This is a genomic window from Gelidibacter salicanalis (genome assembly GCF_007997285.1).
GTDB classification, from domain to species: Bacteria; Bacteroidota; Bacteroidia; order Flavobacteriales; family Flavobacteriaceae; genus Gelidibacter; species Gelidibacter salicanalis.
This window is the reverse complement of the sequence record NZ_VORX01000010.1, coordinates 1-57,046: the sequence shown is the minus strand read 5'-3', so window position 1 is coordinate 57,046 and position 57,046 is coordinate 1. Positions and strand designations below refer to the sequence as shown.

General features: G+C 37.0%; 64 protein-coding genes. 24 read left to right on the top strand and 40 right to left on the bottom strand.

Annotated features, from left to right (window positions below):
• Nucleotides 1–67: 67 nt before the first annotated feature.
• Nucleotides 68–1,081: an LLM class flavin-dependent oxidoreductase gene (locus tag ES711_RS15305; RefSeq protein WP_146894185.1), complete on the bottom strand. Its 1,014-nt coding sequence runs from the start codon at nt 1,079–1,081 to the stop codon at nt 68–70.
• Nucleotides 1,082–1,356: 275 nt separating this feature from the next.
• Here ES711_RS15305 and ES711_RS15300 point away from each other — a divergent pair, with 275 nt between their 5' ends.
• The gene (locus ES711_RS15300) at nt 1,357–1,581 is read left to right on the top strand and encodes a CDGSH iron-sulfur domain-containing protein (RefSeq protein ID WP_146894184.1); all 225 of its coding nucleotides are present in this window, start codon (nt 1,357–1,359) and stop codon (nt 1,579–1,581) included.
• Nucleotides 1,582–1,635: 54 nt separating this feature from the next.
• Here the strand turns inward: ES711_RS15300 and ES711_RS15295 are convergent, their stop codons facing one another.
• Entirely contained in the window at nt 1,636–2,007 is a 372-nt protein-coding gene (locus tag ES711_RS15295) for a hypothetical protein (protein ID WP_146894183.1), read from the bottom strand.
• 199 nt (nt 2,008–2,206) lie between these two features.
• Between ES711_RS15295 and ES711_RS16315 the strand changes: the two genes are divergently transcribed.
• Nucleotides 2,207–2,365 carry a flagellar basal body-associated FliL family protein gene (locus ES711_RS16315; protein WP_170245285.1) on the top strand — a complete coding sequence of 53 codons (159 nt, stop codon included), beginning with the start codon at nt 2,207–2,209 and terminating at the stop codon, nt 2,363–2,365.
• 142 nt (nt 2,366–2,507) lie between these two features.
• On the opposite strand, the gene ES711_RS15290 is transcribed toward ES711_RS16315, so the two are convergent.
• Together ES711_RS15290 and ES711_RS15285 are read right to left on the bottom strand one after the other, a co-directional pair.
• A complete protein-coding gene (locus ES711_RS15290; protein WP_146894182.1) occupies nt 2,508–3,191 on the bottom strand; it encodes a DUF2490 domain-containing protein in 684 nt (227 codons plus the stop codon).
• Nucleotides 3,192–3,267: 76 nt separating this feature from the next.
• Nucleotides 3,268–3,714 carry a PepSY-like domain-containing protein gene (locus ES711_RS15285; RefSeq protein WP_146894181.1) on the bottom strand — a complete coding sequence of 149 codons (447 nt, stop codon included), beginning with the start codon at nt 3,712–3,714 and terminating at the stop codon, nt 3,268–3,270.
• A gap of 200 nt (nt 3,715–3,914) precedes the next feature.
• On the opposite strand from ES711_RS15285, the gene ES711_RS15280 reads away from it, so the two are divergent.
• The 3 genes from ES711_RS15280 (at nt 3,915) to ES711_RS15270 (ending at nt 6,813) form a co-directional block, all read left to right on the top strand.
• Nucleotides 3,915–4,586 carry a response regulator transcription factor gene (locus ES711_RS15280; protein WP_146894180.1) on the top strand — a complete coding sequence of 224 codons (672 nt, stop codon included), beginning with the start codon at nt 3,915–3,917 and terminating at the stop codon, nt 4,584–4,586.
• Nucleotides 4,587–5,861 carry a PorY family sensor histidine kinase gene (gene porY / locus ES711_RS15275; protein WP_146894179.1) on the top strand — a complete coding sequence of 425 codons (1,275 nt, stop codon included), beginning with the start codon at nt 4,587–4,589 and terminating at the stop codon, nt 5,859–5,861.
• An 85-nt stretch (nt 5,862–5,946) separates the two neighbouring features.
• Nucleotides 5,947–6,813, top strand: a complete 867-nt coding sequence (locus ES711_RS15270; protein ID WP_146894178.1) for an SdiA-regulated domain-containing protein — start codon at nt 5,947–5,949, stop codon at nt 6,811–6,813.
• Nucleotides 6,814–6,850: 37 nt separating this feature from the next.
• Here ES711_RS15270 and ES711_RS15265 read toward each other — a convergent pair whose 3' ends face one another.
• Nucleotides 6,851–7,216: a hypothetical protein gene (locus ES711_RS15265; RefSeq protein ID WP_146894177.1), complete on the bottom strand. Its 366-nt coding sequence runs from the start codon at nt 7,214–7,216 to the stop codon at nt 6,851–6,853.
• Between the two features lie 241 nt (nt 7,217–7,457).
• Here ES711_RS15265 and ES711_RS16390 point away from each other — a divergent pair, with 241 nt between their 5' ends.
• Nucleotides 7,458–7,793 carry a hypothetical protein gene (locus ES711_RS16390; protein WP_211363113.1) on the top strand — a complete coding sequence of 112 codons (336 nt, stop codon included), beginning with the start codon at nt 7,458–7,460 and terminating at the stop codon, nt 7,791–7,793.
• Between the two features lie 84 nt (nt 7,794–7,877).
• On the opposite strand, the gene ES711_RS15255 is transcribed toward ES711_RS16390, so the two are convergent.
• From ES711_RS15255 to ES711_RS15220, 8 genes are all read right to left on the bottom strand, one after another.
• Nucleotides 7,878–8,816 (bottom strand): pyridoxal-phosphate dependent enzyme, encoded by a 939-nt coding sequence (locus ES711_RS15255; RefSeq protein ID WP_146894176.1) that lies wholly within the window; start codon nt 8,814–8,816, stop codon nt 7,878–7,880.
• 22 nt (nt 8,817–8,838) lie between these two features.
• The gene (locus ES711_RS15250) at nt 8,839–9,762 is read right to left on the bottom strand and encodes an EamA family transporter (protein ID WP_146894175.1); all 924 of its coding nucleotides are present in this window, start codon (nt 9,760–9,762) and stop codon (nt 8,839–8,841) included.
• A gap of 97 nt (nt 9,763–9,859) precedes the next feature.
• Nucleotides 9,860–10,912 (bottom strand): NAD(P)-dependent alcohol dehydrogenase, encoded by a 1,053-nt coding sequence (locus tag ES711_RS15245; RefSeq protein WP_211363111.1) that lies wholly within the window; start codon nt 10,910–10,912, stop codon nt 9,860–9,862.
• Nucleotides 10,913–10,960: 48 nt separating this feature from the next.
• Complete coding sequence (locus tag ES711_RS15240) at nt 10,961–11,380, bottom strand: OsmC family protein (protein WP_146894173.1); 420 nt, start codon at nt 11,378–11,380, stop codon at nt 10,961–10,963.
• 29 nt (nt 11,381–11,409) lie between these two features.
• Entirely contained in the window at nt 11,410–11,808 is a 399-nt protein-coding gene (locus ES711_RS15235) for a GlcG/HbpS family heme-binding protein (RefSeq protein WP_146894172.1), read from the bottom strand.
• Between the two features lie 29 nt (nt 11,809–11,837).
• Nucleotides 11,838–13,235 carry an NAD-dependent succinate-semialdehyde dehydrogenase gene (locus tag ES711_RS15230; protein WP_146894171.1) on the bottom strand — a complete coding sequence of 466 codons (1,398 nt, stop codon included), beginning with the start codon at nt 13,233–13,235 and terminating at the stop codon, nt 11,838–11,840.
• Nucleotides 13,236–13,237: 2 nt separating this feature from the next.
• Nucleotides 13,238–14,356 (bottom strand): alkene reductase, encoded by a 1,119-nt coding sequence (locus ES711_RS15225; protein ID WP_146894170.1) that lies wholly within the window; start codon nt 14,354–14,356, stop codon nt 13,238–13,240.
• A gap of 4 nt (nt 14,357–14,360) precedes the next feature.
• On the bottom strand, nt 14,361–14,570 hold the full coding sequence (locus ES711_RS15220; protein ID WP_146894169.1) for a putative quinol monooxygenase: 210 nt from the start codon (nt 14,568–14,570) through the stop codon (nt 14,361–14,363).
• Nucleotides 14,571–15,017: 447 nt separating this feature from the next.
• Between ES711_RS15220 and ES711_RS15215 the strand changes: the two genes are divergently transcribed.
• From ES711_RS15215 to ES711_RS15185, 7 genes are all read left to right on the top strand, one after another.
• Complete coding sequence (locus ES711_RS15215) at nt 15,018–15,332, top strand: hypothetical protein (protein ID WP_246139216.1); 315 nt, start codon at nt 15,018–15,020, stop codon at nt 15,330–15,332.
• A 79-nt stretch (nt 15,333–15,411) separates the two neighbouring features.
• Nucleotides 15,412–16,323: a mechanosensitive ion channel family protein gene (locus tag ES711_RS15210; protein WP_146894168.1), complete on the top strand. Its 912-nt coding sequence runs from the start codon at nt 15,412–15,414 to the stop codon at nt 16,321–16,323.
• A 216-nt stretch (nt 16,324–16,539) separates the two neighbouring features.
• Nucleotides 16,540–17,367, top strand: a complete 828-nt coding sequence (locus ES711_RS15205) for an OmpA/MotB family protein (RefSeq protein WP_146894167.1) — start codon at nt 16,540–16,542, stop codon at nt 17,365–17,367.
• Nucleotides 17,368–17,509: 142 nt separating this feature from the next.
• Nucleotides 17,510–18,805, top strand: coding sequence for a phosphoribosylamine--glycine ligase (locus tag ES711_RS15200; protein WP_146894166.1), 1,296 nt, complete (start codon nt 17,510–17,512; stop codon nt 18,803–18,805).
• A gap of 63 nt (nt 18,806–18,868) precedes the next feature.
• On the top strand, nt 18,869–19,330 hold the full coding sequence (locus tag ES711_RS15195) for a GNAT family N-acetyltransferase (RefSeq protein WP_146894165.1): 462 nt from the start codon (nt 18,869–18,871) through the stop codon (nt 19,328–19,330).
• Between the two features lie 141 nt (nt 19,331–19,471).
• Nucleotides 19,472–19,759: a DUF3817 domain-containing protein gene (locus tag ES711_RS15190; RefSeq protein ID WP_146894218.1), complete on the top strand. Its 288-nt coding sequence runs from the start codon at nt 19,472–19,474 to the stop codon at nt 19,757–19,759.
• Nucleotides 19,759–21,018, top strand: coding sequence for a mechanosensitive ion channel family protein (locus tag ES711_RS15185; protein ID WP_146894164.1), 1,260 nt, complete (start codon nt 19,759–19,761; stop codon nt 21,016–21,018). The genes ES711_RS15190 and ES711_RS15185 overlap by 1 nt, the downstream gene beginning before the upstream one ends.
• 69 nt (nt 21,019–21,087) lie before the next feature.
• Here ES711_RS15185 and ES711_RS15180 read toward each other — a convergent pair whose 3' ends face one another.
• The 3 genes from ES711_RS15180 to ES711_RS15170 all read right to left on the bottom strand — a co-directional run bounded on the left by ES711_RS15180 (nt 21,088) and on the right by ES711_RS15170 (nt 22,756).
• Nucleotides 21,088–21,780 (bottom strand): OmpA family protein, encoded by a 693-nt coding sequence (locus ES711_RS15180; RefSeq protein ID WP_146894163.1) that lies wholly within the window; start codon nt 21,778–21,780, stop codon nt 21,088–21,090.
• A 10-nt stretch (nt 21,781–21,790) separates the two neighbouring features.
• Entirely contained in the window at nt 21,791–22,273 is a 483-nt protein-coding gene (locus ES711_RS15175) for a lipocalin family protein (RefSeq protein ID WP_146894162.1), read from the bottom strand.
• A 96-nt stretch (nt 22,274–22,369) separates the two neighbouring features.
• A complete protein-coding gene (locus ES711_RS15170) occupies nt 22,370–22,756 on the bottom strand; it encodes an acyl-CoA thioesterase (RefSeq protein WP_146894161.1) in 387 nt (128 codons plus the stop codon).
• Nucleotides 22,757–23,070: 314 nt separating this feature from the next.
• Here ES711_RS15170 and ES711_RS15165 point away from each other — a divergent pair, with 314 nt between their 5' ends.
• A complete protein-coding gene (locus tag ES711_RS15165) occupies nt 23,071–23,484 on the top strand; it encodes a glyoxalase (protein WP_146894160.1) in 414 nt (137 codons plus the stop codon).
• Nucleotides 23,481–23,927 carry a hypothetical protein gene (locus ES711_RS15160; RefSeq protein ID WP_146894159.1) on the top strand — a complete coding sequence of 149 codons (447 nt, stop codon included), beginning with the start codon at nt 23,481–23,483 and terminating at the stop codon, nt 23,925–23,927. The genes ES711_RS15165 and ES711_RS15160 overlap by 4 nt, the downstream gene beginning before the upstream one ends.
• Here the strand turns inward: ES711_RS15160 and ES711_RS15155 are convergent.
• From ES711_RS15155 to corA, 3 genes are all read right to left on the bottom strand, one after another.
• Nucleotides 23,920–24,603: a DUF2461 domain-containing protein gene (locus ES711_RS15155; protein WP_146894158.1), complete on the bottom strand. Its 684-nt coding sequence runs from the start codon at nt 24,601–24,603 to the stop codon at nt 23,920–23,922. The two genes, ES711_RS15160 and ES711_RS15155, sit on opposite strands and share 8 nt — an antisense overlap.
• A gap of 48 nt (nt 24,604–24,651) precedes the next feature.
• Complete coding sequence (locus ES711_RS15150; protein WP_146894157.1) at nt 24,652–25,545, bottom strand: mechanosensitive ion channel family protein; 894 nt, start codon at nt 25,543–25,545, stop codon at nt 24,652–24,654.
• 199 nt (nt 25,546–25,744) lie between these two features.
• Entirely contained in the window at nt 25,745–26,815 is a 1,071-nt protein-coding gene (corA, locus tag ES711_RS15145) for a magnesium/cobalt transporter CorA (protein WP_246139215.1), read from the bottom strand.
• Nucleotides 26,816–27,021: 206 nt separating this feature from the next.
• Between corA and ES711_RS15140 the strand changes: the two genes are divergently transcribed.
• Together ES711_RS15140 and ES711_RS15135 are read left to right on the top strand one after the other, a co-directional pair.
• Nucleotides 27,022–27,249, top strand: a complete 228-nt coding sequence (locus ES711_RS15140; RefSeq protein ID WP_146894155.1) for a hypothetical protein — start codon at nt 27,022–27,024, stop codon at nt 27,247–27,249.
• Nucleotides 27,250–27,342: 93 nt separating this feature from the next.
• Nucleotides 27,343–27,762 carry a hypothetical protein gene (locus ES711_RS15135; protein WP_146894154.1) on the top strand — a complete coding sequence of 140 codons (420 nt, stop codon included), beginning with the start codon at nt 27,343–27,345 and terminating at the stop codon, nt 27,760–27,762.
• 24 nt (nt 27,763–27,786) lie between these two features.
• Here ES711_RS15135 and ES711_RS15130 read toward each other — a convergent pair whose 3' ends face one another.
• The 20 genes from ES711_RS15130 to ES711_RS15035 all read right to left on the bottom strand — a co-directional run bounded on the left by ES711_RS15130 (nt 27,787) and on the right by ES711_RS15035 (nt 47,621).
• The gene (locus ES711_RS15130) at nt 27,787–28,563 is read right to left on the bottom strand and encodes a tRNA pseudouridine synthase A (protein WP_146894153.1); all 777 of its coding nucleotides are present in this window, start codon (nt 28,561–28,563) and stop codon (nt 27,787–27,789) included.
• Nucleotides 28,564–29,160, bottom strand: coding sequence for a bifunctional phosphoribosyl-AMP cyclohydrolase/phosphoribosyl-ATP diphosphatase HisIE (hisIE, locus tag ES711_RS15125; RefSeq protein ID WP_146894152.1), 597 nt, complete (start codon nt 29,158–29,160; stop codon nt 28,564–28,566).
• A gap of 92 nt (nt 29,161–29,252) precedes the next feature.
• Nucleotides 29,253–30,008 (bottom strand): imidazole glycerol phosphate synthase subunit HisF, encoded by a 756-nt coding sequence (hisF, locus tag ES711_RS15120; protein ID WP_146894151.1) that lies wholly within the window; start codon nt 30,006–30,008, stop codon nt 29,253–29,255.
• A gap of 14 nt (nt 30,009–30,022) precedes the next feature.
• Nucleotides 30,023–30,757 carry a 1-(5-phosphoribosyl)-5-[(5-phosphoribosylamino)methylideneamino]imidazole-4-carboxamide isomerase gene (hisA, locus tag ES711_RS15115; protein WP_146894150.1) on the bottom strand — a complete coding sequence of 245 codons (735 nt, stop codon included), beginning with the start codon at nt 30,755–30,757 and terminating at the stop codon, nt 30,023–30,025.
• Between the two features lies 1 nt (nt 30,758).
• Nucleotides 30,759–31,340, bottom strand: coding sequence for an imidazole glycerol phosphate synthase subunit HisH (gene hisH, locus ES711_RS15110; RefSeq protein ID WP_146894149.1), 582 nt, complete (start codon nt 31,338–31,340; stop codon nt 30,759–30,761).
• Between the two features lie 67 nt (nt 31,341–31,407).
• A complete protein-coding gene (gene hisB / locus ES711_RS15105; protein ID WP_146894148.1) occupies nt 31,408–32,529 on the bottom strand; it encodes a bifunctional histidinol-phosphatase/imidazoleglycerol-phosphate dehydratase HisB in 1,122 nt (373 codons plus the stop codon).
• 10 nt (nt 32,530–32,539) lie between these two features.
• A complete protein-coding gene (gene hisC / locus ES711_RS15100) occupies nt 32,540–33,577 on the bottom strand; it encodes a histidinol-phosphate transaminase (protein WP_146894147.1) in 1,038 nt (345 codons plus the stop codon).
• Nucleotides 33,574–34,860, bottom strand: coding sequence for a histidinol dehydrogenase (hisD, locus tag ES711_RS15095; RefSeq protein ID WP_146894146.1), 1,287 nt, complete (start codon nt 34,858–34,860; stop codon nt 33,574–33,576). The genes hisC and hisD overlap by 4 nt, the downstream gene beginning before the upstream one ends.
• Before the next feature lie 83 nt (nt 34,861–34,943).
• Nucleotides 34,944–35,801 carry an ATP phosphoribosyltransferase gene (hisG, locus tag ES711_RS15090; protein WP_146894145.1) on the bottom strand — a complete coding sequence of 286 codons (858 nt, stop codon included), beginning with the start codon at nt 35,799–35,801 and terminating at the stop codon, nt 34,944–34,946.
• A gap of 315 nt (nt 35,802–36,116) precedes the next feature.
• Entirely contained in the window at nt 36,117–36,932 is an 816-nt protein-coding gene (locus tag ES711_RS15085; RefSeq protein WP_146894144.1) for a prohibitin family protein, read from the bottom strand.
• Nucleotides 36,933–36,950: 18 nt separating this feature from the next.
• Complete coding sequence (locus ES711_RS15080; RefSeq protein ID WP_146894143.1) at nt 36,951–38,984, bottom strand: DUF3244 domain-containing protein; 2,034 nt, start codon at nt 38,982–38,984, stop codon at nt 36,951–36,953.
• An 84-nt stretch (nt 38,985–39,068) separates the two neighbouring features.
• Nucleotides 39,069–39,815, bottom strand: a complete 747-nt coding sequence (gene fabG / locus ES711_RS15075) for a 3-oxoacyl-[acyl-carrier-protein] reductase (RefSeq protein ID WP_146894142.1) — start codon at nt 39,813–39,815, stop codon at nt 39,069–39,071.
• 148 nt (nt 39,816–39,963) lie between these two features.
• Nucleotides 39,964–40,839, bottom strand: coding sequence for a succinate--CoA ligase subunit alpha (gene sucD / locus ES711_RS15070; protein ID WP_146894141.1), 876 nt, complete (start codon nt 40,837–40,839; stop codon nt 39,964–39,966).
• A 68-nt stretch (nt 40,840–40,907) separates the two neighbouring features.
• Nucleotides 40,908–41,315 carry a nuclear transport factor 2 family protein gene (locus tag ES711_RS15065; protein ID WP_146894140.1) on the bottom strand — a complete coding sequence of 136 codons (408 nt, stop codon included), beginning with the start codon at nt 41,313–41,315 and terminating at the stop codon, nt 40,908–40,910.
• Nucleotides 41,315–42,250, bottom strand: a complete 936-nt coding sequence (locus tag ES711_RS15060) for a UDP-3-O-(3-hydroxymyristoyl)glucosamine N-acyltransferase (RefSeq protein WP_146894139.1) — start codon at nt 42,248–42,250, stop codon at nt 41,315–41,317. Before ES711_RS15060 ends, ES711_RS15065 begins: the two co-directional genes overlap by 1 nt.
• Before the next feature lie 122 nt (nt 42,251–42,372).
• Nucleotides 42,373–42,939, bottom strand: coding sequence for an elongation factor P (efp, locus tag ES711_RS15055; protein WP_146894138.1), 567 nt, complete (start codon nt 42,937–42,939; stop codon nt 42,373–42,375).
• A gap of 43 nt (nt 42,940–42,982) precedes the next feature.
• Nucleotides 42,983–43,768 carry an acyl-ACP--UDP-N-acetylglucosamine O-acyltransferase gene (gene lpxA, locus ES711_RS15050; protein WP_146894137.1) on the bottom strand — a complete coding sequence of 262 codons (786 nt, stop codon included), beginning with the start codon at nt 43,766–43,768 and terminating at the stop codon, nt 42,983–42,985.
• A 74-nt stretch (nt 43,769–43,842) separates the two neighbouring features.
• Entirely contained in the window at nt 43,843–45,249 is a 1,407-nt protein-coding gene (locus tag ES711_RS15045) for a bifunctional UDP-3-O-[3-hydroxymyristoyl] N-acetylglucosamine deacetylase/3-hydroxyacyl-ACP dehydratase (protein ID WP_146894136.1), read from the bottom strand.
• On the bottom strand, nt 45,236–46,264 hold the full coding sequence (gene lpxD, locus ES711_RS15040) for a UDP-3-O-(3-hydroxymyristoyl)glucosamine N-acyltransferase (RefSeq protein WP_146894135.1): 1,029 nt from the start codon (nt 46,262–46,264) through the stop codon (nt 45,236–45,238). Before lpxD ends, ES711_RS15045 begins: the two co-directional genes overlap by 14 nt.
• A 121-nt stretch (nt 46,265–46,385) precedes the next feature.
• A complete protein-coding gene (locus ES711_RS15035; protein ID WP_146894134.1) occupies nt 46,386–47,621 on the bottom strand; it encodes an HD domain-containing protein in 1,236 nt (411 codons plus the stop codon).
• Between the two features lie 38 nt (nt 47,622–47,659).
• Here ES711_RS15035 and porX point away from each other — a divergent pair, with 38 nt between their 5' ends.
• The 7 genes from porX (at nt 47,660) to ES711_RS15000 (ending at nt 55,092) form a co-directional block, all read left to right on the top strand.
• The gene (gene porX, locus ES711_RS15030) at nt 47,660–49,213 is read left to right on the top strand and encodes a T9SS response regulator signal transducer PorX (protein WP_146894133.1); all 1,554 of its coding nucleotides are present in this window, start codon (nt 47,660–47,662) and stop codon (nt 49,211–49,213) included.
• A gap of 472 nt (nt 49,214–49,685) precedes the next feature.
• Nucleotides 49,686–50,090 carry a tRNA (adenosine(37)-N6)-threonylcarbamoyltransferase complex ATPase subunit type 1 TsaE gene (gene tsaE, locus ES711_RS15025; RefSeq protein WP_146894132.1) on the top strand — a complete coding sequence of 135 codons (405 nt, stop codon included), beginning with the start codon at nt 49,686–49,688 and terminating at the stop codon, nt 50,088–50,090.
• Between the two features lie 208 nt (nt 50,091–50,298).
• Entirely contained in the window at nt 50,299–50,442 is a 144-nt protein-coding gene (locus ES711_RS16310) for a hypothetical protein (protein WP_170245284.1), read from the top strand.
• 545 nt (nt 50,443–50,987) lie between these two features.
• Entirely contained in the window at nt 50,988–52,187 is a 1,200-nt protein-coding gene (locus tag ES711_RS15015) for an alanine dehydrogenase (protein WP_146894130.1), read from the top strand.
• A 1-nt stretch (nt 52,188) separates the two neighbouring features.
• Nucleotides 52,189–52,569 (top strand): DUF4258 domain-containing protein, encoded by a 381-nt coding sequence (locus ES711_RS15010; protein ID WP_146894129.1) that lies wholly within the window; start codon nt 52,189–52,191, stop codon nt 52,567–52,569.
• Between the two features lie 257 nt (nt 52,570–52,826).
• Entirely contained in the window at nt 52,827–53,966 is a 1,140-nt protein-coding gene (locus ES711_RS15005; RefSeq protein ID WP_317129882.1) for a glycosyltransferase family 4 protein, read from the top strand.
• Nucleotides 53,967–53,988: 22 nt separating this feature from the next.
• Nucleotides 53,989–55,092, top strand: a complete 1,104-nt coding sequence (locus tag ES711_RS15000) for an O-antigen ligase family protein (protein WP_146894127.1) — start codon at nt 53,989–53,991, stop codon at nt 55,090–55,092.
• 359 nt (nt 55,093–55,451) lie between these two features.
• Here the strand turns inward: ES711_RS15000 and ES711_RS14995 are convergent.
• Nucleotides 55,452–57,046, bottom strand: a 1,595-nt coding sequence (locus ES711_RS14995; RefSeq protein ID WP_146894126.1) for a T9SS type A sorting domain-containing protein, incomplete at its 5' end; no start/stop codon positions are given.

The window sequence follows — 57,046 nt, the reverse complement described above, 5'->3', positions numbered from 1 at the left end:
ATTTCGCTATTTTCTTACTGCTATCTGAAACTATATTAGCCCAAATAAAAAAAGAGATGTTATCAATCTAAATTTCCTTCTTCAACTCTTCCATAACTTCCGCAAACAATTCATATGAACGAATTCGATCCTGTATATCATAGATATTGGTTACCGCAATAAGCTCTTCAACAGGATTGGTTTCTAAAAAAGACTTGATTTGTGATTTTACCGTTGCTTTACTCCCGATAAATGAATATTTAAGCATTTGGTGCACCTGTGGATGTTCCATAATTTCACGGTATTCTTGAGTCATTGCCGTTGGTGGCTGCATATAGTCGCGCTTGCCCGTAAAAATACCGAGGAACATTCTGATCAACGACGTCGCGAAACTTTCGGCTTCATTATCGGTTTCTCCTATAATAATGTTGACTCCTGCCATAACGTAAGGTTGGGATAACACTGCTGAAGGTTGGAATTCCTTTCGATAAATTTCTAATGCTTCTTCTAAATGTCTGGTGGCAAAATGACTGGCAAACGCGTAAGGCAAGCCTTTTCGAGCCGCCAAGTGGGCGCTATCGGTGCTAGATCCTAAAATATAAATGGGCACCTCCACGCCTTCTGCCACGGTAGCCCTAATTTTAGATTCGGCATTATCCAATGAAAAATATTGTTGAATGGCTTCCAAATCTTCAGGAAATTTATGGGCCGCTTGCATAAAATCAGAGCGAATAGCCTGGGCTGTTTCTCGATCAGTACCCGGTGCACGTCCCAATCCTAAATCGATACGGTTAGGATATAATGCTCCTAAAGTTCCAAACTGTTCCGCTACAATTAAGGGCGAATGGTTGGGTAACATAATCCCACCTGAACCGATGCGCAAGGTTTTTGTGCCTTCTGCCACATAGCCTATAAGCACAGAGGTTGCGCTACTCCCAATATTGACCGCATTATGATGCTCAGCCAACCAGAAGCGGGTGTAGCCAAATTGCTCCGCGTTTTGCGCCAAGGCCAAAGAATTATTAAATGTCTGTTTAAGACTGTGGCCTTCTGAAACTAGGGCTAAGTCTAATATTGAATATGCAGTATGTGAAGATTTCATGTATATAAATAGTTGTATTTTGGATTGGAAGGCTGAAATTTGCCCAAAACACTAAATTACGGCAATAAACTCAGTGTTTCTGTTAGGGCTTTGTTAATCCTAAAGTTTTGAACGCGATGGTTCAGTAAGTAAAGCAGTACATACGGTAGTATACTAAACGAGAGCGGATCTCCAGATTGCGATCCGTATAAAAAAAGGAAAGCTAGAGGAATTGAAAAACTTAGATTAAATTAGCAGACTTCAATTAAAAACTAAACTTCTTAAATTTTAATATTATGAGCAAAACAATCTTAAAAGTAAATAACAACGGGTCTTTACGAATTGAAGGCGATTTTGAAATTGTCGATAAAGATGGCAATGCCTACGACCTTGGTGGGCGCGATGTTGTATCGCTCTGCAGATGTGGATTATCCTCAAACAAACCTTTTTGCGATGGGTCTCACCGAAACCATTTTGAGCATGATGCAGTTGCATTTGCCCTACCCCCAAAAAAGGTATAATTACAATAGTAAAACGGGAGAGTAAGTCTACATTCCCGTTTTTAAATATCAAAACTATTTATGCTGTAACTCTTTGACTTCGTCACTTGCAATCACCAATTCTGTAATTAAAGTGGTCAATTGAACGGTAGCATTGGTCAGTGCAGCCGCATTGGTCTCTAAAAGTGCAGTAACTTCTAAAATCTGTTCTTCTTTTTCGGCATCGGTACGACCCAATTTAAAGCTTTGCAATTCACTCAATTGTGCATTTAGCCGTTTCTTCTCTTTTTTCAACTGATCAAGCTTTACTCGGTGATTTCTGATGGTGCTTTCAATTTTACAAACTTTGTGCACTGTGGTTAAACTATCAAACTGTCTTTTGTAATCAATTTGTGCTACTGATCCTATAGAAAATAACAAAAGGATCAGTACAATATATGGCTTCATTTTTCTGTGTTTTAAGGCGTTGCAAAATTATGCAATTTCCGCATCTTAAAACAAAATTCAGACTTATATTAATGTTGAGGTAGTCATATTTTGAAGATGTTACGCATCTAAATAATGGATTATTGCTTTTACTGACATAAATCATTTTTTCTATGTCCGTAAAAGGCTAATTTTATCTAAACAATCAAAACAAGAAAAAATGTATCAACCAATCCTTTTAGATGCCAATTGGAACAATGGCGTCATAATGATCATCATCTTTGCCATAGTTTGTATCGCTTTGGTGGGCATTGTAATTAATTTTATGATGAGCAGTAAGAAAAGTGACAATTCAGAAAACATTGAACAGGAATCATAATGATTCCGTTTTAGAGTATTATTAGTCACGGCGCTCTCTAATCCTATTAATTTTGATAAAGAAGAAGCCAAACCTTAATTAGCAACCGGAGTCGCGCCATTGTTATCATAAAGGTGTTGATGTTACTACACTCCAAAGTTCTCTATAACGCAATAGCAACTTCAGCCAAAAGAAAAACTTCATGGCTCAGGTGCTGGGTAAAATCCTCCAGCTGATATTCCACTTTAAATTGCAGCGTGGTTTTAGGCCCCATCAACCATCCCAATCCCACACCGACGCGCTGCTCAAATTCAGGTTTTTGGGTTTTTGCAATTTCCAACAAACTTTCGGTATCAACCTTTGCATAAGGTTCTCTGGCATTATTTGCATGTAATGGAAAGGTGTAACCTAACTGATATCTCAACCGGTGCTTATTTTCAGATGCATAAAGTCGTTGCTCCATACGTACCCGGTGTTTTGTTTTAAAACGGGAGATTTCTGGCGTGTAGATCAATTTTTGCTGAAATCGTAATTCGTTTTCTTCATGCCTATCAAAAGTGTGTTCAATGCGGTATTGTACGCCTAAACCTACAGTAAATTCAGGATGCCATTGGTATTCAGAAAGATGGGATAGATCGATTTGTTTCATAGTATATTCTACACGGTCATTCCTATAAATATCATTTCGATTTTCGATAGCAAAACTATAACTATAGCGCGTACTCACACGATGAGACAGTTCAAAAGCGGGTTCAAAATACCCAGTAAAATCATTCTGCGCTTGACTTATCGATGCTAAAAATACTAGTAAAATTTTTGATAGAAATCTCAATTTCATTGATCTCATAATAACTATTAAATTTAACCTAAAAAAGGGATTGAAACCTAGTCTCAATCCCCTTACTCAGTACACTATGATAAAATTAATCTTCCATATCACTGATCACTTTTCCTGAAGCGTCAATAATTAATTTACGCTCTTTTAACCATCCTTTTTCAATTTCTACTTCATAGGTTTTAGCGCCATTCATTTCAAGCACTTCTACAGAATCAATCTTATAGTCCGCATATGCCTTTTTAACCGCTGAAACTACCGCCGCTGGCAATTCACTTTCTGTAATTTCCATTTTCGATTTTACAACGGTCCCTTCAGCGTCATACCAGATATCGTGATCCATTTTATTGGTTTCAAATTCAACTTTAAAATGATCCCCCTTTTTTTCCCATTCAATATCTTGAGCATTGGTGTGGGCAGTGGTAAATGTGGTGCGTACTTTAGCTGGCACTTCTTCAGTTTTTAAATCTTGAGCATTCATTGCCGTTGTTGCTGTTGCAAACAAAGCCAATGTCGCTATTTTTAAATTTTTCATAATATTATTTTTTAATTTGAAACAAAGTAAGGGGCGAAAACTGTAACAAATTAGGAAAGCTGACTTCTAAAATGTTAAGCTTTTGTCAAAATAAAAGGATGATTAAAATTAATAGCCATCCATTTTAATTAATTTAGATGAATTCCTAAATGATTATAGATTTAGACTGTACAATTGCCTAAACCATTTAAAATACCAAGATGAAATTGTTGATTATAGAAGATGAACCCGAGATGTTGGAGAATATGACACAGACTCTAGAACGTCAGCGCTATATAGTAGAAACAGCTTCAGATTATAAAACTGCGCTATACAAAATAGGCGTTTATGATTATGATTGTATTCTGTTGGATATATCCTTGCCAGACGGCAACGGTTTAGAACTTTTAAAAGAATTAAAATCTTCCGGAAAGGATGAAGGTGTTATTATTGTGTCGGCAAAAGATTCCTTGGATGATCGCTTAGAAGGCTTAAATTTAGGGGCCGATGATTATTTGCCAAAACCTTTCCACATGGCCGAATTGCACGCCCGAGTAAAGGCAGTTTTGAGACGTCGGCATTTTGAAGGCAATCAACAAATCAAATTGGGTAACCTGGTGATATCGCCGGAAAGTCGGGACGTAAAGATTGATGATTTATCGGTGGCGCTGAACCGGAAGGAATATGATATTTTAATGTATCTCATTACCAACAAAAAACGATTGGTCACCAAGTCTGCCTTAGCCGAACACGTTTGGGGAGATCATATTGACCAGGCCGATAGCTTTGACTTCATCTATTCTCAAATAAAAAACCTGCGAAAAAAATTAGAACATGCTACTCTCACAATCGAAGCGGTGTATGGCGTTGGTTACAAACTAGAACTGGTTTAAATGAAATTATTAAACCATACCTCTAAATATCTCGCTATTATCTTGGTGCCTCTCATTACCATTTGGGCATTCATCTTTTATTATGCTATGCTGGACGAAATTTATGACAGTCTTGACGATGGTTTGGAAAATCAAAAAGTACTATTATTACAACGTTTACCCACAAATCCAGAAATTTTAGAACATAAGGACTTAGAACTGTGGAGCCATAGCATTACTCCTGTATCTAAAACATATCATGATAAATTTACAGAACGGTATTCTGATACCTTAATGTTTATGCTAAATGAAAAGGATTATGAACCTGTGCGAGTTTATGAAACTAAAATTGCTTACAACGACAGTTATTACAAGGTCAAATTTATCACCTCTATGGTTGAAGAGGACGATTTGATTCAAGATCTCATCACCTATCTTATCGTACTCTATATATTACTCATGATTTCAATTGTCATTTTGAACAATCTGATGCTCAAAAAGATTTGGAAACCATTTCATAGTCTTGTATCACAATTACCGAATTTCAGAATTGAAAAAAATCATCAGATTACAACAAAAGACACATCTATTGATGAGTTTAAATTGCTTAACGCTTCCATCACAACTATGGTTGAACAAAGTAGGGCACGCTATTTAGAGCAACAGCATTTTATCGAAAATGCGTCTCATGAACTTCAAACACCATTAGCCATAAGTATTAATAAACTTGAATTATTTTTAGAAAACACAACCTTGTCTGAAGATGAACTGAAAACCATGGCCTCTATTTTAGATAATTTAGGCCGTTTGACTCGACTTAACAAATCTTTATTGCTCCTATCAAAAATCGAAAATAGACAGTTTACTGACGAAGAAGATATCGATTTTAACCTACTCATTTCTTCCATTACTCAAGATTTTGAGGATTTAGCGTCCCATAAACACATTCGTTTAACTATTGATGCCAAAGAACAGCTTAATTTTCAGATGAATAAAGATTTGGCCATTATTTTGTTGACCAATTTGATAAAAAACGCTATTGTACACGGACAGCAACATAATACGGTGCACATTGTCATCGCTAGAAATTTGATCAAGGTGCAGAATTATGGAGCGGCAGAACCATTAAATGCCCATTACGTATTTTCTCGATTCAAGAAATTGAGCAGTGATAAAAAATCGACCGGACTAGGGTTAGCAATTGCGAAAGCTATCACTGAGAAATATTCTATCGAATGGAACTATGAATTTACTACACAACATAATTTCACTTTGAGTTTTCCCGACGGACGTTAAATTAGTATTAAATAATACACACTGGTCTCCTATTCCTAATTGTTTTCAGTTTTAAACATGACTTTTGAAATAATAAATACTTATCATGAAAAAATCAACCATTTTTATAGGACTATTCATCGCTTTATTAATTGGTATAGCTGTTGTGGGATTCGCCAAGGTCAACAAGGCAAATGCTGAGCTAACGGAAGGCAGTGATAATTACACCATTTCAGAAACATGGGAACTCCCCCCAGAACTTGATGAAATTAGCGGTATCGTTTGGTTAGACAGTCAAACCTTAGCCTGTATACAGGATGAAGATGGCATTGTATACATCTATAATTTGGATGAGAAGAAAATTACAAAAGAACTTCCTTTTGCCGGTAATGGTGATTATGAAGGGATTGCCCTTCATAAAAATGATTTGTATGTGATGCAAAGTGACGGCTTACTTTATGAAATCAAAAATTGGAAGGACGCTAACAAGGTCGTTAGTTCACATCAAACCGATTTTAAGTCATCCAATAATTTGGAATCCTTAACTTATTCTACAAAAGATGCTGCGCTACTCACCATCCCAAAAGATAAAGATACCGAGGAGGCCTACAAGGGAATTTACAAAATTGATCTGACTTCAAAAAAAGTTAATAGAAAGACTCCGACTTATAAAATTGACATGACGTCATCAGTTTTAAAACCTTATAAAAATAAAAAGCTCCACAAAACTTTTAGTCCTTCGGAAGTGGCTGTACATCCCAAAACCAAAGACCTCTACATCTTGGAAGGTAAAAATCCGAAATTATTGATTATGAATTCAGAAGGCGCGTTGAAAGCAGTGCATAAATTAGATGAAATTAGTTTTCCGCAACCTGAAGGGATAACCTTTAGTGCTGACGGTGATCTGTATATTTCTAATGAAGCTGCCAGTGGATCGGCAACAATTAACCGAGTAGAGTTACTTGTTCAATAAATTTAATTTAATGTCGTCCATAAACAATTAAAGTATTTCACTCTAAGGTATCCACTGTTTTTAATGGTTGAATTTCCCTTTTCACGCGTTTGTATTTCTTGTATTGCAATCGGGTCAAAATATCACCCATAGCTAAAGATTCGTTTGCTTGCATTTCAACCAAAGCATCTAGTTCAGCCCGACCCTCATTTTTCTCTTTTATTTTCTCACTCAATTGTAAATAGTCAGCAACTTTATTTTTAAACAAGGGAAACTGTATAGAAGTAAGACCTAAATGCTTATCATAGGCATTAGTAATCCTATCTGCCTCATGCTTTATACGTATTGGATCAACCCCATCTGGTATTTGCGAAAAAATGTTAGTAGAAACAAAAAGCACTAATATTGTTATTAAAGTTTTCATAGTGTCATATATTTAATGGAAATTTAGTATAATTTACTATTTTCATGATTCAAATTCTTAATTTTTTATAATTTTAACATATCCTATTGCAGATTCTGTCTTTATGAACTACTGCGATATATTATTCTCTTAAATTTATCTTAAAAATATATTAAAGGAATCACAATCCAGATGGAATTTTTCCATATGAATTAAAATTTTATTATCTTTAATGAACAGAATCAAACTAAAAACTTAAATCATGAAAAATCAACAAGGAAAAGGTCTTTTGGCTTTATTAGGACTTGGAGCAGGTGTTTTCGCCTGGTGGACATATAAAAATCTATCTCCTGAAAAAAAGAATGAATTACACTCTAAAGTTAATGAAGTAGGTCAAAAAGTTAAAGACCGATATACTGAAGTTGAGTCTTCAGTAAAATCATCTTTTGACGAATTGAAAAATTCCGCCAAAGAGGTTGGAAAAGATGTTAAAACCGAAGCTTCACATATAGCAAACAATGTGAAGAATGATGCGTCAGACATTGCAAATAATGTAAAAACCGATGCATCTCATTTAGCAAATAAGAGCAACTACTAAATTGCATAAACATGGAAAAACCCACTTAGAGTGGGTTTTTTTATGTCTAAAAAATCAGAAGCTTTTGAATATGTAATAAACTATCTAAGAAAATTTAATAGTTTCGAGGTCTACATTTCCACCTGATAATATAATGCCTACAGATTGGTCTTTAAAATAGGATTTATTTTTTAAAACTGCCGCAAATGCTACGGCACTTGAAGGCTCCACCACGATTTTTAACCGTTCCCACAATAATTTCAAAGCCTTTACAATCTCATCTTCTTCCACGCAGATAATGTGATCAACATGTTGTTTGATAATTGGAAAATTAATATCTCCCAAGTGCGTGCGTAGTCCGTCTGCAATAGTATGAACTGTCGTATTAGTTTCTATTTGTCCGCTTTGCAATGATCTATAAGCATCATTCACTATTTGCGGTTCTCCCCCGATCGTCTTACAATGACTTCCAAAATAATGTGCAGCTAAAGCGGTGCCGGCAATTAAACCGCCCCCACCTACTGGAGTAACAATGGCATTAAGATCTGAATGGGCCTGCAAAAGTTCCATGCCTGCAGTTGCGTTGCCTAAAATAACATTGAGGTCGTTGGATGGATGAATAAAGGTGGCGCCTTTATCTGTCACAATTTTTTCAGCCGCCACTTCCCTCGCCAAAAGTGTCGATTCGCACACTGTAATCCTGCCACCGTAGCCCATAACAGCATCTTTTTTCACTTTAGGAGCATTCTTGGGCATAACGATGTAAGCAGGCACCTTTAAGTTTTTTGCAGCCAAGGATAATGCTTGGGCAAAGTTTCCTGAGGAATGGGTTACCACACCACGTTGCTGTTGCGCTTCGCTTAGCTGTAAAATAGCATTGATGGCACCACGCATTTTAAATGCTCCCATTTTCTGGAAGTTTTCACATTTGAAGAATAGTTTTGACCCAATCATGTCGTCCAATAAATGGGACGTAAAAATGGGCGTATTATGAATGTAAGGTGAAATCCGTTCTCTTGTAGCAATCAGCGTTTGTGTATTCATAAAAATTAAAAACTAAAGATATTTAAATTCTGTTACGAAACCTTTCAAAAAGCACCAATTTCTTCTTTGTATTTATAAAGTAAACACCTGTTAATAACACGATCGCGGCAACTATCGATTGTGTGGTTATCACTTCATTTAAGAAATACCAGCCTAACAATAAAGCTATAATAGGATTAACGTAGGTTGATGTGGCTACCTTTTCTGGTGATACTCTCTTCAACAGGAAATTAAATGATGTAAAGGCAACGATACTTCCAAAAACCACCAATAACACCATTGACACTTGTACTTTTTCGCTCCACACATGAGGCAAACTCCACGATTCCCCAAAAATTATACTCAAGATCACCAGCATAATACCTCCTGCGATCATTTGGTAGCCGGTATTGACAAAATAATTGGATGGTAAATCCGCTTTGCCTACAAATAAACTGCCTGTGGCCCAACTAACCATACATACAAAAATCATGATCATGCCCAAAATTGAGCCTTCCTTACTGACCACTTCATTCTGACTGACTAGCAAGTAAATGCCAATGATCCCCAAAATGACTCCCAACACCGACATGGCTTGAATTTTCTTTCCTTGAAATACACGCATCAAAATCAGGACTACCAAAGGCTGTGCAGAAATTTCGAGTGCAGCAAATCCAGAGTCGACATATTTGAGCGCCCAAACCACAATTCCGTTACCAAACGTCAGGAATAAAAAACCCGCAATTGCTGTGTTGATCAATTGTTTTTTAGTAATGGCTAAAGGTTTGCCCATCAATTTAGCAATAATGAATATCAAGACTCCCGCGGTTATAAAGCGCATTGCCGCGAGCATAAATGGTGGCAATTCCGTGACTGCAATTTTGTTCAATAAATACGTCGATCCCCAGATAATATAAATAGAAAAAAAAGCAAGGAGTATAAAAAAAGTGTTCTTAGAACTGTTCATGATGCGCTATGTGGAAAAGTGATATAAGCTAATGGGCAAAAATAAGAAAAGAGGCGTCGATACGCCTCTTTTAAAATCGTTATTTTATGATGTCTCATTAGTTTTTCAAGGATGCCATGTCAATGACAAATCTGTATTTTACATCTGCATCAATAATGCGTTCATAGGCGTCATTAATATCCTTCATGTCAATCACTTCAATGTCAGACACGATGTTATGTTCACCACAAAAATCTAGCATTTCTTGAGTTTCTTTGATACCACCAATTAAAGAACCGGCAATCCGTTTGCGTCCGCCAATAAGTCCACCGCCATGAAATGGTTTTAGAGGTTCTACAGCACCAACGAGCACCATAGTGGCATCCCGCTTTAGCAATCCAATATAGGGATCCATTTCATGACCTACAGGAATGGTATTTAAGATAAAATCAAAGCTATTTCGGTGTGCTTTCATGTCTTCAGCATTCTTAGAAATCAAGACTTCGTGAGCTCCCAAAGCTTTCGCATCTTTAGCTTTGTCGGGAGACGTGGTAATCATGACCACATGAGCGCCCAAGGCATTGGCGAATTTCACACCCATATGCCCGAGTCCGCCCAAGCCAATGACACCAACTTTATCACCTTTCTTAACCTTCCAAGCCCTTAAAGGCGACCATGTGGTAATGCCAGCACACAATAAAGGTGCTGCACCCTTAGGATCAATGTTTTCCGGAATGCGCAATACAAACTCCTTATTTACTACAACAGCGGTTGAATAGCCGCCAAAGGTATGTCCACCCAAATGCACATCCCTGCCGTTATAGGTGCCTACCATCCCTTTTTCGCAAAATTGTTCTAAATCCTCTTTACAAGCGGAGCATTGTTGGCACGAATCCACCATACAGCCTACTCCTACTAGATCATCTTTTCTGAATTTAGTGACGTTTTTCCCAACTTTAGTGACCCGACCAATAATTTCATGACCTGGAACTACGGGGTATTTAGAGTTTTTCCAATCATTTCTAACCGTATGAATATCACTATGGCAAACACCACAATAGGTAATATCAATTTTCACGTCATCATCACCGCAGGTGCGTCGCTCAATATCCATGGGTTTCAAATCTGCTTTAGAGTCTGCTGCGCCATATGCCTTTATCGTAGTTTTCATAATATTTTTCTTGTATTAATAACTGATTGAAATTAGAGTATTTAAATTCTAACTCTCAAAGGTTGTGGTGAGTGTGATATCCGCATTTAAAAGTTTCGAAACTGGGCAATTCTCTTTTGATTTTTTAGCTAGTTCCTTGAATTTTGATTCGTCCATCCCAGGCACTTTACCTGATAACTCCAATTCTATTTTAGGAATGCTGCCATCCTCAAAATAAACTTTCGCTTTTGTATCTAAATGTTCGGCAGTAAAACCTTCTTCTACGATGTAGAAACTCAGCTGCATAGTAAAACACCCTGAGTGTGCTGCGCCAATTAGTTCTTCTGGATTGGTACCTACGGCATCTTCAAATCGTGTTTTAAAGGCATAAGGTGATTCTTTCAAAACCCCGCTCTCCGTAGTCAATGTTCCGTTACCATCTTTTCCGCCACCTTCCCAGTGGGCTTTTGCTGTTCTATTGAATTTCATAATTTTTATGTTTTATAATTAGTATTTCTTTATAATGATGTGGCCCCGGCTTCCGCAACCGCGTGATCATTTTCAACCGAGCTGCCGCTTACGCCAATGGCTCCAATAATATTGCCGGCTTTATCCTTTATGGGCAATCCACCTGGGAATGTGATCAAGCCGCCGTTGGAATGCTCTATATTATAAAGAGATTCACCCGGTTGAGATAATTTACCGATTTCGCCGGTAGGCATATCAAAAAATCGGGCCGTTTTTGCTTTTTTAAGTGCGATATCGGCACTACCTAACCATGCACCATCCATTCGCACGAAAGCCACTTGATTCGCTCCAGCATCAACCACTGAAATATTCATTTTTGTATCGATTGCCAAAGCTTTCTTTTTGGCCTTACTAATGATTTTCTCTGCTTGTTCTAAGGTAAGATTCATAAGGTTCTATTTTTTAATTACTATTCTATTTATTTTTTCTTTGGAACAAAAATCGCTTTGGTATTTACAAACTCGCGAATACCGAAACCGCCGTGCTCTCTACCATATCCTGAATTTTTGATACCTCCAAAAGGCATGTTTGGTCTTGCCAAGCCGAAGGAATTGATATTGATCATCCCCGTATTAAAATGTTTACGAGCCAGTTCAATAGCTTTATTCTCGTCTTTTGAAAAGATACCACCACCCAATCCAAACTGACTGTCATTGGCAATACGCATGGCGTCTTCATTATCCTTGGCCTTAATTAAAGAGGCTACTGGTCCGAAAAGCTCATCATCATAAGCCGGTTGCCCTGGAGTTACATTTTCTAAAACGGTTGCTGGATAATAATACCCTTTTCCTTCTGGAATTTCACCTCCAAGACTAATAGTAGCACCTTTTTGAACACTTTTCTCCACCTGTTCGTGAAGCGTTTTACGTAAATCTTTCCGCGCTAAAGGCCCCATTTTAGAAGATTTATCAGTAGGATCACCAGTCACGATCGCTTTCATGCCTTCAATAAAAGCGTCCCTAAATTGATCATAAACCTTTTCAGTCACGATAAAACGTTTTGCTGAAACGCAGGTTTCTCCATTATTATATACACGCCCTTGGACACAGGTTTTTGCCGCCAATGCAACATCGGCATCGTCTAGTACAAGATAGGCATCGTTACTTCCCAATTCTAAAACTGTTTTCTTTAACACCGCGCCTGATTTTTCAGCGATGATCCGTCCCGCCTCTGAACTTCCCGTTAGGGTAACACCACGGACCAATTCATGAGCAATAATGTCATCAGATTGATCATGATCAATAATTAAAGCTTTAAATAAGCCTTTCGGAAGTCCTGCTGCTTCGTAAATTTCTTGTAACAATAGTGCCGAACCCGTAACATTTTTAGCGTGTTTTAAGAGGACACCATTCCCTGCCATCAAATTAGCAATGGAGTAACGAATAACTTGATACGATGGGAAATTCCAGGGTTGGATGCCGTAAATAACACCAATTGGTGAATAACTGACAATGCCTTTTCCGCCCTCAGCCAATTCGCGCTCTTCATCTTTTAGATAATTAATGCCTTCTGTGCCGGTGAACTCACAAATTCCAGCACAAAGCTCAATCTCTTGATAGCCTTGTTTGAGAAGTTTTCCCATTTCTTCAGTCATCAATGCCGCTAATTTGTCTTTCTGATTATCCAATTCCTTACCGATGGCTTTTATGATCTTGGCCCGCTCTTCTATAGGCGTCATTCTCCATTCGAGGTATGCTTTATGACAATCTTCAACCGCTTTTAAGGCGACCTCAGTAGTCATATACGTATAGGTTTTAATTTCCTGCTCAGTTGCAGGGTTTATTGTTGCAAATGTTTTTTTATCTGTTGTACTCATGATTATATATTTGGAATTAATGTTCTTGTTTCTGCTTTGTAGGTAGTGTAGCCTTCTTCTCCTTGCGTGTAAAACGTAGCTTCATCCCATGGTGTAGTGGCTATGTTTTCTCTAAAACGCCCCACTAAGTCTGGGTTTGAAATATACAGTTTAGCGAAGGACACGAGGTCAGCATCACCGTCTTCTAGGACCTGATTTCCTGACTCTTGGTCAAAACCAGTGCTGATCATTAGAGTGCCTTTATATTTAGGGCGAAAGTGTTTCGCGATATCGGTAACTGCAAATTTCACCTCGGAAACATCATTAAATGGCTCAGACAGATGAAGATAAGATAAATTATAGTCTTTGTCAAGGGTTTCAATAATATAGTCGAAGGTAGGAATGGTTTTCTCATCCATGGTCATTCCGAAAATATTATGCAAGGACGGATTGAACCGCACTCCAATTCTATCCTCCGGCATCACTTGTTTGATGGCCTCGAGGGTTTCAAAAAAGAAACGCGCTCTATTTTCAATACTTCCTCCGTAGTTATCCGTCCGCTGGTTACTGGTCCCATTGAAAAATTGATGAAACAAATAGCCATTGGATGAATGGATTTCTACACCATCAAATCCAGCTTCTACAGCGTTTTTTGCGGCATTCTGAAAGTCGGCTATCGTGACTTTTATGTCTTCCAAAGTCATTTCTTTTGGAGTTACGGTGTCCTTAAATCCGGACGGCGTATAAGACTTTGAATTAGGATTTATAGCAGATGGTGCCAAGGGCAGATCGCCATTATGAAAATCTGGATGTGACATGCGGCCTACATGCCATAACTGGATGAAGATGCGTCCGCCTGCCTCATGAACCGACGATGTGACTTTCTTCCAACCGTCAACTTGCGCTTGGGTATGGATACCCGGCGTATGTATATAGCCCACTGCTTGTGGAGACACCTGAGACCCTTCCGTAATAATAAGTCCTGCAGTTGCCCGTTGCGTATAGTAAGGTACGTGCAGCTCTTCAGTGGGCATATTACCTTTATTTGCTGCACGGCTCCGCGTCATTGGCGCCATCACCATTCTATTTTTCAATTCTAAATCGCCAATTGTAATAGGCGTTAATAAGGGTTGTTTTGACATCTTTTTAATCTATAGTTTTAAATTCTTTAGCCGACAAAATTTGAATTTTTTCAATATCTGGTGGACCAATAAGTAATTCTTCAGTCTTGTCTCTAAGTAATTGCAGTAAGGCACCTTGCAAATGCGCTTCCCTCCCATTTTCATCATTAAAAGTATCAAAAATCCCGAAGGTATCTTTGTCAGTTCTAAAGCTATAACAGGTTAGTATGTGCATCTCATTTTTGACCATATTTACTGCTTTTTCTAATAATTGGGCAACATGTTAAGAGGATTTCGGTTTTGATTTTACTCAGATAAATAAGCTTATATGCTTCATAGTCTCGATGATTTAGGTGAAACGCTTAGGTATTGTCCTCAACATAAACATCCATTTATATTGTGTTCTCATAAAATAAATAAGCTAGTTGTTGGCAATTTTAAAGCTCACCTGGGGACTAACATCTGGCAAGTAATCATTTTTAAACCAAATTGAGGAATCAGACATTTCCAAAAATACAGCTGATAGTGCTAACACCTTGATGCAAGTCGATTAAAACTGGACTCATCTCAAAATAGCATAATGAATAGCACGTATTTTTTATCGGATTAAGATTAATTCCGAAACGGTTAAATGTTAAAACGAAACACACCTACCTTATGACTTGAACTTTTAAAACATTATATGATGGACACAAATAAGAAAAAAAACAACTCAGAAAAGCACACCTACAATTCTGACATCACTGAGCACGACAAGGACATTTTAGGTGATAAAAACAGAAATTTGAGAACAGATGGTGGTGACGATGCCCTATTGGATGAGTCCAATAGATCGCAACCTGTAGATTTTGAGGGCACAGATTTAGATATACCCGGAAGAACCTTACCTGAAGACCGCTCTAGAAAGAAATTAAAAGACGAAGAGAATCAACTTTACAGTCAAGGTGGACCAGGAAACGACCATTTAGAAGAAACCGATCCTACGGAGATAGACTAAACAATAAGCAATGTGTTGCAGGCAAATAACTGGTATAGGCCTGCAACACATTTCATAATACGTTCTTTTAAACCCACCTATGCAATACGATACAAAAACAGTAACCGAATCGTTCATTAACTTTTACAATAATATAATAGACCAACTCCCGGGCATTGGCGTTGGAGTTTTAATTGTAGTGTTAGGATCTCTCATTGCCAAATGGATTGGACAATTTGCTCGAAAACGGATTTCGGCTAGAACCCATGATCCGTTAATGAGCAAGTTTTTAGGCCAAGCCATAAAATATGTTCTGATCATTTTTGCCATTATGATTGCTTTAAAATCTGCGGGTTTAGGTGGTATTGCCACCGCCATTTTAACCGCGGCTGGCGCTAGTGCGTTAGTTTTAGGATTTGCGTTTAAAGATATTGGCGAAAATTTTATTGCCGGAGTAATTTTGGCGTTTAATCGTCCTTTTGATGTGGATGATACCGTTGAGATTGGTGAGAATTTTGGAAAGGTCAAAAATTTAGAATTTAGGTATACCAAATTAAAAACGTTTGACGGAAAAGACGTGTACATTCCTAATAGCGATGTCCTGACCAAACCGGTAACCAATTTTACGGAAGATGGTTTCTTTAGATGGAACTTTATAATTGGTATTGCTTATGAAGACAATATTGTGGGCGCTAAACAGACCATAATGGATGCCTTGCGAAGAGAACCTAACGTTATAGAGGATGATGAACACGTCAATTTTGTGATTGAAGATGAATTGGCCACCAGTACGGTCAACCTCAAAGTCTTTTTTTGGGTCGATACCAAAGATTTTAGAAGAATGGCCTTAATCACCAAAGGAAATGTTGTAAGGAATGTGAAAGAAGCTTTAGAGGAAAATGGCTATTATCTACCTGCCGATATCCAGGAAATAAAATTGTATGGTGGCGAGAAAGGATTTCCAGTGCGTCTGGAACGTGATTCCTTAACTGATGAAAAAACACTCAAGTAATCAATACATAATTTGAACCGGGAGAACAGATGATTGTTTACACGACTCCTCATGGTAGATGAACACCCAAAAAATCAAATAAAAGCTTTACCCTTAACCCACAGATACTGTTGTGATAACAGGATTTATATGTTAAAATAATCAAAAATATGAGCGAGTATAACGTCTAGAAGGCATAGACGTCCGTACATATACTAAACCGATAAATTTAAAATTATGAAAAAAATTTCAATTGCAGTATTCACCGTCATGATGTTTACCTCATGTGTTTCTAAAAAGAAATATGTTGCCCTAGAGCAAGAAAACGGTCAAATTAAAAGCGAACTCACCAAAACAAGAGTAGAGAAAGAAGATCTTGAAGCTAAATTTGATGCGATTCAGGCAAGAGTTGATAGTTATAATAAAAAAATCAATTCATTAACAGAAGCAAACGATGCAATGCTTGTAAATGTTGATAACGTTGCGGTAATTTCCAATGACACTAAAAAAGCAATGCGTAAAACCTTGCGAAATGTTGATCAAGCGAAACTTTCTGAAGCAAAAACCTTGAAAGATTCAATGAATCTTGCTTTGTCCTATAATTTGAATAAGTCTATGGATAATCTTAATGAAGATGAAGATATCTCAATTGACATCAACGAAACTGTTGTGATGATTTCAATTTCTGATAAAATGTTATTTAACACTGCTAGTTATAAAGTGAGTAACAAAGCAAATGACATCTTGCAAAAATTGGCTAATGTGATCAATTCTGAACCAAGCGTTGAAGTGATGGTTGAAGGTCATACTGATGCCAGAAGCATCCGTACAAGTAAAATTGCAGACAACTGGGATTTAAGTGTATTGCGTGCCACGTCAGTAGTAAGAAAATTACAAGATGATTATGGTGTTGCTCCTGAAAAGATGATTGCAGCTGGTAGAAGTTCATTTAAGCCAATTGCTGAAAACGACACTAATGATAATAGATCGAAAAACAGAAGAACACGTATTGTGATTCTTCCAAACTTGGATAAATTCTTTGCCTTAATGGGTACAGAAGAATAATCCTAACGATTTATAATTAATTAATCCTCAAAAAAGACTGTTAGAAATGACAGTCTTTTTTATTTATAAATTGCTGATTAAATTAAATTTTGAGACAAAAAATTAAGTAATTTCGTAGAACTTAATTCATCTCAGCAACCCCTTGAAAAAGCACAATAGCTTACCTAAAAACTTTCTTTTTATCTCTCGTTGGGGAGAAATTCTAGACATCGCTTATGCCACAAAAAACGAAGGTCACGATGTTAAACTTTATATTGAGGACAAGCCATCGCGAGAAATTGGCACTGGCTTCGTTACAAAAGTTAGAGATTGGAAAAAACACGTAGATTGGGCGGACATTCTCATTTTTGACTACACTGGCTTTGGCAAGGAATGTACAGAATTACGCGCCGCTGGCAAAGTCGTATTTGGCGGAAGTGCCTATACAGATCTTCTTGAATTGGACCGCAACTACGGCCAAAAGGAACTTCAAAAACACAAAATAAAAACGCTACCCTTTAAAGAGTTTGTGAGCTTTCAAGATGCTATTGCCTACGTTGAAAAGAATCCGGATGCCTATGTGATCAAACCTTCAGGTGAAACACAAGAACTAAAGCAACTTTTATTTGTAGGAAGTGATGATGAAGGGCTTGACGTTATTCGCGTGTTAAAAGCTTATGATAAATCGTGGGGCGATGATTTTGGAAATTTTCAACTTCAAAAGAAAGTGAAAGGGGTAGAAATATCAGTTTCTGCTTTCTTTAACGGCAAAGAATTTATAAAACCCATAAATGTCACATTTGAACATAAAAAGCTTTTCCCAAAAGAATTGGGGGTATCTACAGGAGAAATGGGGTCCAGCATGTTTTGGGTAAACCAGTCCCCTGTTTTTGATGCCACCTTATTAAAATTTGAACCTTCTTTGGCCAAACAGAAATTTGTTGGCCACATTGATATCAATTGTATCGTAAATGGTAATGGCATATATCCACTGGAATTTACCTCGCGTTTTGGCTTTCCGCAAATATTCATTCAGCGAGCAGGAATCAATGAACCTATAGGAGAATTACTTTATAAAGTGGCCACAGGCCAAAACTTTAAAATTACGACAAAAAAAGGTTTTCAAGTTGGGGCATTTATAGTTGTGCCACCCTTTCCTTATAACGACAAAAAGACTTTTGAACTGTTTTCAAAGGATGCTGTAGTCGTGTTTCGTAAGGATCTTAAGGAAGGCATTCACCCCATGCATCTTAAGAAGGTTAATGAGGAATGGCTGATTACGGGAAACACTGGTATAGCCCTTTTAGTAACCGGAACTGGCATCACTATGAAAGATGCCCAAAAAATGATGAATAATCGAATCAGCAATGTTATTGTCAATAATGGGTATTACAGAACCGACATTGGCGATAGATGGTTTGAAGATTCAGACCGATTATGGTCTTGGGGTCTTTTATAATCTGAATCGCCACAAATTTTCTAACTTTATAACCATAATTTTGAAACGCATTAAACTTTAATCATGGAATCCCTCTCGTTTAGACAATTAAATTCAGAACCACAACAGTTCTTTGATATGTTACCTTCAGAATGGCAAAAAGAAATTGCGCCTTTTTGGAAAGATTATGAATCGGTAGCCAAAATTTATGTCATTGAAGAAGATGATGTAATTATTGGTGGGGGCATCATGTTTTCTGCTTGCCCGCCTAACTTTACTTATTTTGAAGATGAAGCCAATTATTGGTTCAGCAAAGACTATTTATACCTTGGCTTTATTTGGATTGCCAAACACAAGCGCAGTAACAATTTAGGCTCGTATTGGCTTAGTCAATTAAAGAAAGCCGAGTCTCACGAAAAATATTTCCTCTTAACTGAAGAGAATCGCTTGCACCAGTTTTACATTAAAAATGGATTTACCCGTATCAAATCATTAAAAAATGAAGATCATTTTGAGTGGTTGTATTTATCGGAAAATCAATCGTAAAAACTTCTAAATATCGAGCTTAAACTTTATAAATCAATACCAAAACGGCAACATTCAGCAATTAAAATCTCACCTTAAAAAATTAGCTTATACAGGATAACATAGGTATTTTTGCATAAAATTTAAATCACCATGTTTACACTGTTAAAGAGCTTCAAAATTGTTGCCGTTTTAGAAGGAATTTCCTACTTAGTATTGTTTGGCAACATGTTATTGGTAAAACCTTTCCAACCGGAAATTTACAAGACTTTACTTTACCCCATTGGTATGGCCCACGGGTTATTATTTATAGCCTATGTGCTTTTGGCACTTTTGGTAGGTTCTAAATTTAAATGGTCTTTTAAAACCTTGGGAATTGTATTGTTAGCTTCTTTAATACCTTTTGCAACATTCTACATTGAACGTAAATATTTAAACCGCACCGCCTAATGTCGGAATTCAGCCATATTTTTTGCGATTATTATCTTGAACTTGGACTGACTGACTGGTGGGCCACGTTGTTGAACATGCTCACCTTATTTCTCATTTTAGGGGTGATCATTTTCATATCAGATTTATTAACCCGAAAAATATTGGTTCAGGCGTTCAATAGGTTTGCCACACGCTCCAGCACTCAGTTCGATGATTTTTTAGTGAGTCATAAGGCACCGCGTAATTTAGCACATTTGGTGCCCTTGTTCTTAACCATTAAATTGTTTCCGGTCGTGTTTTATGACTTTCCAAAATTTCAGGCATTTTTCATTATCGTCCTGAAAGTATATGGTATTTTACTAACCATTTGGATTGTGCGTAGTGTGCTCAGAAGTTTAGAATCCTACTTTAAAACTTTGCCTCGCTTAAGAGATAAACCCATTGATAGTTATATTCAGGTCGTGATGCTCTTTGTTTGGGTTATCGGGGTTGCCTCTATTCTTGCAGCGCTTATTAACTTATCCTTTTTAAAGTTTTTCACCACCATTGGTGCCGCTTCCGCCATTTTATTATTGATTTTTAAGGATACCATATTAGGTTTCGTGGCAAGTATTCAGGTAGCCATTAACGATACTCTGAGAATTGGAGATTGGATTACCATGGATAAATATGGCGCGGATGGCGATGTCATTGAAATAAACCTGTCTACCGTACAAGTGCAAAACTTTGACATGACCATTACCAACATTCCAACCTATGCCATCATATCAGAATCGTTCAAAAATTGGCGCGGGATGCAATCTTCTGGAGGACGTCGTATCAAACGCTCTATTTTAATTAAATCAAAGAGTGTTCATTATTTAAAAGATGATGAAATAGAAAATCTTAAGAAAATCGAACTCATTTCAGCTTATTTGAGCACCAAACAAAAGGAATTGCTAGAGTACAACGCGTCTAATAATGTTGATAAAACAACCTTAATAAATGGTAGAAACCTGACCAACTTAGGAGTGTTCAGAAAATACATTCAAACCTATATAGAACGTCATTCTGGTATTAATAAAGAGATGACCATCATGGTACGGCAATTGGAACCCACTTCTCAAGGCATTCCATTGGAAGTATACGCCTTTAGTAGCGATAAGCGTTGGGTTAATTATGAATACATTATGTCAGATATCTTTGATCATGTTATTGCTGCCATTACCTACTTCGACTTAGAGTTGTTTGAATTAACGCCAACTCTGTTTAATACAGATAATTTCAAAACTCTTTAAATAATGAAGCAGCCTTATATCGATACGCGACATAAGGCTGCTTTAAAAAATTACAAAGCGTAGAAAAATCTAATTTCCAGATTGTTCCATCGCTTCTTTTTTCATTTTCTCATTTGCAATAATTGCCAACTCTACACGTCTGTTTTTAGCTCTTCCGTCTACAGTACTATTATCATATTTTGGTTGATTAGGACCATACCAGTTAGTTGTAAAACGACCAGAAGGAATGCCTTGATTGGACAAAAAAGAAGTTACTGCAGTTGCACGTTGCTTAGACAAGGTCATGTTAAAATTGTCTGGACCTGTACTATCTGTATGTCCTTCAATTAAGATATTAGTATCAGGATATTCCTTAAAGACATTCGCCAATTTTTTCAAGGTTTCAGATGATGCCGCATTGATCGTATATTTGTTTGTATCAAAATACACACCGCTTGTCTCATCAAATACTACATTAATCCCTTCACCAACACGTTCTACTTGAGCCCCTGGAATCTCCTCCTCAATACGCTCAGCTTGTCTATCCATTTTGTCACCAATAGCATTACCCGCAACACCTCCAACAACGGCACCAATAATAGCACCTAAAGCCGAATTGTTTTTGCTGCCCACGTTATTGCCAATAACACCACCTATTACAGCACCACTACCGGCGCCAATAACGGTTCCTTTTTGTTTATTGTTTGCGTTTCTAGTTGCGTCGCAACTTACTAATGCCATTACCATAAATAGTAATGCAATTGTTTTTATCGTATTTTTCATGTTTCTAAATTTATAAAGTTGTTCTTGTAAAGTTTAAATTAATATTAAAAGGTTTGCCTTCAAATTGAATAGTTTGTTTGATTTGCATACTATTTTCATCCAAGTATTTCAGGTTCATTCTATACCCTGCATCTTCTTGCAAGTCTTTATTTTTCTCATCGGTGAATTTCATTGTAAAATCGAAATTACCGCTGTTTTTTCCAATTTCATTGGCTGCCCATCTAAAATTTCTAACTCCCGTAGTACAGTCGGCGTTAATAATATTAAAGGTTCCCGTACTATTGTTAGATCTGAAAAACCATTGACTATCCTCAAAGCAGGAAGCCGTGGCATCGTTAAACAAGAGTGTATTGAAAGTTCCTGGTGTATCATAGGTTACAGAGTTGAGTACCCAGTTGCCATCAACGGTTTTACGCGCTGATTTTTCTACTTTTGATAAAGAGCACGACACAAAAAGTGTCGACACGAGAAGTATAATTCCTAATTTTTTCATTGTGATTAAGTTATAGTGGTTTATATTAAATATACGAATATTACTACATTGGGGTTGTTAAGGCTTTCCCATATTTTGTTATGGTATTTGAAAAAATTAAAGCAATCGATTTCTTACATATTCAATTTCTGTTTTTCCATGCGGAGCTGGTTTGCCATCCTGACCCAAATTCACCATAATAATATTGTCCACGGTGAGTATTGTTTCTCTAGTCATTTTATTTCGGGCCTCGCATTTTAAAGTCACAGAAGTGCCTCCAAATTTGACAACATCCATGCCAATTTCAATGATATCTCCCTGTTTGGCGGAACTCATAAAATTGATTTCAGAAATATATTTGGTTACGATTTTAGAATTTTCAAGTTGAATGACGGTATAGAGTGCTGCCTCTTCATCGATCCAAGCCAATAATTGACCTCCAAATAAGGTGCCGTTGGGATTTAGATCTTCAGGTTTTACCCATTTACGTGTATGAAATCTCATAAAAAAATTTAATTTGTTCTTATTATCTAAGTCGGATAAGCACTTAAAATAAGCCAAGACATATAAATGGTTGTCAGCTAAATTCGACTGTGCTTATTACCTACAAAGGTAGCACAGTTGCAATGGCAACCTTAATCATATTGAAATTTTTACTGACTATAATGCTATTTTATAGTTACCACGCCTATTTACAATTTTCGGTACTGCTAAAATGTGTTTAAAATAAGAGTGTTGTTAATAACGTAGTTAACAACATCTATAGCCCTTAACTTATATACAGGGCATTATGCATAAATTTAATTAAATCGAAAATTATGATAAATAGAACAGAAGATCTTCTGAAAATAAGACCTGGCATTTCAAGTGCTAGAATCTACGACACGATGAGCAGTGAGGAGCGATTTCAAAATGGCACTTTGAGACCTTTATTAAAGCTCCAAAACGACCTAATCATTGCGGTGTTTAAAAATTATATTGGGAAGCACAAAAATGTGTTTTATGATATATCTTTGCCGAAACAATTGGACTATATTGAAAATGCCATTAACAAAGATATGAAACTGAGAAATTCAATAAAAGGAATGATCATTGGTCAATTTACTATTGAAGAATACACCGTTTATACCGAAAATTCATCCGCGCTCAACAAGCGCATGATGAACCTTGTAAAGGAGCGTTTGGTTAGTCATATCCAACTCTTTAGGCCAGAAATGGCGCCCGTGCTATGAATTTAAAAAGTGATGTTCTACAAGCTTGTTATGATTATGCTAACAGACGAATTGCCAATTATAAAAATGAAATTGAAACTATTAAAGATTCCATAGAAAGCAATGACAAAGGAAACGGAAACGATGACGATTCCGGAAACGGTAAGTTGTTTAATGACTTGGAGAAAAATTCGCTCCATTTAATTGATGCCCAAAAAATGTTGGACAGTTTAAGAACCATTAGTGCGAAGTCCGTACACAGTTCTGTTTCCCTTGGGAGTTTGGTTAAAACGACGTCCAATCATTTCTTTATTTCCATTAGTGCTGGAAAAATTGATTTGGATGCCTTAAGTATTTTTGCAATTTCACCCAGCTCTCCTATTGGTTTACTTTTAAATAATAAAACCATTGGCGAAAAGGTTGAATTTAATGGCAACACGTTTACGATTACTGAAATTATATAAGTGACTCCCCATTGCTATTGGTGTTGAGCACATCACTCATATAATCAAAATATGGCCTGATGGCTATAAAAGATGCGTTGACATTCTCTAAAAAATTTGAAGACAGGATTTCTGCATCCGTATACGTTTTGGTGAATACAAACTGTTTTTTACGAATCAAATCAATGGCCTTATGTACTTTATCAAAACCTTTGGGAGCGGTTTTAAGCTCATCTCCCGTCAGTTCACCCCAAACGTTACGTAATTTTTTATTGCCGATAATGGCTCGAATGTCTGCGTCGTCCATTTCAAATTCTTTGCGAATTCTCAACAAATCCTCTTTGGAAGGATCCCAAAAACCCACCGCTATAAATGAGTTATTATCAGGTTGGATATGTAAGTAATAGCTCCCGCGTAATTCTGGCTTACGCCTCTGAAAAGAACCGCTAAAGTGGCTTTTATAAGGCAATTTATTTTTAGAAAATCGCACATCTCTGTGAATACGGAATATTTTAACCTGATCTACATCATCATGTACTTTTAATGCTTCAAATAGCCGATTAAAATTTTGTTTCGCGGCCATTTGAAGTTTTGTGAATTCATTTTTATGTTCATTAAACCAATCTCTGTTATTATTTACTTTTAAGTGTGCTAAAAACACTAATAAATCTTTGGAGAATGTACTTGATAAGGTCATAGAGAAGTAAATTTTAAGCGCAAAGTTAGCAAACAAATTTTCAATTGTTTAGCTGTCAGTTTGGTCAGGATTTTGATTGACCGTCAATTTATTATTAAATTGAAGTGTTCTAATTGGGAACGGAATGTTAATACCTTCTTTATCAAATGCTTTCTTTATCGCAATTATCGCTGTATTGGTGGCGTTAAGTTTATGGACATTTCTGGTGCCTTCAATCCAAAATCGGCATTTAAAATTTATAGAACTGTCTCCAAATTCGGTAAAAAAGAATTCTACAGGTTTCATGTCGTCAATTTTCTCAAAGCTAGCTTCTAAAGTCTTTTTAGTTAAGGATTCTACAAACTCCAAATCGGACTCGTAGCCCACCCCACAAGAGACTGTTACTCTAATAAACGGCGTCAACGAATAGTTTTTCATTGGCGTCTCGAGAATGGTCTTATTGGGAATTAACACCATGTTGTTATCCGATTCCTTTAAGGTGAAATTCTTTAAATTGATATCAATAATCTCACCAGCAAAGTCATTAGTTTCTACCCAATGTCCAATTTGAATTTTATCTCTAAATGAAATGACAATTCCTGAGATGGTATTGGATAAAGTACCTTGAAGAGCCAGACCAATTACCAATCCTAAAACACCTGCTCCGGTAATGAGTGAAGTTAGTGTTTGGGAAAGATTTAAAATTCCTAGAGCTAAAAACAATCCGACAAAGACTACAAAAATAGTGGTCAACCTGGCAATGATATTACTCACTGATTTTTGTTGTACACGACTCCCCACCAGTTTTAGGACAAGTTTGCTGACATATCTCGCCATGAAAAACGCTATTGTCATCACTATAATAGCCAACACTAAATTTGGAATATTCTCAATAATCGCATTCATCCAGCCCAACAACTTGTCCATGAGCGTGTCTAATGATTTGTTTAATTCATCTCTCATATAATTAATTTTAAAATTTAAAGGTTAATATCAATTGCGCTACGTATAGTTTAATTAAACTTATGAGGTTCAATACAGAAGCCAAATACTTCTGTTCAGCAGGCTTAAAGAACTCTTATGTTGTGTTTCAGTAAATAGTGTATCAATTGCTTTATGGTATAAAATAGGCGCGATTAAGTAAGTGGTAACCAGAAAAGTATTACAGCCATTTCTTTTTTCTGAAGTAGATTAACATCATCAAGAATATAAAGATCATAAAGCCCCACAAAATAAAATACGCATATTTATAATGTAATTCTGGGATGTAATCAAAATTCATCCCATAAATCCCTGCGATAAAAGTTAAAGGAATGAAAATGGTGGCGATTATGGTAAGCACCTTCATCACTTCGTTCATTTTATTGCTAATGATGGTCATGTACATATCCAGTAAACTCCAAACCATTTCTCGGTAAGATTCAATACTTTCATTGACATGCACAATATGGTCATATAAATCCCTTATAAAATTACGGGTTTTTTCATTGACAATAGGGTGCTCAATTTTTTCCAGTCGGTTGATGACTTCTCTTAATGGCATCACCGAGCGTCTGATTTTAAGCACCTCGCGTTTTAGAGCTTGAATGGTATTTGCTGTATGATCACTTTCTGCGTTGGCATCAAAAATATACTCTTCTATATCTTCAATCTTATCCCCAAAAGCTTCAATAACGGTCAGATAATTATCCACCACCGCATCCATGATGGCAAATGTCAAATAATCTGATCCCAAACTGCGGCTTCGACCTTTTCCTGAACTTATTCGGAGCCTTAAATCATCAAAAACGTCGCCGTCAGCTTCCTGAAAAGTTAACACATAATCGTCTCCCACAACGATACTCACTTGCTCGTAGACCAATTCTTCATCGTCTTTAAAATACAACATTTTTAGAACAATGAATAAATAATTATCAAACTCGTCCAACTTTGGCCGATGGTTAGTGTTCAGAATGTCTTCTAAGGTCAAAGGATGTAGGCCATAATGATGCGCCAACTTCTCAATTTCGGAGGTGTTATTAAGGCCATTAACATTAATCCAAGTAACTTTGTTATTTCCTTTTAAATGAAACGCGTCTTCTACCTTCTCCGTTTCAAATTTATGATAATCCTCCTTAGTATAATTTATAATATCGACGGCAGTAACGGTCGACTGCTTTTTACCGCGATAATGGGCAGAACCAGGGGAGCGATTGATTGTTTTATATGATTTTTTTTTCTTTTTAGATCTCATTAGATATCGATTTCTTTTGCACATCAATGGTTTAAAAATAACTTTTTTTTCTCTATAGTGTAGCTCAATTTGTGAATATAAAATTACTATCAATAATCTATAAGTTAGAACTTATAGAGGCCTATATTTGAAAAGTTCAATTAACGTTTGCTTTTTGACATTATTTTGTTTAATATGCGAGTTAAATACTTCAAACATTTAAATTCATGGGAAGACCACCTACAAGACCTATCAAATTTAGAGACGGTTTTTATATAGAAATCAGAAATAAAGGAAAAACTACAGGAATAAAAATCCATAGAGATACCAAAGAACACATGCTTCGAACGATCAAAGAGTATGAATTGACAAAGGAAGTCTACATCTTGGGCGAATCTAAAAATGGAAAATGGGTAAATAAAACGCCCGTACTTCATGTAGTAGATGAGGATTAATTCATCTCTTAAAACAGCCATTTAGAAATTCGTGCTATTCCTTACCAAAAAATTCATAAATTGTTGTGTTTTAAATCTCAAAACCGACAGTTTATGAATTTTACTAGTTTAAATAAGCCTCCAGTCTACTTTTGGGTGGTAAGCATTATTGCCTTTTTATGGAATGCTATTGGCGTCTACAACTACCTGGCACACGCTTTTATGAACGAAGCGCAACTGACAGAACTCTCAAAAACCGAGCAAACCATCTATACCGATTTGCCGACTTGGTATATTTCCGTATTTGCTATTGCGGTATTTGCCGGATTGTTAGGGTCTATTTCCCTACTCCTTCGCAAACGTTGGGCTTACGTTTTATTTATTGTCTCGTTCTTAGCAGTCGGCTTGCAGCAGTTTTACATCCTGACTGAAGTCAATCCAAGAGATATCTTTTTAAGCTTAGCCATCATGGTGATTTCAGTATTTCTAATTTGGTTTTCAAAACGTGCCGTGGCTAGAAAATGGCTGACCTAAAAAATTAAAATTTCAGATTAAAATTCATTCAAACGCCACACGATTCAGAATCAACCCGGATGCTGGTGCTATAAAATCCATTACTAAAGTACTGTTTGGCTTTAAACTTTCTGAAATATCGGTCAATGTGATATCGTGTCGACCAAGTTTTACCAGCGTACCCATCATGGTCCTGATTTGATTATAACCAAAGCCTTCCCCATGAACTTTTAAGAGATAAGACGCTTTAGGAAAAAAACTGGCGGTAATGAGTGTATTAGGAATAAGTTCACAATGTGCTACCGTTCTTGTGTACAAGCCTTTCTCAGATACTTTAGAGCAGTAACCTCTAAAATTATGTGTACCAATAAATAGCTCAGCGCCCTGCGCCATAAGGTCAATATCCAAAACATCTCTAAACGTGGTCATCAGGGAAGCGCAAAAGGGATGGGCTTTCTGCCCGTGCGCAAAAACGTATATATATTCCTTGATTTTAGCGTTTTGAATAACATTAAAATCCTTGTCTACAGCCTGCATCGCTACTGCTCGGACATCTTGTGGCAGGTAATAGTTGAACTGGGCAATAAAAATGTCAAAATTTAGGATGGGTTGTTCTACAAACAATTCAAAGGCGGTATTATTGGCGGATACCATAGCGTCTGTCCTTCCCACGGCCAACGACTTGAATTTAATCTCGCCCCCAAATACAAAATTTAAGGTTTTATCAATCATTAAATGAACCGTTTTTAGTTTGGGCTGCTTTTGCCAACCATGATAACGAAACCCTAAGTACTGTATATTGATCAGATAAAAATAGTTCATTTATTTTTTCTCCCGATTTTTGAGCACGCTCTCGATATCTTCCAATCTAAAGCCTTTAGCCTGGAGCAACATGAGGTAATGAAATAGCAAGTCCGCACTTTCATTTAAAAACAGGGTATCATTAGAATCTTTGGCTTCAATCACCACCTCTACCGCCTCTTCACCTACTTTTTGAGCTAATTTATTAATGCCTTTAGCAAACAATGATGCTACGTATGATTCTTCAGGTGTAGCGTTACTGCGACGTTCTTCTATGGTATTTTCCAAATGCGAAATAAATCCGAAATTAGGACTATTACGCTCATCCCAACAGGTGTCTGAGCCTTTATGACACGTGGGACCTTCGGGGTGCGCCTGAATCAACAAGGTATCTTGATCACAATCTAACTTGATGTCTACCACGTTTAGAAAATTTCCACTTTCTTCACCTTTAGTCCATAACCGCCCTTTGCTTCTACTATAAAATGTGACTTTTTTCAGGTCTTGGGTTATTTTAAACGAATCAGCATTCATATAACCCAGCATCAATACATTTTTGGTCGTAGCATCTTGAATGATGGCGGGAATTAATCCTTCAGTATTAAATTTTAAATTCATTGTTTTCTGTATTTTATTAAGCCATTCTTTTCTCTAATTCATACTAATTTCAAATGACAGATTCTTAAAAATGTGTATCATATGGACATCTTCTAAAGTCGCACTTCAATTTGATTGCGCTTTAAATTTTCTTTTAAATCTTTAATTTCTATCTCACCAAAATGAAACACACTTGCCGCCAGCGCCGCATCGGCTTTTCCTATTAGAAAGGTATCTACAAAATGCTGTATGGTTCCGGCACCTCCCGAAGCAATAATCGGGATGTTCAATTCAGATGACAATCTTGACAAGGCTGTATTGGCAAATCCATCTTTAGTACCATCATGGTCCATGGAAGTAAATAAGAGCTCTCCCGCGCCTCTTGCCTCTACTTCTTTTGCCCAATCAAAAAGATTTAGTTGGGCTGGCACGCTGCCACCTGCCAAGTGCACGATCCATTGGCCGTCAATTTGCTTGGCATCAATGGCAACGACAACACATTGGCTGCCAAATTTGCTGGACAATTCATTAATTAACGCTGGACGTTTAATGGCTGAAGAGTTGATGGAAACTTTATCAGCACCAGATCTTAAAAGCACATCTACATCTTCCACTGATGCGATTCCGCCGCCCACCGTAAAGGGAATATTTACTTGTTCGGCAACTTTTAATACCATATCTAAAGTCGTTTTTCGCCCCTCTAAAGTGGCTGAAATATCTAAAAACACAAGTTCATCTGCACCTTTTTCAGCATATTGTTTCGCTAAAACCACAGGATCTCCAGCATCAATTAGGTTGATAAAATTAACCCCTTTAACGGTACGACCGTTTTTAATATCCAAACACGGAATGATTCGTTTTGTAAGCATCTGTTAGTTACATTTTATAAGAATTGCTCCAATTCCTGAAGGCTTATCTTGTTTTCATAAATAGCCTTTCCGATAATCACACCTTCGCAGCCCATTTGCTGAAGTTTTGGAAGTTCATCAATATGCGAAATCCCCCCAGAAGCAATTAATTTTATAGATTGACCAGAACTGCTATTAGAACATTCTTCGATAATATTCTTGTACAAATCAAAGGACGGGCCTTCTAGCATGCCATCTTTTGCAATATCCGTACAGATGACGTATTGCACTTTCCGGCGTTGGTAATTTTTAATGAAAGGAATCACATCTAGACTGCTTTCCTCCTGCCATCCGCTAATTGCGATTTTTCCGTTGTTACAATCTGCTCCTAAAATAATTTTAGCCGAGCCATATTGCGCTAACCAGGACTCGAAGGTCCGATGGTCATTCACCGCAATACTTCCTCCAGTAACCTGTTTGGCGCCAGAATTAAAAGCAATATGCAAATCTTCATTCGATTTAAGTCCACCACCAAAATCGATTTTTAAACCAGTTTTAGAAGCAATTTGCTCCAAAACCTTGTAATTGACAATATGCTGGGCCTTTGCACCGTCCAAATCGACCAAATGCAGATATTCAATACCTGAAGCTTCAAATTGCTTAGCGACTTCTAGCGGATTTTCATTGTATATTTTTTTAGTGTTATAATCGCCTTTGGTTAAACGCACGCATTTTCCGTCTATAATATCTATTGCTGGTATTATTCTCATGTTATAATTTTAAAAAATTCTTCAATATCTGCGCGCCTTCAGTACTACTTTTTTCGGGGTGGAATTGCACCCCATAAAAATTATCTTTTCTGAGCGCAGAACTGTATTTTAAGTCGTAATCCGTCTGGGCAATTGTATGCTCGCAAAGCTCAGCATAATAACTGTGCACAAGGTACATATAAGCTTCATTTTTTATGCCTTCAAAAAGATTGGATTCCAAATTGAGGATGGTGTTCCAGCCCATTTGGGGCACTTTGACGGTATTAGAAAAACGCTTGACCTCTACATTAAACACGCCAAGACCTTTGGTATTCCCTTCTTCTGTACTGCGACACAACAATTGCATTCCCAAACAAATGCCAAGTACAGGTTGTTTAAGCTGCGGAATAAGGTTGTCCAATCCTGAAGTTTTGAGCATATTCATCGCATTACGCGCTTGCCCGACCCCAGGAAAAATCACCTTATCCGCTGCTGTAATGACCTCTGGATCTTTGCTTAATAGCGGTTCGAATCCTAACCGATTACAAGCAAATTGAACGCTTTTGGTATTTCCCGCACCATAATCTATGATAACTACCTTCATATATTCATTATAAAATGCGTTTTAGCGCTTAAATTTCTTATAACCATGCTGTTGTTTTTTTACTAATCTACAGTACCCCTTTGGTGGACGGCAGAATCATTTTTTCCAGATCGCGCTTAATGGCCATTTTTATTGATTTGGCAAAAGCTTTGAAAATTGCTTCAATTTTATGGTGTTCATTATCGCCTTCAGCCTTGATATTCAAATTACATTTTGCCCCATCCGTTAAGGATTTAAAAAAATGGAAAAACATTTCGGTAGGCATTTTACCAATCATTTCACGCTTAAATTCCGCCTCCCAAACCAACCAATTCCGACCGCCAAAATCAATTGCAGCTTGCGCTAAACAGTCGTCCATGGGCAAACAGAAACCATAGCGTTCAACACCCAATTTATTGCCTAAGGCCTTTGCGAAAACTTCACCCAAAGCTATGCCAGTATCCTCAATTGTATGGTGTTCATCTACTTCAAGGTCACCTTTTACTTTAACATCTAAATCCAATTGACCGTGACGCGCAATCTGATCTAACATGTGGTCAAAAAAAGCAATTCCTGTATCTATCCTACTCTTACCAGTTCCATCTAAATTCAGTTGGATGGCAATTTTGGTCTCGTTGGTATTGCGTTCCAAACTCGCGGTCCGATCTTCTGTTTTTAAGTAGTTATAAATCGTTTCCCAGTCTGTTGAAGCCAGTCCAATATACTTACGTAATTCTTCTGTAGAGGGTTCATTTTCCGTGAGCGCATTCATATAAATCCCTTTCGCTCCCAAGTTTTTGGCCAATTCAACATCTGTTAACCGATCTCCGATAACAAAGGAATTTTCCAAATCATAATCTTCTGTCAGATAATTGTGCAGCAATCCTGTTCTTGGTTTGCGAGTGGGCGCATTGTCCTCTTCAAACGAGCGATCTATGTATTGCGCTTTAAAATTGATGCCTTCCGACTGAAAGGCTTGGACCATAAAATTATGAACCGGCCAAAATGTGTCTTCAGGAAATGAGTCGGTGCCCAAACCATCTTGGTTGGTGACCATGACCAATTCATAATCTAATTCGCGCGCAATTCGCCCTAAATACTGAAACACTTTAGGATAAAACTGGAGTTTCTCAAAACTGTCAATTTGATAATCTTTGGGTTCTAAAATGATAGTGCCATCGCGATCTATAAATAAAACTTTTTTCTTCATGATGATGTTTTTATAAGCTCTTTAAGGTTTCAATTAAATGTGTATTTTCTTTTGTGGTACCCACGGTAAGACGCAAACAATTGTCACAAAGTGGTTGGCTCGTTCTGTTGCGAATTACGATGCCATGATCAATTAATTGTTGGTAACGTTTATTGGCATCATCAACTTTGATCATGATGAAATTGGCATCAGAAAGATAAATGTTCTTCACGAAATTGACATCCTCTAAAGCTTTACTTAAAACTTTCCTTTCTTCTAATAAACAGCCTATTTCGGTTTCAAAAAGTCTACTATTTTTAAATCCTTCAATAGCTCTTTTTTGAGTCAGGGTGTTGACATTATACGGGGGTTTAATTTTGTTTAAGGTGGCTATTATTTCTGATGATGCAAAGCACATTCCCAAACGAATGCCCGCCATGCCATATGCCTTTGACAAGGTTTGGGTGACGACCAAATTAGGAAATTCCTGAAGTCTGGACACCCAACTTTTATCACTTGAAAAATCGATATAAGCTTCATCAATAACCACTATTCCTTTGAAATCGTTCAACAAACCTTCGATTGTGGACACTTTAAAACTATTACCTGTAGGATTATTTGGTGAGCATAAAAAAAGAATCTTACTATTTGCATCCGCCGTTTCTAAAATCTTTGCGGTTTGCGGCTGAAATTCTTCTGCTGATAAATTAACCTTTAAGGTTTTTACTGCATTGATATTTGCCAACACCTCGTACATACCATAGGTAGGCGGAAGAATAACGATATTATCTACATTTGGCTCACAGAACATCCGGATCAACAAATCCAGAACTTCATCACTTCCGTTGCCTAACAAAATATTGGCGACAGGTACATTTTTCAATTCAGAGAGTACGGATTTCAATGCGGTCTGTTGGGGGTCTGGATACCGATTGATGCCATTATCAAAAGGATTTTCATTGGCATCGAGGAAAATTAAATCTTCCTTTTCCCCTTTAAATTCGTCTCGCGCCGAGGAATACGGCTTTAAAGCTTGTATCGTCGGTCTTATTAAGTGTTGTATGCTCATTTTGCCAAATCATTTAATCGGATAGAGACCGCATTCTTATGTGCTTGCAAACCCTCGGCATCCGCCATGAGTTCAATGGTTTTGCCTATAGTTTTTAAGCCTTCTTTGCTAATTTTTTGAAAGGTCATACTTTTAGAAAAACTGTCTAAATTAACCCCTGAGTACGCTTTGGAGTAGCCGTTTGTTGGCAGGGTGTGATTGGTGCCAGAAGCATAATCTCCCGCACTTTCTGGGGTATAATTTCCAACAAATACAGAGCCTGCATTACGTATACCTTCTAAAAAAAAGATCTCGTTTTGAGTACATACAATAAAATGTTCGGGTCCGTAAGCATTAATAAAATCTAAAGCATCTTGATCATCTCCTATTAAAATCAATTTAGAATTGTCAATGGCTTTTTGTGCCATAGCTTGTCTTGGCAGTGCGGTCAATTGCTGTTGGATTTCTAATTCGACCGCTGTTAGCAGGGCCTCAGAATTGGAGACTAAAATAACTTGACTATCGGCACCATGCTCAGCCTGACTTAGCAAATCTGAGGCAACGTAAGCAGGATTTGCACTGTCATCCGCGACAACCAGCAACTCACTCGGTCCTGCTGGCATATCAATCGCGACTCCATATTTTGTGGCCAATTGTTTTGCTACGGTGACAAACTGATTTCCTGGGCCAAAAATTTTATATACCTGCGGGATGGTATCAGTGCCAAAAGTCATGGCTGCAATCGCTTGTATCCCTCCTACTTTATAAATTTTTGTGACTCCGCACAATTGTGCAGCGAATAAAATTTCATTGGCAATCACACCATTTTTATTGGGTGGCGTACAAAGAATAATCTCTTTACAGCCCGCAAGTTGTGCAGGCACTGCTAACATTAACACCGTTGAAAAGAGCGGTGCAGTTCCTCCCGGAATGTACAAACCTATTCTTTCAATAGCACGTTTTTCTTGCCAACACATGACGCCAGGCATGGTTTCTATCTCAATTTTACCGGTTTTCTGAGCACTATGAAAAGTTTCGATATTTTGTTTGGCAACTTGAATTGCTGATTTTAAATCTTCAGAAACTTTTTGAGCTGCATTTGTGATTTCTGTATTGGTTACAGTGGTGAGCTCAGCATCTGTGCCGTCAAAAAGCGAGGTGTACTTTTGCACTGCCACATCGCCATTTCTTTGGACATCATCAAAAATCTGAACCACGGTCTCTTCGATGCTTTCTAGGGATTGGGTTGGTCTTTTAATTAAATCCGCCCAAGCTGATCTATCAGGGTTTTTTATAATTTTCATTGCGTTGATATTATGTTCGTGTCCATCTTTTATTTCAAGCTTGACTCGAAGGTTGAATTTTTCTGAACTTTATTATTTTAAATTTATACCACCATATTTTCGATGGGACAAACTAAAATTCCTTCAGCCCCATTTGCTTTCAGATCATCAATGACATCCCAAAATTCATTTTTGGTAATTACGGAATGAATGGAGCTCCAGCCTTCTTGCGCCAAGGGCAACACGGTTGGACTACGCATGCCGGGCAGGACACTGATGATTTTATCGAGCTTGTCATTGGGAGCGTTTAAAAGGACATATTTAGACTGTCTCCCTTTTAAAACCGATTGAAACCGGAATTGTAAGCGTTTTAATATAGCTTCATCAGAAGCGGAAATTAATGGTGATGCTGCCAATACGGCCTCAGACTTCAATAGCACTTCCACCTCCTTTAAATTGTTTTTAAACAAGGTGCTTCCACTGGACACTATATCGACGATTGCATCAGCGAGCCCAATATTAGGAGCAATCTCTACAGAGCCATTAATTATGTGCAGTTGAGCTGAGATCTTGTTTTTCTCCAAGAATTGGTTTACGGTGTTGGGATAGGATGTAGCTATTCGTTTACCTTCTAAATCCTTAAAAGATTTGTATTTGAAGGATTTAGGTACGGCAATAGAAACTTTACAGGTAGAAAATCCTAATTTTTCAACAACGGATATATCATTGCCTTTTTCTACTAGAATATTCTCACCTATAATGGCTGCATCCACCACGCCGTCTCTAAGGTATTGCGGGATATCGCCATTACGAAGATAAAAGACTTCCAAGGGAAAATTCTTGGCAGACGCTTTTAATTGGTCTTTACCATTGTCTATTGAAATGCCTACATCGCTGAGGAGCTTCATGGAATCGTCGTGTAGACGACCCGATTTTTGTACTGCTATTTTTAATTTACTCATTGTAGTGCCCACTAAGGTGGGTGTCTTTTTAGTTAAACTTAAGTGTTGTCTGAGTAAACCTGTTGGTGAGATTTCTAAATAAATAGAAACAAAAAAACCGCTTGAGTTACTCAAACGGTTTTAAAATATGTTGACTTTATTCAATACATCTTCAGTTCGCTTAAGTGCAAATATGATGATGGTGATGATGTGATTGAATAAACTTCATGTTCTTCTTATGTTTTACAAATGTCGTAAAATAAATTTTATAAATCCTAATGATAGAATGAAAAAATTTAAAAGAATTTTCAATACCTACACTATCAGGCTTTTACTTTATTGATTACCTAAAATTACAGGCAATCCCGAATCTCCTGAACCAATAACAATAACTTTGCTATTAGTAGATTGAGATAATTTAACGGTGGCTTCAATACCTTTATCCTGAAGAATTTTGTCAGTTAAGGATGCGCTCAAAATTCTGTTGGCATCCGCTTTACCTTGAGCTTCAATAATTACTTTCTCTGCTTCTTTAGCCGCGGTAACCAATCGGAATTCATATTCTAACGATTCTTGCTCTTGCTTTAATTTGCGTTCAATTGCGTCTTTAATTGTTGGAGGCAAAGTGACGTCGCGCACTAAAATATCAATCAGTTGAATGTATTGATCATCGACATAATTTTTAGTTTCTTCAAAAATCTCAGATTGAATAGCATCTCTTTTACTAGAGTACAATTGCTCTGGGGTGTAACGCCCAACAACACTTCTTGCTGCTGATCTTACAGCTGGCAATAAGATACGCTCTTTATACATTTCACTTTTTTCTTGATGTAATTTTCCTAAATTTTCATATTCAGGTTGAAACCAAATAGATGCGTCCAATTTGATATCCAATCCATTTGAAGATAAAGCGCTCATCTTTTCAAAAATTTCTTGCTGTCTTACTTCGTAAATAAATACCTTGTTCCAAGGTGCTACTACGTGAAATCCTTCACCAAGTGCTGGTTCATCAGTCACTACACCACCTCCAAAAGTTTTATACAACACCCCTGCTTGTCCTGAATCGACAGTAACTGCTGATTTAGCAATGATAATAATTAAAATAATTGCACCAATAATAACAGGTAATGCGATCTTAGGTAATTTTTCCATAAATAATAAATAGTTTTTTTAAATTAATCCGTTGTATTTTCTAATGAACCATTCCGTAGAAAGGCTTAACGCGATTAAGGCGAGTAGAAATTTCCAATCTATCAAAGGTACGACTTTTTTAGTGCTTTTTTGAATGGTTACGAACCTTTCGTCGTTTAACAGCTGAGCGACGATTCCGTTGCTGTCCTCAATAAAATAAGCAGTTCCTTTACTGTTAGATGCCACATTTTGAAGTTTTGATACATTCGCATTTAAGAATTGTTGTTCGACGTTATACTCTAAAATTTTAAATTCACCAGATTTTGAAATATGTTCACTTTGATGTTTTACAACAAACTGATAGTCGCCGGCCTGAAGTCCGCTCAAATCAACCTGATAAATGTTTTGTTTTAAAATAAACGGCAGGGTTTGCGTCACCTTATTAGTTTGATTGGTGACGGTAATTTCAAGGTTGGCAGTAGTATCGAATTCATAGTTCTTATTAAAAAACTGGGCTGATATTATTGCGTTATCATTGCCATCATAAAACGACTCATAGGAAACGTTTAATCGGCTTCTTTGTTGATTCGAATCAAGATATTGAATAATTTTTCCAATAAAATCATCAAAGTCAAGGAATGATTTTTCGTTAAGATAATGTTGAGCTCTCCAACGCCAAATGCCTTCACCGTTCAGGACTGCGCCTCTTTTTTGATTTATTTCATAAGTGAGCAGCAAGGGTTCTTTTAGTTGAATACCATTAACCGTTTTGTACAAGATGGTTTCTGTAGGCATGGAAAACACAAGAGGACCGAACTCTGTTTGCAAAGGCGGAAAATCTGAGAAATTTAAATCGTCTATAATAAAAGTGCTGTAATTTATATTTAAGGCAGATTGGTACTCTTCATACTGATTGGTGACGTTTTGCTTAAACTCAGATTGCAATGTATTTAGCTCCGGCCAATTGGTTTTAGTGCCTAAAATTGTAAAAGTATTCAATTTTAAATTTTCTAAAATCTCATAAGTGGTCTTAAAGCTATTGTTAGGCTGATATAGTATAGCTTGTTGAAAATCAATACTTATATTGTTAAACTCGGATGGAGTTAGAATCGCTGCTTCGCGCTGCTCATTACTTTCTATAGCTTTTTTCAACACCCCTAAATCTGGGTGTGTGATTGAAGATATAATAGCAATTTTGGTCTTCCGGTCGATCACTTCAACCGCAAAATTCTTGCTATTATTAATGGTATTTTTTTCGTTGGATATGGGCTTTAACTCTGCTTTATAGGCATGCACACCAGAACTGTTCGCTGGCAAATTTAAGGTCACTACGCGACTGGATTGCTCTGGCCTAAACGTCAAATTTTGAGAATACACAGTTTTATCTCCGGAAGTAATCGTTAAAGCTGTGCTAACATTTTCATTGCCGTTATACACGGCAATAAGTTCTACTGGAAACTTATTTTTGTAATATGCATATTTATTGACGTTGAGTTGTTCAATCTTTAAATCATTATAGCGGATGGTGTCTCCCAATATTATAGGAAAGATAGGTTGTTTATAATCTTGGGTGGTAAATTCATAATCGCTACCGTAAGTTTGATTTCCATCCGACACTAAAATTATGGGCGCAATGACCTCATTGTAAACCTGCGAAAACCGATCGAAAATGACACTTGGGTTAGTTTGTTTGTCAGTAAACGTCAACTCAGACAATGGACTAGCATCCTTACCAAAACTATAAAATTCGAGATCGAAGCGCTTATTTAACGCGTCGTGAGATTTAAGTAGCGCAATAAAAGTGTTCGTGTTTTCAATTTGGTTTAAAAAATTAATCGATTCTGAATTATCTACCGCGATTAGTAAATTTGGTTTGACGTTAAAGTATGTTGTTTTGTCAAATTTCGGATTAATCAATAGGAGAAAAATTGCAAACAAGCTAATGAACCGCAAAAAGGTCAAGAACAGATTCACTTTACTCTTCTGTCTTGATTTGTAGACATACTGAAAAAGCGCTAATGAAAGCGCTATAATTCCAGCTAATATAATGTATAGAAGAGTTTCTGTTTGCATTATAAAATTTACGATATACGAATTACAATCTACGGATTTTAAGATTCGTAACAATCATAATTCGTAAATCGTAAATTGAAACTTTTAGGTCAGCATCCCTCCGTCAACATTGATGGTTTGACCTGTGACATATGCACTTAAATCGCTCGCCAAAAACACACAGACATTAGCAATATCTTCAGGAGTTCCACCACGTTTTAAAGGAATCGCTTCGCGCCATGATTTTACGGTGTTTTCATCTAATTTCGCAGTCATTTCCGTCTCAATAAATCCGGGAGCAATCACGTTGCTTCTAATATTACGAGAACCCAACTCTAAGGCCACAGATTTAGAAAACCCGATTATACCGGCTTTAGATGCGGCATAATTGGCTTGACCTGCATTTCCTTTAACACCTACCACAGAACTCATGTTGATAATAGACCCTTTGCGTTGTTTCAGCATCGTGCGTTGAACCGCTTTAGTCATATTAAAAACAGATTTAAGGTTCACTTCAATAACCTTATCAAAATCGTCCTCACCCATTCTCATTAAGAGATTATCCTTTGTAATTCCGGCGTTATTCACTAAAATATCAATGCTTCCAAATTCGGCAAGCACCTCTTCAGCCAATTTTTGGGCGGCATCAAAATCGGCCGCATTACTTTGGTAGCCCTTGGCTTTGATTCCTAAAGTATTCAATTCAGTTTCTAGCGCGTTTGCTGATTCTGCAGAAGAACTGTATGTGAATGCAACATTTGCACCGTGTTCAGCAAAAGCCTGGGCAATACCCTTACCTATACCTCTACTTGCGCCAGTTATAATTGCTGTTTTTCCTTGTAGTAATTTCATAAATATAAATTTAGTAGTGAATGCGGGCTTCATTACACGTGTGCACCCTCACTAGGTTGATAGTTCTCAATTCAAATATAAGGATTAGATGCTGTTTGAAATAAAAAAACCCCACAAAAATGTGAGGTTCTTAAATATTTGTAAAAGGTTATTTAGCCATAACCTCGGCTACTTTTTTACCAATTTCAGCAGGAGAATTCACAACGTGAATTCCACAAGCTCTCATAATTTCTTTTTTAGCTTGAGCGGTATCATCACTTCCGCCAACAATAGCTCCCGCGTGTCCCATTGTACGACCTGCAGGTGCAGTTTCACCAGCAATAAATCCGATAATAGGTTTTTTACTACCACTAGCTTTGTACCAATTTGCAGCATCAGCTTCCAACTGTCCACCAATTTCACCAATCATTACCACACATTCGGTTTCAGGATCGTTGATCAATAATTCAACCGCTTCTTTAGTTGTGGTTCCAATAATTGGATCTCCACCAATACCGATAGCCGTAGTAATACCAAGACCTTGCTTTACAACTTGGTCAGCCGCTTCATAGGTTAAAGTTCCTGATTTAGAAACAATACCTACAGTTCCTTTTTTGAAAACGAAACCTGGCATGATGCCAACTTTAGCTTCACCCGGAGTGATAACTCCTGGACAGTTAGGACCGATTAAACGACAGTCTTTATTTTTAATATAATTGGCAGCCTTAATCATATCAGCAACTGGAATACCTTCAGTGATACAAATGATCACTTTAATTCCCGCATCTGCAGCCTCCATAATAGCATCTGCAGCAAAAGCTGGCGGTACAAAAATAATTGACGTATCTGCTTTGGCTTCTTTTACTGCGTCTTCAACAGTATTGAAAACAGGTCGGTCTAGATGGCTTTGTCCACCTTTACCTGGTGTTACTCCACCAACCACATTTGTTCCGTATTCTATCATTTGTTCAGCGTGAAAAGTCCCTTCACTGCCTGTAAAACCTTGAACAATTATCTTTGAATCTTTATTTACTAAAACGCTCATTTATATTATTTTTTAAATTTTAAGACTTGGCAAAAGTAATCTTTTTAACAGCACTTAGGAAGTCTTTGTTAAACTTTTATTTCTGAAAATGATTTGTAACTTTCTATATTGTCGTCTACCATTTGACTGATTTCATAACCTCTGTACAGTTGGCCATCTTTTAGCTCCCAAATGCTTATAAAATTAGCTAAAGCCTGTTCATTTTCAGGATCTTCAATGGTGCTTACAAACATGGTATACCTTGTGGTAACGTGGTCTCCATCTTCTAATAAGTGGCTAATCTGAACCCTTACAGAATCATATGAGGCTTGAATATGTTTAAAAAACTGGATAATGCCTTCATAGTCCTTTACGTTATAACCTGTAGAACTATTCCAATGCAATTGACAGTCTTTATGGAAATATTTTGGCGCTAGCTCAATTCCGTTGGCTAAATTAGATTCGTAAAAAGATTTGACAAATTCTTTTGCAGACATTATTTTTTCTTTAATTGTTCAATTAGTTCTGGTATTCTTTTGATAAATATTTTATCTTTCAACTCCGCTTTTGCCTCTTGAGCAGGTCTTCCCCAATAAGTTTTACCACCTTCTAAAGATTTGCTGATCCCCGCTTGGGCGTGGACAATAGCTTTTGTGCCAATGGTGATGCCACTGGTACTCCCAACTTGTCCCCAAATGGTAACTTCATCTTCAATAATCACGCAGCCCGCAATGCCGGCTTGAGAAGCAATTAAACATTTCTTGCCAATTACGGTATCATGTCCAATTTGAATTTGGTTATCCAGTTTTGAACCTTCTCCAATAATGGTATCTCCTGTAACACCACGATCTATAGAGCATAAGGCACCAATGTGAACGTTGTCTTTCACCACAACACGACCTCCTGAAATCAATTGATCAAAGCCTTCAGGACGTTTTTTATAATAGAAGGCACTTGCACCTAATACTGTTCCGGCATGAATGGTAACGTTGTTGCCGATGATGGTGTCGTCGTAAATGATGACATTGGCATGAATTAAACAGTTTTCGCCAATCTCAACGTTGTGCCCGATAAAACAATTGGGCTGAATTATCGTGTTTTTGCCGATTTTAGCCGATTCAGAAATACTCTGATTCGCACTTTGGAACGGATTAAAATGCTGGGTAAGTTTGTTGAAATCGCGAAAAGGATCATCACTGATAAGTAATGCTTTACCATCCGGGCAATCCACTTCCTTATTGATTAACACAATAGTGGCTGCCGATTTTAAAGCTTTATCATAATATTTAGGATGGTCTACAAAAACGATATCCCCAGGCTCCACCACATGAATCTCATTCATGCCCAAAACTTGAAAATCAGCATCACCAACAAAGGTGGTACCGATGATCTCAGAAATTTGTTTTAACGTATATGGTTTTGGGAATTTCATTTACTTTTCTTGATGAATTTCTAAATGGATGAGTTATTCGTTTAGGAGTTAGAAGTGCTAGAAGCTTGAAAACTTTGAAGATTCAACATCATCAACAGTTCTAAACTTTGAAACTTCCAAACCTATTCTTTTACGCGCTCTTTATAAGTTCCTTTTTCAGTTTCCACTTTAATTTTATCCCCTTCATTAATAAATAAAGGGACATTTACTTCCGCTCCAGTTTCTACAGTCGCTGGTTTAGTCGCGTTAGTTGCAGTGTTTCCCTTAATTCCTGGCTCCGTAGACGTGACTTCTAAAGTGACAGTTGCAGGCAATTCTACTGAAAGTGGCAGGTTATCTTCAGTGTTGATTTGAATCGTCACCACTTCCCCTTCCTTCATTAATTCTGGTCGGTCTAGTGCAGCTTCTATCAACCTAATTTGAGTATAATCTTCTTGATTCATGAAATGGTAAAATTCACCATCATGGTACAAAAATTGAAATTTATGAGTTTCAACCCGTACTTCTTCGATTTTATGTCCAGCAGAAAAGGTATTGTCTAAAACTTTACCATTGGTTACACTTTTCATTTTGGTTCTTACAAACGCTGGTCCTTTACCTGGTTTGACATGTAAAAATTCGGTGATTTTATAGATATCATTGTTGTACTTAATGCACATTCCATTTCTTATATCTGATGTTGTTGCCATTCTAAATGTTATTTGTAGTTATGCTTTGATTTATAATATATGCTTAGTTCGACTTGAAATAGCCTTTCATAATCCCTCTGTGGGAGTTTTTTATGAATTGCAAAATTTCGTCACGTTCTGGCGTTGCTTCCATTTCTGCTTCTATAATTTCTGAAGCTTGGGTATTATTGTAATTTTTCTGGTAGAGAATTCGGTAAATATCCTGAACCTCTCTGATTTTATCTGAAGAAAAACCGCGTCTTCTCAGGCCTACAGAATTAATTCCCACATAAGATAATGGTTCACGAGCCGCTTTTACAAACGGAGGCACATCTTTACGCACCAAAGATCCACCTGTAACGAAGGCATGATTTCCGATAGAACAAAACTGATGCACGGCAACCATCCCGGCCAAAACAACATAATCTCCTACAGTAATGTGTCCAGCTAAAGTGCTGCTGTTAGAAAAGATGCAATTATTACCCACAATGCAATCATGCGCAATATGACAATAGGCCATGATGAGACAATTATCGCCAATAATGGTTTTCATTCGGTCAGAAGTACCTCTATTGATGGTTACACATTCTCTGATGGTCACATTATTACCGATAACGGTAGTGGTGTCTTCGTCCTTAAATTTTAAATCTTGGGGTACAGCTGAAATTACCGCTCCTGGAAAAATATTACAGTTTTTACCAATCCGAGCGCCTTCCATAATGGTCACGTTACTTCCTATCCATGTGCCTTCTCCAATCACCACATTATTGTGTATGGTTGTAAATGGATCAATTACAACATTCTTGGCTATTTTAGCACCAGGGTGCACATATGCGAGTGGCTGGTTCATTTAATTTTTTTATTAGTTTGATGTCTTTAGACGCACTTTAAGTGAGTTGCTTTCTAAGAACTGAAATGTTATTCTTATTTGACTTTTGATATTTGCGCCATCAATTCGGCCTCCGCACAAAGTTTCCCATTGGCATAGGCATAACCCTGCATATGACAAATACCTCTTCGGATAGGCGTGATCAGGTCACACTTGAAAACGAGGGTATCCCCTGGCACAACTTTTTGCTTGAATTTCACCTTATCAATTTTCATAAAGAAGGTTAGGTAATTTTCAGGATCTGGAACAGTGCTTAACACTAATATACCGCCTGTTTGCGCCATAGCCTCCACTATTAAAACCCCTGGCATTACAGGAGCACCTGGAAAATGGCCGGCAAAAAACGGCTCATTCATGGTGACGTTTTTCATACCGATGACCCCAGTATCGGTCAATTCGAAGATTTTATCAATCAACAAAAATGGTTGCCTGTGTGGCAACATGTCCATAATTTGGTTGATGTCCATTAACGGTTCCTGATTTAAATCGACGATAGGAACATTGCTCCTTCTTTCGAGTTTAATCATCTTGGACATTTTTTTGGCAAACTGTGTGTTGATGGAATGTCCTGGTTTGTTCGCAATGACTTTACCTTTTAATCGGATGCCAATCAACGCTAAATCGCCAATAACGTCCAATAATTTATGACGTGCGGCCTCATTTGGATGGTGCAATGTCAAATTATCTAAAATTCCGTTGGGCTTAACCGCAATAGTATCTTTTTTAAATGCTATTTTTAATTTCTCCATGGTTTCCGTAGACAATTCCTTGTCTACATACACAATAGCGTTATTTAAGTCACCACCTTTTATAAGTCCATGTTCAAGAAGCATTTCAATTTCATGTAAAAAACTGAAGGTTCTCGAATCTGAAATGTCTTCTTTGAAGTCTGAAATCGTGTTTAAGGTTGCATTTTGGGTGCCTAAAACCTTTGTGCCAAAATCGACCATGGTAGTCACTTGGTATTCGTTGGCAGGCAAAATGATAATCTCACTTCCAGTACCCTCATCAATATATGAGACAACTTCTATGATGACATATTCTTCCCTAAACTCGTCTTGCTCAGCAACACCAGCTTTTTCTAGAGCTTCTACGAAGAATTTTGATGAGCCATCCATAATTGGAGGTTCGGATGCGTTTAATTCAATGCTCACATTATCCAGATCCATTCCCACGAGGGCGGCTAACACATGTTCCGAAGTCTGAATGAGGACACCATTCTTTTCTAAACAAGTTCCGCGCTGTGTATTGGTTACAAAAGTTGCATCCGCCTCAATAATGGGCGTGCCTTCAAGATCCAACCGTTTGAATGAAAATCCAGAATTAACTGGAGCTGGTGAAAACGTCATCGTTACATCTTTACCGGTATGCAACCCAACGCCTGTAAGAGATACAGACTCTTGAATGGTTTTCTGTTTAAGGTTTGTTTTAACTATTCCCATTTACTTTTTTATCAATATCATTTATTTCTTTCATGATTTTAGGCAAATTTTTAAAATATACATAAGATTTATTCCACTCCGCGTACCCAAATGCTGGAGACCCTTGAATAGCTTCATTATCCTTCACATTTCTGCCGACTCCAGATTGCGCTTGTATTTTTACATTATTACCTATAGCAATATGTCCCGCAATCCCAACTTGACCCCCAATAATACAATTTTCGCCAATTTTAGTAGATCCCGCAACGCCGGTTTGAGCAGCAATGACCGTGTTTTTGCCAATTTCAACATTGTGGGCAATCTGTATTTGATTGTCCAATTTAACCCCTCTTCGGATAATTGTAGAGCCTAAGGTGGCGCGATCAATGGTAGTGGCCGCTCCAACATCAACAAAATCTTCTAATATAACGTTCCCTGTTTGAGGTACTTTAGAATATTCGCCTTTGTCATCCGGTGCAAAACCAAACCCATCGGCACCAAGGATGACCCCGGAATTAATAACACAATTTTTGCCAATAACACAATCATAATATATTCTTGCGCCGGCAAATACTACCGTATGATCCCCAATTTTAACGTTGTCGCCGATAAAAGAGTTGGGGAAAATTTTTACATTATTTCCAATTTTTACATTTTCGCCTATATAGGTGAATGCACCAATGTATACATCATCACCATAAGTAACCGTTTCAGCAACATAGGATGGTTGCTCAATACCAAACTTATTCAGTTTTGCTTGATTGTAATATTCTAAAAGTTTCGAAAAGGATTTGTAAGCGTCTTCTACCTTAATAAGCGTTGTACTTATGACGCTTTCCGCTTCAAAAGTTTTACTTACAATGGTGATAGACGCTTTTGTAGAATAGATATAGGGTTTGTACTTGGGATTGGCTAAAAACGTCAACGAACCTTCCGTACCTTCCTCTATCTTTGAAAGTTTAGAGACCTCGACATCCGGATTGCCCACGATATCGCCATCTAAAATTTCTGCTATTTGTAATGCTGTAAATTTCATCAAACGCAAAAATAGAAAAAATGTACCATATATTCCTGTTTGTTGGAGAGTTGTTTATAATGGAGTTATCAACGGTCCAAAATTGACAATTCATCACGAAGTTACTCTAATTATTGACTATTTAGGAAATTGACTCAGGCTTTGGATAGCAGATATAGTATTTTGTAACTGGTTTTGAAAGGGCCTTTAAATTTAATTGATCTGATGCCTTTACAATGTCTTGGATTTTGCCTGATTTGTGCAAAATGTTTATGTTCTGAGATTTGAGTTGGTAGGCCTGATTGGAGATTTGCCCGGTAAACACGAAATAATCTGCTTCTTCAGGAGATATGTTATAGCGTTTCATCAACATATCCTTGTGTTCCTTTACCTTTTCAATTTTGCGCTTTTTATCTTTCAATTTCACTTTTAAAAGGTCGCGATTGATAATCATATCACATAAATTCTTCAACACAAAATCCTCATGATATTGCCATTCCTTCATAGCGGATACAATATCATAATCGTCCAAATGTGCAAACACCTCTAAAGTTTCATCATTAAAATTAGTAGTATTAATATCGTTCTTCAAAAAATAGGACAAAGCTCTACTGGCTCGTAACTCTACCCCTTTATTGGTCAATTCTTTGGCGCGCTTTAATACACGCATCAGCAACTGCTCTGCCACGACACTCGTTTTGTGCAAATACACTTGCCAATACATCAATCTTCGCGCTACAAGAAATTTCTCCACACTATAAATCCCCTTTTCTTCTACTACCAATTCATCATCCACAACATTGAGCATGGTAATTAAACGTTCGGCATTGATATTGCCTTCAGCCACGCCCGTGTAGAAACTGTCGCGCTTCAGGTAATCTGCTCTATCCATGTCGAGTTGACCGGAAATGAGCTGACACATGAAGTTTCGATGGTATTCACCTTTAAAAATTGAGATGGCTAGCGTTAAACTTCCGTTAAACTCAGCATTCAAACGCTGCATAAAAAGCAACGAAATAGCTTCATGCGAAATGCCAGTGACGATGCTGTGTTCCATGGCGTGACTGAAAGGGCCATGACCAATATCGTGCAACAAAATGGCTATTAACAACCCGTTTTCTTCATCATTAGAAATTTCAACACCCTTAAAACGAAGCACATTGACCGCTTTTTGCATGAGATGCATGCTTCCCATAGCGTGATGAAACCGCGTGTGGTGAGCTCCTGGATATACCAAATAAGACATGCCCATTTGAGAAATTCGGCGCAGTCTTTGAAAATACTTATGGGCAATCAAATCGAAGATTAACGAATTCGGTATGGTAATAAATCCGTAAATTGGGTCGTTGAATATTTTGAGTTTGTTTACTTTATTCAAACTTGAGAATTTAAACATTAATTTATAAACAAATATACATGAACCATATAAATATTCTTTGGGTTGACGACGAAATTGACTTACTAAAACCACACATCCTTTTTTTAGAAAAAAAGAACTATCAGGTCACGACCTGCAAAAGTGGTACAGAAGCCTTAGAGATTATTAATGACACCAATTTTGACATCGTTTTTTTAGACGAAAATATGCCAGGCTTAACCGGTTTAGAAACCTTGAATGAGATTAAAGAACGTCGTGCCAATCTTCCAGTAGTTATGATTACCAAAAGCGAAGAAGAATATATCATGGAAGAAGCGATTGGTAATAAAATTGCCGATTATCTGATCAAGCCAGTTAATCCTAATCAGATCTTGCTGAGCTTAAAAAAGAATTTGGACCATTCCCGTTTGATTTCAGAAAAAACCACTTCCAATTATCAGCAAGAATTTAGAAAAATAGCCATGGACATGTCTATGGTAAACAGCTACGAAGAGTGGGCTGATTTATATCAAAAATTGATTTATTGGGAATTGCAGTTAGAAGATATTGAAGATGTTGGAATGACGGAAATTTTAGAATCACAAAAAACTGAAGCTAATGCCCAGTTCGGGAAATTCATTGAAAAAAATTACACCAGCTGGTTTGAAAAGAATGCGGACGCTCCGGTCATGTCGCACAATCTGTTTAAGGACAAAATTGTTCCAGAACTAAAAACCGGGCAACCTACATTATTGATTGTGATTGATAATTTGCGCTATGATCAATGGAAAGCTTTTGAACCTATTGTAAGCAACTATTATAAAAAAAGTGCGGAAAGTTCGTTTTATAGCATTCTTCCCACCGCCACTCAATACGCTAGAAATGCCATTTTTTCAGGGTTAATGCCTAGTGAGATGGAAAAACGCCATCCTGATTATTGGAAAAATGATGTAGATGATGGCGGCAAAAATCTTTACGAGGCCGAATTTTTAGAAGCTCAGATGAAACGTTTAGGACTTCAACAAATGAAAACGGAGTACCATAAAATCACCAATCTGCAATCAGGAAAAAAATTACTTGAAAATTTCAAATCTTTAAAAACCAATGACCTCTCGGTGATTGTTTATAATTTTGTAGACATGCTCTCCCATTCCAAAACCGAAATGGAAGTGGTAAAAGAGCTTGCTTCCAATGACAAAGCTTATCGTTCCTTAACATTGAGCTGGTTTAAAAACTCGCCATTATTAGAAATGATTCAAAAAGCACAGCAAATGGGCTTTAAATTAATCCTGACCACGGACCATGGTACTATAAATGTAAACAATCCGACAAAGGTTATTGGCGACAGAGAAACCAGCTTAAACCTGCGGTATAAAACCGGAAGAAGCTTAACTTACGAGGCCAAGGATGTGTTTGTCGTAAAAGATCCGAAGGATATTCACCTCCCAACCATCACCATGAGCAGTTCTTTTATTTTTGCTAAAGGCGATATGTTTTTAGCCTATCCTAACAATTATAACCACTATGTGAGTTATTTCAGAAACACCTACCAACATGGCGGAGTGTCATTGGAGGAAATGATTATCCCTTTTGTAGTGCTTAATCCTAAATAGATGCACTTCGGATTGGAAGTTCATAGTTTTAAAACAGCTTATCATCTCGAATGAGGAACGAAGAGGAGTCATATAATCCTGAGATTTCTCAACACTCACTCCTCGCTTTATCGAGATGAAAACATGCTTTTTACAGTAGGTCAATCCGAAAAAGGTAAGTTAATATGTGGACCATTAAAACACGTCAACGTTGTTGTATTCCCTTTCTAAAACAGGGTAATCAAAAGGTGTCATCCTACGAAAGACAACTCAAAATACTTCTGGAATGAGAATTCAGAAAGTAGTTGTGACCTACAACAAGACGAAAACATTATAAGAACTAGAATAACTGCAATAACTTGCAGGGTTTTAACCCTATATTCGACAATAGCTCCATGTAACGCATCAAAATCCCGACGAAATGCATTTTTTATTAGTTCTTTTCAGTAATAATGTCTATTATTGTCTGGCAAAATAATTATTAAATGTATCAATGGAATTTACATATCAACTTGAAGATATTCAATCTGTTGCAGACGCTATTATAAAACAACTCACTTCTAAAACGCTTTTATTCTATGGCGATATGGGCTCAGGAAAGACCACTTTGATCATAGCATTGTCAAAACAACTGGGTATTTTAGGAAATGTTAGTAGTCCAACATTTTCTATAGTCAACGAATATGAGATCAAAGATGGTCTCATTTACCATTTTGATTTATATAGAATAAAGAACGAAGAAGAGGCGCTGGATTTCGGAATTGAAGATTATCTGTTTTCTGATCACTATGTTTTTATAGAATGGCCAGAACGAATTGAGCATTTACTGCCTGAAGAATACACTAAAATTACTATAAAATCGAATGTAGACGGCTCAAGAACGCTATATATTGATTAAAAAAACTAACTGAAACCAACATTAAGCAAAAAAGCAGAAAATAATTTGCAAAAATTAGGCATCGGCACCCCACGTCAATTTTGAAGAGTACGGGAAAACCGTAACGTTTACAAGGGTTTAGGGATTTATTTTAACGTTTGTTTAACACGATTTACTACGTGTTCAGACTAATTTTGAATCAAATTAATTAATTAAAAACCCTAGAATTATGAAAACAAAAAAGTACGTTATTGCATTAGCAATATTTGGAGGTGCATTGTTCACTGCACAAGCGACAAATCTTATTGATTTAAATGAACAAACAAAAACCCAAATTGACAGAGATAAAATCAGAGTTCCGACGCACGGATAAAAAGAATTTTATAATAGGAAGTATAATTGCGACTTTAATCGCAGCTACCCCCTATTTGTTTTATTTATATGAAAGTGTGCCCGACGTTCCAGTCTGGCACACATTCTTATTTACGTACGATAGTAAATTTTATGGAAGTGCATTGACTGTGGCGTGGACATTAGCAAATAAAGTTATTCCTTTATTATTATTATTTATTTGGTTTTTCACTTGTAGACATTGGTGGTATCATGTACTCTTAGTGCCCATATGCATGTTCTCGTTTCAGGTTTTTACTGTTTTAAATGATGATTTAAAATATGTTGACAGCAAGCAATTCTTCTATTTAATTCCCATTATGGCTATAGTAATACCTTCGATTTATTTGATTAGAGCGAAAATTTTTAGCAAAATCAACGACGCGGGAAAAACAATGCAAGAATTAGAAGATGAGTTCAGAATAAAACCAAAGAATTTTTTTGAAAAAGTCAACGAGTACTTCTAATAATTTAGAACGCCCGTATTAAAATAAATATTTGTAATTTGAGTGCCTATTTCAAATTCAAATGAGCAAATCAATGTCCCCTTTTACCCGAGAACAGTTACTTCCTCAAGAAGAGACGCTCGAAATCTATAAAAAAAAAGGAAAGCTTTTTATAGGCATTCCCAAAGAGACTTATTTTCAGGAAAAACGCGTCTGTTTAACTCCAGATGCAGTATCGGCGATCGTCTCTAACGGTCATCGGGTTATGCTTGAAGCTGGTGCTGGCGAAGGCGCTAATTTTAAAGATAAAACGTATAGCGAAGCTGGTGCCGAAATCACCAAAGACACCGAAAAAGTGTACTCCTGCCCTATTATTTTAAAAGTGGAACCGCCATCTTTGGATGAAATTAAGATGATTAATCCACAAACCTTATTAATCTCTGCCCTCCAACTTAAAACCCAAAACAAGAAATATTTTGAAACTTTAGCGGCAAAGCGCATTACCGCTTTGGCTTTTGAGTTTATAAAAGACGATGACGGCTCTTATCCTGCAGTGCGATCTTTAAGCGAAATTGCCGGAACTGCATCCATACTTATTGCCGCTGAACTCCTGTCCAATATAAACGGAGGTAATGGGCTGATGTTTGGGAATATCAGTGGGGTTCCACCCACCGAAGTCGTCATTATTGGGGCTGGTACTGTTGGCGAATTTGCCGCACGCTCAGCCATTGGTTTGGGGGCGAATGTTAAAATATTTGACAACTCAATCACCAAATTAAGGTCGGTTCAATCCAATTTAGGCAGAACCTTATACACCTCAACTCTGCAGCCTAAAAATTTACTGAAAGCTTTGAAACGTTGTGATATAGCTATTGGCGCCGTACGCGGCACTAATAGGGCGCCAATTGTGGTCACTGAATCTATGGTAGATTGCATGAAATCTGGGGCAGTAATTATTGATGTGAGCATTGATATGGGTGGCTGTTTTGAAACCAGTGAAGTGACCACCCACGATAAACCTACCTTTGAACACAATGGAGTTGTTCATTATTGTGTGCCTAATATTCCTGCACGCTATTCTCGATCAGCCTCTGTATCAATCAGTAATATGTTTACTCCTTATCTTTTAAAAATTGCCGACGATGGCGGAATCGAAAATGCACTACGTTTTGACAGAGGTTTAAAAAATGGATTGTACTTTTACCACGGTATTTTAACAAACAAGTCGGTTGCCAATTGGTTCGATTTAAAATACAGTGACGTCAATCTCTTAATTTTTTAAAATGAAATTTATTCATCGTTTGGGCTATTATTTAGGTGGCTTTTCCATTGGTTTAGTTATCCTTGCTTTCTTTTTAAGCGGGAAAAAAACTTCCTGCGCTTACAGTCCCAATGCCAGAACCACTAAAATTATTTCCTTGAATAAGAAAGCATTCTCTGAAGAAGCTTTACAAACCATGCGAACATTTGACTTAGACACCACCGTGGTTTCTGATATGATTAAATATGGATCAGTCAATTTTTCAGAAAGTGATACCAAAACTGAACCATGTAAAACTTATATTATAGAAAACAGCTATAAGGAGCAAGAGTTTAGATTGCAAGTTAAAAATTGCGATTCTTTGGCCACTGTTGAAACTATTGTTTTACATGTAAATGATTAGGCTTCAGACAACCTATACCACATTTTTAGTTCCACAATCATCGCGCTGCTTCCATCTTAGGGAACATTTTAAATATATTTACGGACTATCCAAATGAAATAATTATTTGAGTATATTGTGGCCTATTTCAAACAATAAAATATATATTTTGAAATAGAGAAGATATACACATGTTTAACCGAAGTTTATATAGGTACTATGATGTGCCTTTACTATTTCAAAATAAACTTTGTTGCTTATAAAAACCATCTTCTTCCATTAAAGATAATAGTCTAAATACTAATTTAGTTAAGGTTCTGAAAACAAATAAAAAGAAAATAGCTTTTGTCATTGGGGCTCTAAGACCAGGTGGTGCAGAACGCGTTATTTCAACTCTAAGCAATCAACTTGTTGAAAAATATCAAGTTACCATTATTACATTTACAAAATCTGACCCATTCTATCCTCTAGACAATAGAATTAAGGTGATATCATGCTTTGATGACATTGATAAACCAGTCTCAGCCATTGGATCTATCAAATTGAATTTTGACTTAACGCGAAGAGTATCCAAAATTACCAAAAATGAACAGATTGACTTGCTTATAGGGTTTATAACTTCTGCAAATATAATTGCTACGGTGGCTGCAAAATTAAATCACATCCCATGTTTGATAAGTGAACGTAATAATCCAAAAAGCAATGCCATTCCTAAATTTTGGTTGATTTTGAGAAAGCTTGTCTACCCCTTGGCCAATCATTTAATTGTACAGACAAAAAACGTGAAACGGTTTTATGAACCTATTGGTAAATCGCTTGACATCTCTATACTCCCCAATCCATTATCTTCAGAACTGTCTCTATTAAGAAACGAATCTGTTACAAGAGAAAACATTATACTTTCCGTGGGACGGCTTAATGATGATAAACAACACTATAAACTAATCAATGCTTTTAACACTCTAAAGCCAGAGGGTTGGAAAGTCATAATTATTGGAGCAGGTCCTAAAAAGACAACTTTAATAGAACTGATAAAGTCTTATCATCTAGAAGATAAAATTGAAATTTTATCACATATAAAAGACATTCATAATTATTATAATAAAGCATCGCTTTTTGTATTTACATCGCGATCAGAAGGCTTCCCTAACGCACTATTAGAGGCAATGCATTTTAGTTTACCCTGTATATCCACGGATTGTGATTATGGGCCTTCAGACTTAATCAATGATGGTGTTAATGGGTTCTTGGTACCGGTTGATGACCAGAATTTATTAACTTCAAAAATTTCTCAATTGATTTCTGACGAAAACTTAAGAACACAATTTTCAGAAAAAGCTAGGGAAACTTCAGAACATTATACCAGTAAAAAGGTTACGGCCCAATGGGGTGCTATTATAACAAGGCACATCAAATAAGCGATTATATACTACTAAAACTATGAAAATTTTAAAATATATAATTTTTGCTTTAGTGATATTGAACTTGCCTTCAATTGCTTTGTCTATTTACGGAGGTGCTCTCGGGAGCATATTAAGTTATGCAACCATAGTATTATTAGCCATATATTATTTTTTAGAAAAAAAGTCTGCTCCTAATTGGTGGCTGTTGATTATTGCTTTACTGTTTTATTCCATTTCAGGACTGCAATATTCTGGTGATCCGTTTACCTTTTTAATGGAATTTATAAAATATCTACTTTTTATTATATGTGGGTATGAACTCTCCAAACACATTAAAATCACTGAACTCTATGTGTTTCTATTGATTGGCGCGTTGAGTATTGGGGTCGAATCCATATTTTTTCCAACGCGTTTTGGGCGTTATTCTGGCTTTTATCTCAATCCGAATGTAGCCGGGTTTATTTGCATAACGGGATTTGCCTTAACCTATGGCTTGAAAAGAGCAAGTTTAAAATATATAGGACAGTTTGTATTTACATTAGCAGGACTGCTAACCTTCTCCAGAACATTTATTGTTATCTGGCTTTTTATTAATTTAATCTCCTTAAAAATAAGTATCAAAAATCTCCGTATTTTAGGTAGTGGTGTATTGATCTTAGGTACATTATTTTTTATAGATGAACTGGTAGGCCTAAATAATCCGCGGTTTAACCAGCTGAAAAATTTGGTAAGCAATGAAAAGGTTTCCAATCAAGAAATAACTTCCGATTCGAGAGCCGACACATGGGCATTATTTTATGATCAAATTTATGATTCTCCGTTAATAGGTAATGGATACGGAACATTTTCAGGAAAGGGCAATATGAACTTAGGTGTTCATAATACGTATTTAAGAATAATAGGAGAGGCAGGAATTATACCCTTCATTATTTTTGTGATGTATATCATTTACTTGCTTTATATGAGTTTCATTTACTTCCGCAGAGCACCTAATCTAATTATGCAAATAATTGCGTTAGCTTTATTTTTAATGGCAAACCATAACTTTTTTGGATTTTACTATGTCACATTTGCAGCGATGTGGGTTCAATATCAAATTTATAAGTTAAAGACAGAAGACACTTTAGAAGAACTTATTTGAGTCTTACATTTCCGCATTCGTGCTCCGATATAAATTACCTCATAATGTAAATTGTAAGCAACCAGTTAATATATGCTAAACTACTTTTTAATGGACTTTTCCTTATAAATCACAGAGCCGCATCAATAAACTCGTTTAAATATGATTAATTACAATGTTGAAAACACTTTCCTGAGGGCTTGGAAAATTCAGCATATGCTTTCTTTACAAAAGCCTATTGCTTCTCGCGCTGAATCATACATCACAAAGCAGACAACCTTTATAATAGTACCTGTTACATATATACATTTGGTATAATGGAAAAAGCCGCCTCAAGATTTGAGACGGCTTTATGCTGGCATATAAATACTAATGACAGTTTACCTTACCACGATTTTTTTAGTAATAACGCGTTGGTTATCTACCAGTTGTAATAGGTAAATACCCGCTGCATAATCTGATAAATTCAATTTTTTTACGTAACTTTTTGTTTGACCATTATTAATCGTTTCATTATATAAGGACTTGCCGGAAATATCATACAAGTGAATACTTGATAGATTAGTAAGGCCTGAAATGTTGATATGTACTAATCCATGTGTAGGATTAGGGTAAATTGACAATTTCAGTTCTGTTGACCCTTCAATTATATCTGTGGTTGGATCAATGATGTCTGGGGAAGTTTTACAGTCTTCGACCTTTACCATAACACTGTCTGTGTCAGTATCTAAATCATGGTAAACCATTACAGAGTATTCGGTATCCACTTTGGGCTCTACAATAATACTTTTCGTAGTCTCACCAGTACTCCATAAATAATTACTGTTTTCAGGACCTTTAGCGGTGAGAATTGTTGTTTCATTCTTACATATTGTCACATCCTTACCTGCATTTGCCACCACTTTGTCATAAACATTAACGGTTATTGATTTTGTCGCAGAACATTTATCTACGCTACCAATGACACTATAGGATTTAGTGGATTCTGGACTCACTGCTATATTAGGGTCAGTAGAACCATTACTCCATTTATATGTTTTTGCACCAGTAGCCGAAAGGGTTATAAACTCTCCTTTAAGAATTGAAGTCTCTGTACCATTGGTAATATTTACATTAGGTTTTGAGTCTACATAAACTATAACGTCATCTGTATCTTCAGTTTCACCAACATAGGCTGTAACTGAATACTTTGAAGTAGTTGTTGGATTTACGACAATGGTGGATGTGGTTTCCCCAGTACTCCATAAATAGGAATCTCCACCTTCTGCATTAAGTGTTATAGTTGATCCTTCACAAATGGTATGGTCTGAACCTGCATCAGCCACTGCTCTATCATTGTTCAGCACGGTTACGGTGACCTTATCCCTACCTTCACACTCATCATCATTCTTGCCCCGCACACTGTAGGTTGTAGTAACCGTCGGCTGAACCGTAATACTGGACTCTTTGACTCCGTTACTCCACATAAAATATTTGGCCCCCGTAGCAGAGAGGGTAACCTCTTCTCCAGCATTGATGGTGACATTCTTTCCGGCATTTACTTTGGCATACGGGTTGACTCTTACTGAAACCTCATCGCTGTCAGATTTTTTTCCCGTACTATCATAGGCGGTAACGGTATATTTTGTTGTCTTCTCCGGAACTACGGTAATAGTTTGGGTTTTATCTCCTGTGCTCCATAAATAAGTAGAGCCGCCAGTGGCCGATAGAGTGACGCTGGAACCCTCGCAGATGGTCTGCTCTACTCCCGCATCTGCCGTAATACCTGCAGACTCTTCCTTTTTCACGATCACTGTTACGGTATCCGTGCCTTCGCATCCGTCATCATTGGTGCCCCGTACACTGTAGGTCGTAGTGGCTGTTGGCCGAACCGTGGTAGTAGATGTCTTGTCGCCGGTACTCCACTTAAAGTACTTCGCCCCCGTAGCAGAAAGGGTCACCTTATCTCCGGCATTGATGGTTACATCTTTGCCGG

Coding starts and splice junctions, on each gene's coding strand:
- ES711_RS15305 (WP_146894185.1), bottom strand. CDS start 1,081: ATGAAATCTTCACATACTGCATATTCAATATTAGACTTAGCCCTAGTT.
- ES711_RS15300 (WP_146894184.1), top strand. CDS start 1,357: ATGAGCAAAACAATCTTAAAAGTAAATAACAACGGGTCTTTACGAATT.
- ES711_RS15295 (WP_146894183.1), bottom strand. CDS start 2,007: ATGAAGCCATATATTGTACTGATCCTTTTGTTATTTTCTATAGGATCA.
- ES711_RS16315 (WP_170245285.1), top strand. CDS start 2,207: ATGTATCAACCAATCCTTTTAGATGCCAATTGGAACAATGGCGTCATA.
- ES711_RS15290 (WP_146894182.1), bottom strand. CDS start 3,191: ATGAGATCAATGAAATTGAGATTTCTATCAAAAATTTTACTAGTATTT.
- ES711_RS15285 (WP_146894181.1), bottom strand. CDS start 3,714: ATGAAAAATTTAAAAATAGCGACATTGGCTTTGTTTGCAACAGCAACA.
- ES711_RS15280 (WP_146894180.1), top strand. CDS start 3,915: ATGAAATTGTTGATTATAGAAGATGAACCCGAGATGTTGGAGAATATG.
- porY (WP_146894179.1), top strand. CDS start 4,587: ATGAAATTATTAAACCATACCTCTAAATATCTCGCTATTATCTTGGTG.
- ES711_RS15270 (WP_146894178.1), top strand. CDS start 5,947: ATGAAAAAATCAACCATTTTTATAGGACTATTCATCGCTTTATTAATT.
- ES711_RS15265 (WP_146894177.1), bottom strand. CDS start 7,216: ATGAAAACTTTAATAACAATATTAGTGCTTTTTGTTTCTACTAACATT.
- ES711_RS16390 (WP_211363113.1), top strand. CDS start 7,458: ATGAAAAATCAACAAGGAAAAGGTCTTTTGGCTTTATTAGGACTTGGA.
- ES711_RS15255 (WP_146894176.1), bottom strand. CDS start 8,816: ATGAATACACAAACGCTGATTGCTACAAGAGAACGGATTTCACCTTAC.
- ES711_RS15250 (WP_146894175.1), bottom strand. CDS start 9,762: ATGAACAGTTCTAAGAACACTTTTTTTATACTCCTTGCTTTTTTTTCT.
- ES711_RS15245 (WP_211363111.1), bottom strand. CDS start 10,912: ATGAAAACTACGATAAAGGCATATGGCGCAGCAGACTCTAAAGCAGAT.
- ES711_RS15240 (WP_146894173.1), bottom strand. CDS start 11,380: ATGAAATTCAATAGAACAGCAAAAGCCCACTGGGAAGGTGGCGGAAAA.
- ES711_RS15235 (WP_146894172.1), bottom strand. CDS start 11,808: ATGAATCTTACCTTAGAACAAGCAGAGAAAATCATTAGTAAGGCCAAA.
- ES711_RS15230 (WP_146894171.1), bottom strand. CDS start 13,235: ATGAGTACAACAGATAAAAAAACATTTGCAACAATAAACCCTGCAACT.
- ES711_RS15225 (WP_146894170.1), bottom strand. CDS start 14,356: ATGTCAAAACAACCCTTATTAACGCCTATTACAATTGGCGATTTAGAA.
- ES711_RS15220 (WP_146894169.1), bottom strand. CDS start 14,570: ATGCACATACTAACCTGTTATAGCTTTAGAACTGACAAAGATACCTTC.
- ES711_RS15215 (WP_246139216.1), top strand. CDS start 15,018: ATGATGGACACAAATAAGAAAAAAAACAACTCAGAAAAGCACACCTAC.
- ES711_RS15210 (WP_146894168.1), top strand. CDS start 15,412: ATGCAATACGATACAAAAACAGTAACCGAATCGTTCATTAACTTTTAC.
- ES711_RS15205 (WP_146894167.1), top strand. CDS start 16,540: ATGAAAAAAATTTCAATTGCAGTATTCACCGTCATGATGTTTACCTCA.
- ES711_RS15195 (WP_146894165.1), top strand. CDS start 18,869: ATGGAATCCCTCTCGTTTAGACAATTAAATTCAGAACCACAACAGTTC.
- ES711_RS15185 (WP_146894164.1), top strand. CDS start 19,759: ATGTCGGAATTCAGCCATATTTTTTGCGATTATTATCTTGAACTTGGA.
- ES711_RS15180 (WP_146894163.1), bottom strand. CDS start 21,780: ATGAAAAATACGATAAAAACAATTGCATTACTATTTATGGTAATGGCA.
- ES711_RS15175 (WP_146894162.1), bottom strand. CDS start 22,273: ATGAAAAAATTAGGAATTATACTTCTCGTGTCGACACTTTTTGTGTCG.
- ES711_RS15170 (WP_146894161.1), bottom strand. CDS start 22,756: ATGAGATTTCATACACGTAAATGGGTAAAACCTGAAGATCTAAATCCC.
- ES711_RS15165 (WP_146894160.1), top strand. CDS start 23,071: ATGATAAATAGAACAGAAGATCTTCTGAAAATAAGACCTGGCATTTCA.
- ES711_RS15160 (WP_146894159.1), top strand. CDS start 23,481: ATGAATTTAAAAAGTGATGTTCTACAAGCTTGTTATGATTATGCTAAC.
- ES711_RS15155 (WP_146894158.1), bottom strand. CDS start 24,603: ATGACCTTATCAAGTACATTCTCCAAAGATTTATTAGTGTTTTTAGCA.
- ES711_RS15150 (WP_146894157.1), bottom strand. CDS start 25,545: ATGAGAGATGAATTAAACAAATCATTAGACACGCTCATGGACAAGTTG.
- corA (WP_246139215.1), bottom strand. CDS start 26,815: ATGAGATCTAAAAAGAAAAAAAAATCATATAAAACAATCAATCGCTCC.
- ES711_RS15140 (WP_146894155.1), top strand. CDS start 27,022: ATGGGAAGACCACCTACAAGACCTATCAAATTTAGAGACGGTTTTTAT.
- ES711_RS15135 (WP_146894154.1), top strand. CDS start 27,343: ATGAATTTTACTAGTTTAAATAAGCCTCCAGTCTACTTTTGGGTGGTA.
- ES711_RS15130 (WP_146894153.1), bottom strand. CDS start 28,563: ATGAACTATTTTTATCTGATCAATATACAGTACTTAGGGTTTCGTTAT.
- hisIE (WP_146894152.1), bottom strand. CDS start 29,160: ATGAATTTAAAATTTAATACTGAAGGATTAATTCCCGCCATCATTCAA.
- hisF (WP_146894151.1), bottom strand. CDS start 30,008: ATGCTTACAAAACGAATCATTCCGTGTTTGGATATTAAAAACGGTCGT.
- hisA (WP_146894150.1), bottom strand. CDS start 30,757: ATGAGAATAATACCAGCAATAGATATTATAGACGGAAAATGCGTGCGT.
- hisH (WP_146894149.1), bottom strand. CDS start 31,340: ATGAAGGTAGTTATCATAGATTATGGTGCGGGAAATACCAAAAGCGTT.
- hisB (WP_146894148.1), bottom strand. CDS start 32,529: ATGAAGAAAAAAGTTTTATTTATAGATCGCGATGGCACTATCATTTTA.
- hisC (WP_146894147.1), bottom strand. CDS start 33,577: ATGAGCATACAACACTTAATAAGACCGACGATACAAGCTTTAAAGCCG.
- hisD (WP_146894146.1), bottom strand. CDS start 34,860: ATGAAAATTATAAAAAACCCTGATAGATCAGCTTGGGCGGATTTAATT.
- hisG (WP_146894145.1), bottom strand. CDS start 35,801: ATGAGTAAATTAAAAATAGCAGTACAAAAATCGGGTCGTCTACACGAC.
- ES711_RS15085 (WP_146894144.1), bottom strand. CDS start 36,932: ATGGAAAAATTACCTAAGATCGCATTACCTGTTATTATTGGTGCAATT.
- ES711_RS15080 (WP_146894143.1), bottom strand. CDS start 38,984: ATGCAAACAGAAACTCTTCTATACATTATATTAGCTGGAATTATAGCG.
- fabG (WP_146894142.1), bottom strand. CDS start 39,815: ATGAAATTACTACAAGGAAAAACAGCAATTATAACTGGCGCAAGTAGA.
- sucD (WP_146894141.1), bottom strand. CDS start 40,839: ATGAGCGTTTTAGTAAATAAAGATTCAAAGATAATTGTTCAAGGTTTT.
- ES711_RS15065 (WP_146894140.1), bottom strand. CDS start 41,315: ATGTCTGCAAAAGAATTTGTCAAATCTTTTTACGAATCTAATTTAGCC.
- ES711_RS15060 (WP_146894139.1), bottom strand. CDS start 42,250: ATGAAATTCCCAAAACCATATACGTTAAAACAAATTTCTGAGATCATC.
- efp (WP_146894138.1), bottom strand. CDS start 42,939: ATGGCAACAACATCAGATATAAGAAATGGAATGTGCATTAAGTACAAC.
- lpxA (WP_146894137.1), bottom strand. CDS start 43,768: ATGAACCAGCCACTCGCATATGTGCACCCTGGTGCTAAAATAGCCAAG.
- ES711_RS15045 (WP_146894136.1), bottom strand. CDS start 45,249: ATGGGAATAGTTAAAACAAACCTTAAACAGAAAACCATTCAAGAGTCT.
- lpxD (WP_146894135.1), bottom strand. CDS start 46,264: ATGAAATTTACAGCATTACAAATAGCAGAAATTTTAGATGGCGATATC.
- porX (WP_146894133.1), top strand. CDS start 47,660: ATGAACCATATAAATATTCTTTGGGTTGACGACGAAATTGACTTACTA.
- tsaE (WP_146894132.1), top strand. CDS start 49,686: ATGGAATTTACATATCAACTTGAAGATATTCAATCTGTTGCAGACGCT.
- ES711_RS16310 (WP_170245284.1), top strand. CDS start 50,299: ATGAAAACAAAAAAGTACGTTATTGCATTAGCAATATTTGGAGGTGCA.
- ES711_RS15015 (WP_146894130.1), top strand. CDS start 50,988: ATGAGCAAATCAATGTCCCCTTTTACCCGAGAACAGTTACTTCCTCAA.
- ES711_RS15010 (WP_146894129.1), top strand. CDS start 52,189: ATGAAATTTATTCATCGTTTGGGCTATTATTTAGGTGGCTTTTCCATT.
- ES711_RS15000 (WP_146894127.1), top strand. CDS start 53,989: ATGAAAATTTTAAAATATATAATTTTTGCTTTAGTGATATTGAACTTG.